The 55960-nt window shown below is 59.0% G+C and carries 57 protein-coding genes, 2 pseudogenes and 1 other annotated feature (1 of these 60 cut by a window edge); of the genes and pseudogenes, 34 read left to right on the plus strand and 25 right to left on the minus strand.

Annotated elements, in window-relative coordinates; translation table 11 throughout:
• Positions 1 to 319 precede the first annotated feature (319 nt).
• Positions 320 to 751: a hypothetical protein gene (locus tag BM413_RS26865; RefSeq protein ID WP_091917941.1), complete on the minus strand. Its 432-nt coding sequence runs from the start codon at positions 749 to 751 to the stop codon at positions 320 to 322.
• Positions 752 to 846: 95 nt separating this feature from the next.
• Positions 847 to 1374: a DUF6428 family protein gene (locus BM413_RS26870; RefSeq protein WP_091917942.1), complete on the minus strand. Its 528-nt coding sequence runs from the start codon at positions 1372 to 1374 to the stop codon at positions 847 to 849.
• 42 nt (positions 1375 to 1416) lie between these two features.
• Here BM413_RS26870 and BM413_RS26875 point away from each other — a divergent pair, with 42 nt between their 5' ends.
• The 14 genes from BM413_RS26875 to BM413_RS26950 all read left to right on the plus strand — a co-directional run bounded on the left by BM413_RS26875 (position 1417) and on the right by BM413_RS26950 (position 12015).
• Positions 1417 to 1764 carry an ArsR/SmtB family transcription factor gene (locus BM413_RS26875; protein ID WP_091917943.1) on the plus strand — a complete coding sequence of 116 codons (348 nt, stop codon included), beginning with the start codon at positions 1417 to 1419 and terminating at the stop codon, positions 1762 to 1764.
• A complete protein-coding gene (gene arsN2 / locus BM413_RS26880; RefSeq protein ID WP_091917944.1) occupies positions 1761 to 2246 on the plus strand; it encodes an arsenic resistance N-acetyltransferase ArsN2 in 486 nt (161 codons plus the stop codon). Before BM413_RS26875 ends, arsN2 begins: the two co-directional genes overlap by 4 nt.
• Positions 2243 to 2770 (plus strand): arsenate reductase ArsC, encoded by a 528-nt coding sequence (locus BM413_RS26885; protein WP_091917945.1) that lies wholly within the window; start codon positions 2243 to 2245, stop codon positions 2768 to 2770. The genes arsN2 and BM413_RS26885 overlap by 4 nt, the downstream gene beginning before the upstream one ends.
• Positions 2771 to 2773: 3 nt before the next feature.
• Positions 2774 to 3835 (plus strand): ACR3 family arsenite efflux transporter, encoded by a 1062-nt coding sequence (gene arsB, locus BM413_RS26890; RefSeq protein WP_091917946.1) that lies wholly within the window; start codon positions 2774 to 2776, stop codon positions 3833 to 3835.
• Entirely contained in the window at positions 3835 to 4257 is a 423-nt protein-coding gene (gene arsC, locus BM413_RS26895; RefSeq protein WP_091918001.1) for an arsenate reductase (glutaredoxin), read from the plus strand. The genes arsB and arsC overlap by 1 nt, the downstream gene beginning before the upstream one ends.
• Positions 4232 to 4957, plus strand: a complete 726-nt coding sequence (arsH, locus tag BM413_RS26900; protein ID WP_091917947.1) for an arsenical resistance protein ArsH — start codon at positions 4232 to 4234, stop codon at positions 4955 to 4957. The genes arsC and arsH overlap by 26 nt, the downstream gene beginning before the upstream one ends.
• Positions 4958 to 5105: 148 nt before the next feature.
• Positions 5106 to 5510: a GNAT family N-acetyltransferase gene (locus BM413_RS26905; RefSeq protein WP_210188985.1), complete on the plus strand. Its 405-nt coding sequence runs from the start codon at positions 5106 to 5108 to the stop codon at positions 5508 to 5510.
• 85 nt (positions 5511 to 5595) lie between these two features.
• Positions 5596 to 5910 (plus strand): ArsR/SmtB family transcription factor, encoded by a 315-nt coding sequence (locus BM413_RS26910; protein ID WP_091917948.1) that lies wholly within the window; start codon positions 5596 to 5598, stop codon positions 5908 to 5910.
• Between the two features lie 47 nt (positions 5911 to 5957).
• On the plus strand, positions 5958 to 7202 hold the full coding sequence (gene arsK / locus BM413_RS26915; RefSeq protein WP_091917949.1) for an arsenite efflux MFS transporter ArsK: 1245 nt from the start codon (positions 5958 to 5960) through the stop codon (positions 7200 to 7202).
• Between the two features lie 204 nt (positions 7203 to 7406).
• Positions 7407 to 7462: a sequence feature (sul1 is cis-regulatory element that is thought to sense ions involved in sulfur or methionine metabolism; They are found in Alphaproteobacteria), on the plus strand.
• A 69-nt stretch (positions 7463 to 7531) separates the two neighbouring features.
• Entirely contained in the window at positions 7532 to 9019 is a 1488-nt protein-coding gene (locus BM413_RS26920; RefSeq protein WP_091917950.1) for a SulP family inorganic anion transporter, read from the plus strand.
• Positions 9020 to 9340: 321 nt separating this feature from the next.
• Positions 9341 to 9592: a hypothetical protein gene (locus BM413_RS33450; RefSeq protein WP_210188981.1), complete on the plus strand. Its 252-nt coding sequence runs from the start codon at positions 9341 to 9343 to the stop codon at positions 9590 to 9592.
• Between the two features lie 1314 nt (positions 9593 to 10906).
• Positions 10907 to 11326 (plus strand): hypothetical protein, encoded by a 420-nt coding sequence (locus BM413_RS26940; RefSeq protein WP_091918002.1) that lies wholly within the window; start codon positions 10907 to 10909, stop codon positions 11324 to 11326.
• Positions 11327 to 11410: 84 nt separating this feature from the next.
• Positions 11411 to 11695 (plus strand): hypothetical protein, encoded by a 285-nt coding sequence (locus BM413_RS26945; protein ID WP_091917953.1) that lies wholly within the window; start codon positions 11411 to 11413, stop codon positions 11693 to 11695.
• Between the two features lie 125 nt (positions 11696 to 11820).
• Positions 11821 to 12015, plus strand: a complete 195-nt coding sequence (locus BM413_RS26950) for a hypothetical protein (protein ID WP_091917954.1) — start codon at positions 11821 to 11823, stop codon at positions 12013 to 12015.
• A gap of 205 nt (positions 12016 to 12220) precedes the next feature.
• Here BM413_RS26950 and BM413_RS26955 read toward each other — a convergent pair whose 3' ends face one another.
• From BM413_RS26955 to BM413_RS26965, 3 genes are read right to left on the minus strand one after another with little or no spacing between them, the layout of a single operon-like run.
• Positions 12221 to 13795 (minus strand): hydantoinase B/oxoprolinase family protein, encoded by a 1575-nt coding sequence (locus BM413_RS26955; protein ID WP_091917955.1) that lies wholly within the window; start codon positions 13793 to 13795, stop codon positions 12221 to 12223.
• Positions 13792 to 15822 (minus strand): hydantoinase/oxoprolinase family protein, encoded by a 2031-nt coding sequence (locus BM413_RS26960; protein WP_091917956.1) that lies wholly within the window; start codon positions 15820 to 15822, stop codon positions 13792 to 13794. Before BM413_RS26960 ends, BM413_RS26955 begins: the two co-directional genes overlap by 4 nt.
• 3 nt (positions 15823 to 15825) lie before the next feature.
• Positions 15826 to 16830: a 1-aminocyclopropane-1-carboxylate deaminase/D-cysteine desulfhydrase gene (locus BM413_RS26965; RefSeq protein WP_091917957.1), complete on the minus strand. Its 1005-nt coding sequence runs from the start codon at positions 16828 to 16830 to the stop codon at positions 15826 to 15828.
• A gap of 186 nt (positions 16831 to 17016) precedes the next feature.
• Here BM413_RS26965 and BM413_RS26970 point away from each other — a divergent pair, with 186 nt between their 5' ends.
• The 3 genes from BM413_RS26970 to BM413_RS26980 are packed head-to-tail and all read left to right on the plus strand — an operon-like array spanning position 17017 to position 20902.
• Positions 17017 to 18858 (plus strand): ABC transporter ATP-binding protein, encoded by a 1842-nt coding sequence (locus tag BM413_RS26970; protein ID WP_091917958.1) that lies wholly within the window; start codon positions 17017 to 17019, stop codon positions 18856 to 18858.
• A 2-nt stretch (positions 18859 to 18860) separates the two neighbouring features.
• Positions 18861 to 19550: an SDR family NAD(P)-dependent oxidoreductase gene (locus BM413_RS26975; protein WP_210188982.1), complete on the plus strand. Its 690-nt coding sequence runs from the start codon at positions 18861 to 18863 to the stop codon at positions 19548 to 19550.
• A gap of 5 nt (positions 19551 to 19555) precedes the next feature.
• The gene (locus BM413_RS26980) at positions 19556 to 20902 is read left to right on the plus strand and encodes an NAD(P)/FAD-dependent oxidoreductase (protein ID WP_091918003.1); all 1347 of its coding nucleotides are present in this window, start codon (positions 19556 to 19558) and stop codon (positions 20900 to 20902) included.
• 54 nt (positions 20903 to 20956) lie between these two features.
• Here the strand turns inward: BM413_RS26980 and BM413_RS26985 are convergent, their stop codons facing one another.
• From BM413_RS26985 to BM413_RS27005, 5 genes are read right to left on the minus strand one after another with little or no spacing between them, the layout of a single operon-like run.
• Positions 20957 to 21943 carry an ornithine cyclodeaminase family protein gene (locus tag BM413_RS26985; protein ID WP_091917960.1) on the minus strand — a complete coding sequence of 329 codons (987 nt, stop codon included), beginning with the start codon at positions 21941 to 21943 and terminating at the stop codon, positions 20957 to 20959.
• Complete coding sequence (locus BM413_RS26990) at positions 21940 to 23301, minus strand: M20/M25/M40 family metallo-hydrolase (protein ID WP_091917961.1); 1362 nt, start codon at positions 23299 to 23301, stop codon at positions 21940 to 21942. The genes BM413_RS26985 and BM413_RS26990 overlap by 4 nt, the downstream gene beginning before the upstream one ends.
• A complete protein-coding gene (locus tag BM413_RS26995; protein WP_210188983.1) occupies positions 23298 to 24218 on the minus strand; it encodes an ABC transporter permease in 921 nt (306 codons plus the stop codon). The genes BM413_RS26990 and BM413_RS26995 overlap by 4 nt, the downstream gene beginning before the upstream one ends.
• 4 nt (positions 24219 to 24222) lie before the next feature.
• Positions 24223 to 25062 carry an ABC transporter permease gene (locus tag BM413_RS27000; RefSeq protein ID WP_091917962.1) on the minus strand — a complete coding sequence of 280 codons (840 nt, stop codon included), beginning with the start codon at positions 25060 to 25062 and terminating at the stop codon, positions 24223 to 24225.
• A gap of 2 nt (positions 25063 to 25064) precedes the next feature.
• Complete coding sequence (locus BM413_RS27005) at positions 25065 to 26552, minus strand: ABC transporter substrate-binding protein (RefSeq protein ID WP_091917963.1); 1488 nt, start codon at positions 26550 to 26552, stop codon at positions 25065 to 25067.
• A 159-nt stretch (positions 26553 to 26711) separates the two neighbouring features.
• On the opposite strand from BM413_RS27005, the gene BM413_RS27010 reads away from it, so the two are divergent.
• Positions 26712 to 27401, plus strand: a complete 690-nt coding sequence (locus BM413_RS27010) for an FCD domain-containing protein (RefSeq protein ID WP_210188984.1) — start codon at positions 26712 to 26714, stop codon at positions 27399 to 27401.
• A 2-nt stretch (positions 27402 to 27403) separates the two neighbouring features.
• On the opposite strand, the gene BM413_RS27015 is transcribed toward BM413_RS27010, so the two are convergent.
• From BM413_RS27015 to BM413_RS32780, 3 genes are all read right to left on the minus strand, one after another.
• Positions 27404 to 28168, minus strand: coding sequence for a VOC family protein (locus tag BM413_RS27015; RefSeq protein ID WP_175544452.1), 765 nt, complete (start codon positions 28166 to 28168; stop codon positions 27404 to 27406).
• Positions 28169 to 28228: 60 nt separating this feature from the next.
• A complete protein-coding gene (locus BM413_RS27020; RefSeq protein WP_091917965.1) occupies positions 28229 to 29068 on the minus strand; it encodes a sulfurtransferase in 840 nt (279 codons plus the stop codon).
• 73 nt (positions 29069 to 29141) lie between these two features.
• A complete protein-coding gene (locus tag BM413_RS32780) occupies positions 29142 to 29471 on the minus strand; it encodes a hypothetical protein (RefSeq protein ID WP_139238666.1) in 330 nt (109 codons plus the stop codon).
• Positions 29472 to 29647: 176 nt separating this feature from the next.
• Between BM413_RS32780 and BM413_RS33270 the strand changes: the two genes are divergently transcribed.
• Genes BM413_RS33270 through BM413_RS27035 form a run of 3 tightly spaced genes read left to right on the plus strand, consistent with a single transcriptional unit; the run spans position 29648 to position 31469 of the window.
• A complete protein-coding gene (locus tag BM413_RS33270) occupies positions 29648 to 30199 on the plus strand; it encodes a DUF6894 family protein (protein ID WP_175544453.1) in 552 nt (183 codons plus the stop codon).
• A 2-nt stretch (positions 30200 to 30201) separates the two neighbouring features.
• A complete protein-coding gene (locus BM413_RS27030; protein WP_091917966.1) occupies positions 30202 to 30834 on the plus strand; it encodes a cysteine hydrolase family protein in 633 nt (210 codons plus the stop codon).
• Positions 30831 to 31469 carry a DUF6766 family protein gene (locus tag BM413_RS27035; RefSeq protein WP_091917967.1) on the plus strand — a complete coding sequence of 213 codons (639 nt, stop codon included), beginning with the start codon at positions 30831 to 30833 and terminating at the stop codon, positions 31467 to 31469. Before BM413_RS27030 ends, BM413_RS27035 begins: the two co-directional genes overlap by 4 nt.
• A gap of 70 nt (positions 31470 to 31539) precedes the next feature.
• Here the strand turns inward: BM413_RS27035 and BM413_RS27040 are convergent, their stop codons facing one another.
• Complete coding sequence (locus tag BM413_RS27040; protein ID WP_091917968.1) at positions 31540 to 31971, minus strand: hypothetical protein; 432 nt, start codon at positions 31969 to 31971, stop codon at positions 31540 to 31542.
• A gap of 585 nt (positions 31972 to 32556) precedes the next feature.
• Positions 32557 to 33054 carry a YciE/YciF ferroxidase family protein gene (locus BM413_RS27045; RefSeq protein ID WP_091917969.1) on the minus strand — a complete coding sequence of 166 codons (498 nt, stop codon included), beginning with the start codon at positions 33052 to 33054 and terminating at the stop codon, positions 32557 to 32559.
• Positions 33055 to 33760: 706 nt separating this feature from the next.
• Between BM413_RS27045 and BM413_RS33275 the strand changes: the two genes are divergently transcribed.
• Positions 33761 to 34024 carry a DUF982 domain-containing protein gene (locus tag BM413_RS33275; RefSeq protein ID WP_175544454.1) on the plus strand — a complete coding sequence of 88 codons (264 nt, stop codon included), beginning with the start codon at positions 33761 to 33763 and terminating at the stop codon, positions 34022 to 34024.
• 794 nt (positions 34025 to 34818) lie between these two features.
• Here BM413_RS33275 and BM413_RS27065 read toward each other — a convergent pair.
• The 4 genes from BM413_RS27065 to BM413_RS27080 are packed head-to-tail and all read right to left on the minus strand — an operon-like array spanning position 34819 to position 39115.
• On the minus strand, positions 34819 to 35493 hold the full coding sequence (locus BM413_RS27065; protein WP_175544455.1) for an FAD-dependent oxidoreductase: 675 nt from the start codon (positions 35491 to 35493) through the stop codon (positions 34819 to 34821).
• 13 nt (positions 35494 to 35506) lie between these two features.
• The gene (locus tag BM413_RS27070; RefSeq protein ID WP_091917973.1) at positions 35507 to 35944 is read right to left on the minus strand and encodes a GNAT family N-acetyltransferase; all 438 of its coding nucleotides are present in this window, start codon (positions 35942 to 35944) and stop codon (positions 35507 to 35509) included.
• A 32-nt stretch (positions 35945 to 35976) separates the two neighbouring features.
• Positions 35977 to 37056: an Ldh family oxidoreductase gene (locus tag BM413_RS27075; RefSeq protein WP_244538041.1), complete on the minus strand. Its 1080-nt coding sequence runs from the start codon at positions 37054 to 37056 to the stop codon at positions 35977 to 35979.
• The gene (locus BM413_RS27080; protein ID WP_244538042.1) at positions 36989 to 39115 is read right to left on the minus strand and encodes a N,N-dimethylformamidase beta subunit family domain-containing protein; all 2127 of its coding nucleotides are present in this window, start codon (positions 39113 to 39115) and stop codon (positions 36989 to 36991) included. Before BM413_RS27080 ends, BM413_RS27075 begins: the two co-directional genes overlap by 68 nt.
• A 378-nt stretch (positions 39116 to 39493) precedes the next feature.
• On the opposite strand from BM413_RS27080, the gene BM413_RS27085 reads away from it, so the two are divergent.
• The 8 genes and pseudogenes from BM413_RS27085 to BM413_RS33780 form a co-directional block, all read left to right on the plus strand.
• On the plus strand, positions 39494 to 40159 hold the full coding sequence (locus tag BM413_RS27085) for a GntR family transcriptional regulator (protein ID WP_091917976.1): 666 nt from the start codon (positions 39494 to 39496) through the stop codon (positions 40157 to 40159).
• 253 nt (positions 40160 to 40412) lie between these two features.
• Positions 40413 to 41420 carry a trans-3-hydroxy-L-proline dehydratase gene (gene lhpH, locus BM413_RS27090; protein ID WP_091917977.1) on the plus strand — a complete coding sequence of 336 codons (1008 nt, stop codon included), beginning with the start codon at positions 40413 to 40415 and terminating at the stop codon, positions 41418 to 41420.
• A gap of 77 nt (positions 41421 to 41497) precedes the next feature.
• Positions 41498 to 42319, plus strand: a complete 822-nt coding sequence (locus tag BM413_RS27095; protein WP_091917978.1) for a transporter substrate-binding domain-containing protein — start codon at positions 41498 to 41500, stop codon at positions 42317 to 42319.
• Between the two features lie 112 nt (positions 42320 to 42431).
• Positions 42432 to 43253, plus strand: coding sequence for a transporter substrate-binding domain-containing protein (locus tag BM413_RS27100; RefSeq protein WP_091917979.1), 822 nt, complete (start codon positions 42432 to 42434; stop codon positions 43251 to 43253).
• Positions 43254 to 43306: 53 nt separating this feature from the next.
• Positions 43307 to 43969 carry an amino acid ABC transporter permease gene (locus BM413_RS27105; RefSeq protein ID WP_091917980.1) on the plus strand — a complete coding sequence of 221 codons (663 nt, stop codon included), beginning with the start codon at positions 43307 to 43309 and terminating at the stop codon, positions 43967 to 43969.
• 10 nt (positions 43970 to 43979) lie between these two features.
• Positions 43980 to 44633, plus strand: coding sequence for an amino acid ABC transporter permease (locus tag BM413_RS27110; RefSeq protein WP_091917981.1), 654 nt, complete (start codon positions 43980 to 43982; stop codon positions 44631 to 44633).
• The gene (locus tag BM413_RS27115; protein ID WP_091917982.1) at positions 44630 to 45352 is read left to right on the plus strand and encodes an amino acid ABC transporter ATP-binding protein; all 723 of its coding nucleotides are present in this window, start codon (positions 44630 to 44632) and stop codon (positions 45350 to 45352) included. The genes BM413_RS27110 and BM413_RS27115 overlap by 4 nt, the downstream gene beginning before the upstream one ends.
• Positions 45353 to 45532: pseudogene (locus BM413_RS33780) on the plus strand (IS6 family transposase); the annotation flags it as partial.
• A gap of 268 nt (positions 45533 to 45800) precedes the next feature.
• Here the strand turns inward: BM413_RS33780 and BM413_RS27120 are convergent.
• The 3 genes from BM413_RS27120 to BM413_RS27130 all read right to left on the minus strand — a co-directional run bounded on the left by BM413_RS27120 (position 45801) and on the right by BM413_RS27130 (position 50475).
• Positions 45801 to 46481 (minus strand): peroxiredoxin-like family protein, encoded by a 681-nt coding sequence (locus BM413_RS27120; protein ID WP_091917983.1) that lies wholly within the window; start codon positions 46479 to 46481, stop codon positions 45801 to 45803.
• Between the two features lie 17 nt (positions 46482 to 46498).
• Positions 46499 to 49801, minus strand: a complete 3303-nt coding sequence (locus BM413_RS27125; RefSeq protein ID WP_091917984.1) for an adenylate/guanylate cyclase domain-containing protein — start codon at positions 49799 to 49801, stop codon at positions 46499 to 46501.
• Between the two features lie 425 nt (positions 49802 to 50226).
• On the minus strand, positions 50227 to 50475 hold the full coding sequence (locus BM413_RS27130; protein ID WP_091917985.1) for a hypothetical protein: 249 nt from the start codon (positions 50473 to 50475) through the stop codon (positions 50227 to 50229).
• Between BM413_RS27130 and BM413_RS33280 the strand changes: the two genes are divergently transcribed.
• Entirely contained in the window at positions 50474 to 50758 is a 285-nt protein-coding gene (locus tag BM413_RS33280) for a hypothetical protein (protein WP_175544456.1), read from the plus strand. The two genes, BM413_RS27130 and BM413_RS33280, sit on opposite strands and share 2 nt — an antisense overlap.
• Positions 50759 to 51014: 256 nt before the next feature.
• On the opposite strand, the gene BM413_RS27140 is transcribed toward BM413_RS33280, so the two are convergent.
• Positions 51015 to 51368 (minus strand): hypothetical protein, encoded by a 354-nt coding sequence (locus tag BM413_RS27140; RefSeq protein WP_175544457.1) that lies wholly within the window; start codon positions 51366 to 51368, stop codon positions 51015 to 51017.
• Between the two features lie 240 nt (positions 51369 to 51608).
• Between BM413_RS27140 and BM413_RS27145 the strand changes: the two genes are divergently transcribed.
• Both BM413_RS27145 and BM413_RS33455 read left to right on the plus strand, forming a co-directional pair.
• Positions 51609 to 52766 (plus strand): Fic family protein, encoded by a 1158-nt coding sequence (locus BM413_RS27145; RefSeq protein WP_091917986.1) that lies wholly within the window; start codon positions 51609 to 51611, stop codon positions 52764 to 52766.
• Positions 52767 to 53035: 269 nt separating this feature from the next.
• The gene (locus BM413_RS33455; RefSeq protein WP_280141862.1) at positions 53036 to 53494 is read left to right on the plus strand and encodes a TetR/AcrR family transcriptional regulator; all 459 of its coding nucleotides are present in this window, start codon (positions 53036 to 53038) and stop codon (positions 53492 to 53494) included.
• Positions 53495 to 53818: 324 nt separating this feature from the next.
• Here the strand turns inward: BM413_RS33455 and BM413_RS27155 are convergent.
• Positions 53819 to 53938 (minus strand): annotated as a pseudogene (locus tag BM413_RS27155) (IS6 family transposase); the annotation flags it as partial.
• 127 nt (positions 53939 to 54065) lie between these two features.
• Between BM413_RS27155 and BM413_RS27160 the strand changes: the two are divergent.
• Positions 54066 to 54671 (plus strand): cupin, encoded by a 606-nt coding sequence (locus BM413_RS27160; RefSeq protein ID WP_091917988.1) that lies wholly within the window; start codon positions 54066 to 54068, stop codon positions 54669 to 54671.
• 335 nt (positions 54672 to 55006) lie between these two features.
• Here BM413_RS27160 and BM413_RS27165 read toward each other — a convergent pair whose 3' ends face one another.
• Positions 55007 to 55960 carry the 3' portion of a zinc-binding alcohol dehydrogenase family protein gene (locus BM413_RS27165; RefSeq protein ID WP_091917989.1) on the minus strand. The gene runs 60 nt beyond the window's last position, so only the last 954 of its 1014 coding nucleotides appear in the window; the start codon falls outside the window, past its right edge; it ends in the stop codon at positions 55007 to 55009.

Consider the following 55960-nt stretch of genomic DNA (forward strand, 5'->3'; position numbering starts at 1 on the left):
ACTCGCATCGCGAATGGCTTGTGGAGGCGCGAAAGGCCTATGGACCAGTCTCCGCCGGTGGCGAGAATTGCTACGCCATGCTCAGGGTTGCCGAGCAACCGTGAACGACCCCGTCAGTCGGGATCGATGCCAAGCCTCGCGGAGATCGTTCAGCCCCCTTCTAATCTGCGAAATCAGAAGGGGCCAGAAAGGCGAGCAAATCCCCTGACCCTCCACCCTTTCAGAAATGAACTCGATACCACCCTTCTCCAGTGCACCACGGGTGGCGATCATTGCGACGAAGAATGCGCGCCGATCGCTTGAGAGCCGAATACGGACGTCAGATGATACCGTGCTTTTTCAGAAGCGCCTGCTCGTCACCCGACACCCAACCGAAAACTTTCGGCTCCCCGTCCAGCTCCTGGACGAAATAGTGGACATCGAAATCTATCGCGACATTCGGCTGATCCTTGCGGGAATAGATTGCCGTCCAGGCAATATGGGCCACGCAGTGGTGTTCATCCATGGGGGAGATGCGGACGCCGCGTATGCGCATTTCCTTCGTCCCTATCTCCCGATAATGCGCATAGCCTTTGGCCATGACCTGCTTGAGCTTGTCGTCGTTCTTTCCGGTCATCACCCCGGCAGGCGAAGCCGCTATGAATTCGGAAGCGTACAGCGATGCAACCTCATCCATGTCCATGTCGCCGCCGAGAGATCGATTGAAGAAGCGCTCGTACCGCTCGAAGAGCTTTCGCACGCTGGTCTCCATGATTTCCTCCCAATGCTATATTCTCGGGCGTGAGCCGATCAGAAATACTTCATCCTGGGCAGGAAGGGTGCGATGGGATGGCGTTCCGATCAAGCCTATGAAGAAAAGTATGATCCGCAATATGATGCCGATTCTCTCGCCTGTTCGGCCAGCCAACGATCCCGCGGCTTGCAGCTTGCTGTACGGGGTGAGAGCTCCACATGCACCTCACCATTGACCACGGCCGGCATGGATGCCTGATGAAGCTGAATGGGAGCAATGCCGTCGCTGACCTCAAAGGTCAGTTTTGCGCCCATGTCGAGTGATAGGTGTTCCGTCACCTTGCGGATGATCGCAGTGAACTTTCCCGACGGCATGTGGGTCCGCTCACCCTCTTCAACATCCCACAGCTGAATGAAAATTTCGGTCCAGGATTCCGGGTTGGCACCGCAGTCCAATGCGGCGAACGCCCCGGCCTTGACCTCAGTGACGTGATAGCCGGGTCTCATCGTCTGCCCGCCATAGCTGAACACCAGGAGCTTGTCCTTGTGATCCCCGAGGAAGTCGAGGAGTTTGCCGATGGTGATGTCGTCGGCCACGATTTTTACGGGTTGTTCAAATTCGCGGTTGTCAGGGGTAAGCATTTGCGTTATTCCTCATTTTGACACTTTTAGGATTGTTGAAATATGGAAGAACGTCAAGCACTAATCGCGTTTGGGGCAATGTCCCAGGAAACCCGTCTGAAGATCGTCCGCCTGCTGGTGAAGGCAGGTCCGGAAGGCATGGCTGCTGGCAATATCGCCGAAGCGGCAGGGGTATCGGCCTCAAACGTCTCGTTTCATCTCAAGGAGCTCGAGCGTGGTGGGCTGGTCGCTGCTCGTCGAGACTCGCGATCAATCTTGTATTCAGCGGAGTTCCAGGCGTTGAGCGGACTGATCCGCTTTCTGATGGAAGATTGCTGTGCCGGAAACCCGGCAATATGCGCACCCGCCCTCGTTCCGTCTTGCTGCGAACCAGCGGATACAGTTCAATGACTTTCCAGGCTGAGCAGGTCACTCCTGACGCTTCGGATTTCATAGCTGCTCTCGAGGTAGAGCAGCTACCCACTGACGATCTGGCGGAAAGTGGCCGCCTGTTCTTCCGCTTCAGTCAGAACGGCAAACTTGTCGGATTTGGCGGCATCGAACTCTGCGGGGAAAATATCCTTCTCCGCTCGATTGTTGTCCTTCCGCAAGCCCGTGGTCAGGGGATTGGCCGTCTCATCACCGAGAGCTTGCTGAAGCATGCCGCCGTTCTCGGCGCGAAAGACTCCTATCTGCTGACAACATCCGCCACCGACTTCTTCGAGGCGATCGGATTCAAGCAAATCCAGCGCGACGCTGTCCCGCCAGAGATACTAGCGACAAAGCAAGCGTCTGCACTTTGCCCCTCAACAGCCACGTTCCTGACCAGCGTGGTTTCGAACCAACCATCCCTCCTCCCCCAGGCCTCCAGCACCAAGGAGATCATTCAATGACCGACCGCATCTACAATGTTCTGTTCCTGTGTACCGGAAACTCCGCCCGCTCGATCCTCGCCGAAAGCATCTTGCGCCAGGAAGGGGCTGGGCGCTTCAATTCCTTCTCCGCAGGCAGCCAGCCCAAGGGCACAGTAAACCCCTTTGCGCTGAAGGTTTTGGAAGCGCTCGACTACCCGAGTGACGGCTTCCGCTCAAAAGCCTGGGACGAGTTCGCCGTCGCTGGTGCGCCCGAAATGGATTTCGTCTTCACCGTCTGCGATGACGCTGCGGGAGAAGCCTGTCCGGTCTGGCCGGGACAGCCGATGACCGCACATTGGGGCATCGAGGATCCTTCCAATGTCGATGGCACCGATATCGAGAAGGAACGTGCCTTCAGCACCGCGGCCAGATTCATGAAAAACCGGATCATGGCCTTCCTCAGCCTGCCTCACGCCTCCATCGACAGCATGGCGCTCGACCACCACCTCAAGGCCATCGGCAAGCTTGAGGGAACGACCTCAAAAAGCACGGACGCAGCCTAAATCATGTCGACATTTGAACGCTATTTGACCCTCTGGGTCGCCCTTTGCATTGTCGCAGGCATTGCACTTGGCCACCTCATACCGGGCCTTTTCCACACGATCGGCGCTGCCGAAATCGCAAAGGTCAACATTCCCGTGGCGGCCTTGATCTGGCTGATGATTATCCCGATGCTGTTGAAGATAGACTTCGCAGCCCTGGGCGAAGTCGGCCGCCACTGGCGCGGCATCGGCGTGACGCTGTTCATCAATTGGGCGGTCAAACCGTTCTCGATGGCGCTGCTTGGCTGGCTCTTCATCGGCTGGTTGTTCCGGCCCTATCTGCCGGAAACACAGATCGATTCCTACATCGCTGGTCTGATCATCCTGGCCGCAGCTCCCTGCACGGCCATGGTCTTCGTCTGGTCGAACCTGATAAAGGGTGAGCCGCATTTCACCCTATCTCAGGTCGCTCTCAACGACGTCATCATGGTGGTCGCCTTCGCTCCGATCGTCGGCCTGCTGCTTGGCCTGTCGGCAATCACGGTGCCGTGGGACACACTCCTCCTGTCGGTGGTTTTGTACATCGTCATTCCGGTTATCATCGCTCAACTCGTGCGCCGCAGCCTGCTTGCGTCGGGTGGCCAAGCCGCACTCGATAATCTGCTGCGGACGCTGCAGCCATTGTCGCTCGTCGCACTTCTGGCGACGCTGATCCTGCTGTTCGGCTTTCAGGGAGAACAGATTATTTCGCAGCCCACGATCATCGCTCTGCTGGCTGTTCCGATCCTGATCCAGGTCTACTTCAACTCCGGGCTGGCTTACCTGCTCAACCGCATTTCTGGCGAACAGCATTGCGTTGCAGGGCCGTCCGCATTGATCGGGGCATCGAACTTCTTCGAACTTGCAGTCGCCGCTGCCATCAGCCTGTTCGGCTTCAGCTCTGGTGCCGCACTCGCAACGGTCGTCGGCGTGCTGGTCGAAGTTCCGGTGATGCTCTCGGTCGTCTGGATCGTGAACCGCAGCAAGGGCTGGTACGAGCGCGGCTCAGCCGTCACCGCCACCAGGGAAGCCGAAAGGACCGCATGATGGACGTCATCATCTATCACAATCCCGATTGCGGCACGTCCCGCAACACGCTGGCGCTGATCCGCAATGCGGGCATTGAGCCTACGATCATCGAATACTTGAAAACGCCGCCGACACGCGCCGTTCTCAAGGACCTGATCAGCAAGGCCGGCCTCACCGTTCGCGAGGCGATCCGGGAAAAGGGAACGCCCTACACGGACCTTGGCCTCGATGACCCAACGCTGACCGACGAAGACCTGCTCGACGCCATGCTGGAACATCCGATCCTGATTAACCGCCCTTTTGTGGTGACGCCATGGGGTGTGCGTCTCAGCCGTCCGTCGGAGATCGTGCTGGACATTCTCCCGGTCCCACAGAAAGGTCCGTTCGCTAAGGAGGACGGCGAGTTGCTGATCGATGCTGAAGGAAATCGAATTGCCTGACCTGCCCAACATTGTGGACGAAGCGCTTCAGCTTCCCGACCCTGCCCGGCTGTCCAAGCCATTCTCAACCCACAAGCCGCGCATCCTGCTGCTCTATGGTTCGTTGCGTAGCCGCTCCTACAGCCGTTTCCTGGCACAGGAGGCAGCGCGGCTACTCGAACATTTCGGAGTGGAAACGCAAATCTTCGACCCGGCCGGGCTTCCCCTGCCCGACGGCGCACCGACCGATCATCCCAAGGTGCAGGAACTGCGCGAACTGTCACTCTGGTCCGAGGGCCAGGTCTGGTGCAGCCCGGAGCGTCATGGGGCCATGAGCGGCGTCATGAAATCCCAGATCGACTGGATCCCTCTTGCCGTCGGCTCGGTTCGTCCGACGCAGGGGCGCACGCTTGCAGTCATGCAGGTGTCCGGAGGGTCGCAGAGCTTCAACGCGGTCAACCAGATGCGGATTTTGGGTCGCTGGATGCGCATGATTACCATTCCCAACCAGTCGAGTGTCGCAAAAGCATATCAAGAGTTCGATGAAGCGGGGCGAATGAAGCCGTCCTCTTATTATGACCGCGTCGTCGACGTCATGGAGGAACTCGTAAAGTTCACGCTGCTGACCAGGGATGTTTCCGGCTATCTCACCGACCGCTACAGCGAGCGCAAGGAAGATGCCGAGAAACTGGAGGCAAGGGTCAAGCTTAAGGCTATTTAGGTGCCGGCAAGCGGAATTCATAAAAACACGACGGTAAGAGTGGCCACGGCGGCGGATGCCAGTTCCATCCGGGAAATCTATGCCCCGATCGTGACAGACACGGCAATCTCCTTCGAGGAAAAGCCGCCGACGGTCGCGGAAGCGACGGATCGAGAGGACCCTGCTCGACTATCCTTACCTCGTCGCAGAAAGAAACGGTCGCGTCCTTGGCTACGCCTACGCCGGGCAACATCGCACCCGAACCGCCTATCGCTGGTCCGTGGATGTCACAGCCTATGTCGCAGAAGAAACACGCCGCACTGGCGTCGGTCGCCTGCTCTATAAAGAGCTGCTGACAATCCTTGAACGGCAATTGTTTCGTGCGGCTTATGCGCGGATTGCCTTGCCCAACCCTGGAAGCGTCGGATTGCATAAAGAGGTTGGCTTCGAACCGATCGGTATCTACCACGAGGTCGGGTTCAAACACGGTGCCTGGCATGATGTCGGCTGGTGGCGATGTGCTTTGAATAGGCAAGATCCGCCAAGCGAGCCGATCAGTTTTCGTAAGCTTTGAGCCTGCCCTGTCATGGAGCCGTCTTATTTCGAACATTGTCGAAATTTCCGTTGACAGACCAAAACGCCATAGCTAGCTTATTTCCATGAATGTCGAAACAGCAGCAAAACAATTGGAAGCCCTCGGCAATCCGACACGATTGCGGGTCTATCGAGCGCTGGTCCGCGCTGGCGAGGAAGGCTTGGCTGTTGGCCATCTGCAAGAGAAGATCAGCATTGCCGCGTCAACTCTTTCCCATCATCTACACCGCCTGATCGCGACAGATCTCGTTACCCAGGAACGGCAGGCCACAACCCTCATCTGCCGCGCAAACTACCCGGTCATGCATGGCTTGTTGGGCTTTCTTGCCAACGAATGCTGCGCGGACGCCGTCCAAATCCAGAGGGACGATGCTGCTTGAGCTCTCTCTTTTTGAAATGAATTTCAATAATCCCGGAAGAATGGAATATGGCCTCGGCAGTTTTTGAACATCGTCGCAGTGCCATCATCTGGGGATTGGGTCTGACCCAGATCGTAGGTTACGGAACGCTCTACTACAGCTTTTCCATCCTCGCCCCGGATATGGCCCGCGATTTCGACTGGTCTCAGGAATGGGTGTTCGGGGTGTTTTCCGCTTCCCTGCTTATCGGCGGACTGGCAGCGCCATCGATCGGCCGCTGGATGGACCGTTACGGGGCTGGACGCATGATGTCGTTCGGATCGGTAATTGCCGCAATTGCCCTGCTGCTGTGCGCCTTTGCACCAGAACGGGTGACCTTCATTGCGGGTATGGTCGCCGTTGAGATGGCTTCGGCCTTCGTCCTCTACAACGCCGCATTCGCCCTTCTGGTCCAGATAACGCCGCAGACGGCGCAACGAAGCATCACCCATCTCACACTGATTGCTGGTTTTGCCTCGACGTTGTTCTGGCCGATTACGTCCCAACTCCATGAGCATCTGACATGGCGCGAGGTCTACCTTGTCTTTGCAGGGATCAATTTGTTCGTCTGCCTTCCTATCCATTGGTGGTTGGCGGCAACGATGAAGGCGGTCAAGGTGCGCGAGGCTTCGGCGCCGACTTCGAGTGTTGCCGCAATCATCGGAAGCATTTCCACCGATGACCGTTCGAGGGCATTCCTGTTGATGGCTATCGGTTTCGCCCTTGAGGGGTTTGTGCTTTCCGCCATGCTGATTCACATGGTGCCACTCCTGACAGCCGTCGGCATGGGCGCGAGTGCGGTTCTGGTCGGGGCGGTGTTCGGCCCTTCCCAGGTCTTCAGCCGCTTCATCAACATGCTGTTCGGAAAAGGCCTTTCGCCGCTGGTTCTGGCGGTCATCTCGGCCGCTTTCCTGGTCGTGGGCCTCTGCGTACTGCTCACCACGGCACCATGGATATCCGGCGGCATTGCGTTTGCAATACTCTTCGGCCTTGGCTCGGGTCTGATGAGCATTGTCCAAGGTTCTTTACCGCTGGCTCTGTTCGGCTCGGACGGCTATGGGGCCATGCTTGGGCGGATTTCTGCAGTCCGCCTTATTGCCTCGGCCTTGGCACCATTCCTATTCTCGTTCCTGATGGGTCACATCGGGACATGGTCGGCACTTTCCGTCGCGATCGTGCTCGGCATTGCCGCCGCCATAGCGTTCGCCAGCATCGGCTGGGGCCGTGAGACACCGGAGTTGGCGACCGATACAGGTGGACTACGAACCGATTGAGTATCCGTGAATTATTCAGATTAAATCCAGACCTCGCATACCTTTCAGTCACTTCCTGAGCCGACCAATGTGAACATGGATCGTTCGCGGAATACTCGTGTCCGAAGACTGGACGATGTTGTTGCCGCAGTCGCCATTGCAGGACGGCTTGGCGTTAGAACGACGTTGCTTTGCGCCAAATTGTAAGCTACGGAGCGCTATCCACAAGGACCCGGTGAAAATCCGGGTGGCTCTTCTGGCCGCCAATCCGCCAGATAACACAGCAACGCAACCCCCTTCCAAGGACCGAGTTTTCCTCGGCCCGTTGCATTCAACTGTGAAAATTCTAAATGCGAACTCTTTCCACCTACCGCCAGGAGTGGTTCTCCAACATCCGTGGCGACATCCTCTCCGGCATCGTCGTCGCTCTCGCCCTTATTCCTGAAGCAATCGGTTTTTCCGTTATCGCCGGCGTCGATCCTAAGGTGGGCCTTTACGCCTCCTTCGCCATCGCCTGCGTAGCCGCGATAACCGGCGGACGCCCCGGTATGATTTCAGCCGCCACGGCCGCGACCGCCGTTGTCATGGTATCGTTGGTCAAGGAGCACGGCCTCCAGTATCTCTTTGCCGCGACGATCCTCATGGGCGTCATCCAGATCGTGTCAGGTTTCCTGAAACTCGGTCGAGTGATGCGCTTCGTGTCCCGTTCGGTCATCACCGGCTTTGTCAACGCCCTGGCGATCCTGATCTTCCTGGCGCAATTGCCAGAACTCATTGGTGTCCCGACCCCGACCTATTTCATGATCGCGGGCGGCCTTGCCATCATTTACCTCTTCCCTTACGTCACCAGAGCGATCCCGTCGCCGCTGGTATCTATTGCGGTCCTGACTTTCATTGCATGGTGGACTGGCATGGATCTACGCACGGTCGGCGATCTCGGTGAGTTGCCCTCGACCATGCCCTTCCTGATGTTACCTCAGGTGCCTCTGACATGGGAAACGCTACAGATCATTCTTCCGTATTCGGTGACGCTTGCTGCCGTCGGTTTGTTGGAATCTCTGCTGACGGCCCAGATCGTCGATGACATGACGGACACGCCAAGCAACAAGAGCCAGGAATGTTTTGGCCAGGGCGCCGGCAACATCGCCTCGGCCTTGATCGGCGGCATGGGCGGCTGCGCCATGATCGGCCAGTCGGTGATCAATGTCACGTCAGGCGGTCGCGGAAGGCTCTCGACCTTCGTGGCGGGCGCGTTTCTTCTGTTTCTGATTGTCGTCCTTAATGATCTCGTTCGGATAATTCCGATGGCCGCACTCGTGGCCGTTATGATCATGGTTTCGATTGGAACCTTTTCCTGGAGGTCGATTCTCGACCTGCGGCGCAACCCGCTTCCTTCATCGATCGTTATGCTGGCGACTGTGGTCACAGTCGTCACCACACACGATCTGGCTAAGGGAGTGGTCGTTGGCGTCCTCCTGTCTGGCATCTTCTTCGCAGGAAAGGTTGCGAAGCTCTTCAGCATTCGTGTGCAAGGCGACGACGATTCCCACACTATGACCTATGTTGTCGAAGGGCAGATTTTCTTCGCCTCCGCTGAGAGCTTTATCAACGCGTTCGACTTCTCGCTTACCGCCCGCAAGGTCGTGATAGATGTCAGACGAGCGCATTTGTGGGATATCACTGCCGTTGGTGCCCTGGACAAGGTCGTGATCAAATTCCGTCGTACAGGCATCGATGTCGAGGTACTCGGTTTCAACAAGGCGAGTGCTGACATGGTTGATAAGTTCGCGCTTCACGACAAAGCTGAACGAGAGGCTGCCAGTGCGTCTTTGCATTGACTCGTGAATAGCTGAGATCGGGGCAACGGGCCAAATTGTGCCGAGGGCAGAGACCGTATCGGAAGGACGTTTGCCGTTACTGCAAGGACCCGCTCTGGCTGTCTCGGCGTCATACGCCGTCGCCTTTATTGACCAGAACAAGACCATGTTCGATTTCGTCCGCAGCAATCTCCATTTCTTCCGTGAAAATGTCCGCTGGATCAGCGGGGGGTCCTGCTGACCCTGTTCTCTTCTTTCGGACAGACTTTCTTCATCGGACTGTCGGGTAACGAATTGCGGAGCACATTCAACTTGTCAGGCGGTGAGTTCGGTGGGCTCTATATGCTCGCGACCCTGGCAAGTGCCGCGACACTGCCATGGCTCGGCCGCACGCTGGACCTCATGCCGGGCTGGAAAGTCGTGCGTTTCACTATGCCCGCTCTCGCGTTCGCTTGTGTGTTGATCGCAATTGCCCCTAATGTTGCCGTACTGGCGCTTTCCATCTACCTGCTGCGCCTATTCGGACAAGGAATGATGATCGAGATTGCCCTAACCGAAACCGGACGTTGGTTTGTCGCCGGGGTCGCGCTATAGGGTTGATAACTTCCGGTCAACAGGTAGGTTCCGCGGTTCTGCCTGCTCTTGCGGTCCTGACTGCTCAGGTGAGTGGGGATTGGCAGACAGGCTGGTACGCCTCCGCAGTTGTGGTGATGTTGATCGGACTGCCCGCAAGTTGGTTTTTAAATTCCACTGCCTAACCATAGCCGAGGGCTGAGTGCAGCCCAATTTGTTCCGATACAGCCCGCCGTCCCTTTCGGAGCGGCGGAACAGGGCGTAGCGAGCGGTGCTCTACGCCTGCTGCCCGAGCTTTCCAATCAATGGCTTTTCCTCACAGAGGCCGGCAGAATAGAGAATGAAGGCTAGGTGCGCGATCTCCTTTGCCTCACGGTCATTTGTTTCAATGCCGCGTTCCCTACAGACTCGTCGGCATACCCGGCTCAGCATTTGCAATTCTTCGGGATAGTAAATGGATGGCTGAGGTGTACGGCGACTCTTCATGGCTTCCTCCCATCATTGGGGTGAAACATTCTCTGGCCGCTGCCAATCATCAGTGCCCCGTAGGGTGGCCGATCACAGGAATGAGTACGAGCCGATTTTGGCCTGTGGCAACGCAATTCGGAAACGACAGCAAGGTCAGAGCGTTGCCGCAATCCAAAATCGTTGGAACGGCCGAAATTCGGAATTATCTGAGCGGGTAGCTGACGCCCACCGGCTTCAATGGCCGGCGCGACAAGAACGCCAACCGCGCTGGGAATAACGGCCCCGTGCATCTTGCATCAAGGCATCCAGTCGGCCGGAATGACGCCGGCGGACGTGGAAGGAGGCGGCGCCGGCGCGACGTTGTCCCAAGGTCGCCGTCGGCGTTTTGCGAAGGTCGTAGTCGCGCGCAAACAATGTGCGCTGGAGATCCAGCAGCGTGGCCGTAGCTATCTCCTGCCTGACCAGATCTACAGGATAGGCTTTTAAACCTCTGTGGGAATAGGATTTTAGGTTGCATTCCAACGAATGCATTGCGTATTTCCCAGGAACAGGAGGCGCTGGAGATGCTGGCCGGCCTTCGGCCTCGCACATCCGAAGCCTGGGTCGAGGTCTGCCTGAAAAACCTCCACAAGGATGGCTTCTGCACCGTAGGACCGAATATCATTTGACCGATGAAGGGCGGACGCTGCTTGAACAGATCACCGGCTTTCGATCGCTTGAAAGCTGACACTGCCGCGCTTGTCCTGGTAGAGCTTGCGGTAGCGTTGGGCCTCCGGCCGGCAGAGATGCGGGCGCTTGTTGGTCTGCGCGATGTATGATTTCTTTCGGGAGATTTTTGAAGCTGGTGAATTTAGGAAGGACGCTTGGATGGCCCGGTTTTTACCTCAGCTTGTCACATTCGGCCTGCTTGGGAGTGCACTGATAGTTCCCCAGCACGCTGCGGTGGCGGCATCTCCATGTGACGGCGTCGATACAAAGCTCACTGCACAACGCAAGTCCGACTATGCCGATCTCGTTGCCAAGAGTCTCGACCAAAACATCAGACCCTCAAAGGTTAGCATCCAGGGTTTCATGCAATCGGAGACATGGTCAGTCGTTTACGCCGAGGTCTCTGTCGCCGATCCCGGCTATTTCTTCTTCGATTCTTCAACCGGCCGCCCGGTGTTTAAAGACGTATGGGGAGGCATGGCCGATGAAGGTGACGGTCCGCAAATCACAAGATGGGCGAAAAAGCTGGGGGCAAACAATGCGATCGCCTCTTGCTTCGCCGATACCGTTACCAAGTGATCCCGGCCACTTGCCAACTTTGGCCGCTCAACAGGAACCTTCGCGCCTGTAGGCTAGTTTCTCTCTGAGATGGAGGAACTGGCTATGCCCAACAAAGTCTCCTACGAACACGGCGCTCGCAAACTCATGGCGCAAGACGGCCCGGACCCGAACGATGAGTTTTCGCAGAAAGCCGCAGAGAACAGAAAGCCCGCGCTCGGCGTAGGGTTGACGGAGGAGGTCGACCGTAAAAAGAAACTTGTCCGCGATCCGGCCAAGGAAGCGCCACCAGCGCCCGATGCCGATGATCGGCCGCCTCGTGACACACGCGAGGCGCCGGCACCGAACCCGGATGGGAAACCAGACCGTACGGTCGACGCGGACGGCTAAGAAAAGCCGACGCCACACTGCTCGTGTTGTTATAGTGACGAAGCGCTGCTGCTTGTCGGTCAGCGCTATGTGTGGTTACCTTTGATCGTTTTCGAACCGCACCGTGGAACGATGGGAAGCAAACCTTGATCGCAAACTATATCGATCAGATCATCATGTTTTGCGCAGGCATTTGGATCACCGCAGTTGGGTTCGGATATCTACCCCTGCCAGGGAATCCCGCAACACAGCCGCCATGGGTTGTGACGATCGCGGGACATTTCAAGTGGATGGGACCGCTGCTGCTGGCGATTGCCGCTGTCTTAGCCGTTGTCAAATAGGTTGAGCGTCAGGCTGGCATCCCCTCGCTTCCTACCCAGGCTTGGATCTTGGAGCCGCGCCCATCATGGTATTTGATATTGTCTGGGTTGCTTTCGAAGGCCGCATCACCGCCATTTCCTCGATCGACACGGCAACCTAGCGGATTCCGGACAATCCGCACCTTCTTTGCCAGATGCGGGTAATGCAACCGAAACGCTCGCGGTTTCAGTCCCGTTTGCCCCAGCCACCGCCGCCGGCGGTTTCAATTGTCAAGACACTGCCGGCCTTGAGCGCCGTGGTGCTCTTGCCCTGAAGCACGCGACACTTGCCATCTTCCACGACCGTGATGCTCGAGTGGCCGCCGGGTGCGCCGCCATCAACACCCCACGGCCGGTGGCGAGTGCGGTCGAGATGGACAGTCACTACAGTGTCGGCGGCAAGACGCAGCGAACGCCGCAGGCCCAGCCCGCCTCGATACGCGCCAGCACCTCCGCTGCCCGGTATCAGGCCATAATGCAGCACCGTCATGGGATATTCCCGTTCGATGAGCTCGACGGGGGAATTCGCCGTGTTCGTCATATGGCAGTGGACGCCATCCGCCCCGTCCTTGCCCGGCAAACCACCCTGCCCTCCGGCATACGTCTCGACATATGAGTACGCCTTGCCAGTGCGCGGATCGATTCCGCCCATAATCAACGCATTCATGCTGCCAGTGGAGGCAGCGATGGCGCGATCCGGCATCAGCACGTTGAAGGCTCCGAGCAGCGCATCGGTAATGCGCTGGCTGGTGATCGAGGTGCAAAGCGCGACTGGCGCCGGTGGCTGAGCGTTTACAAGGGTCTTCTCCGGCGCAATCACATCGATCTGCGAGAACAGCCCGGTGTTGGAGGCAATCTCCGGATCGAGCATAGTTTTCACCACATAGATGACGCAACTGGTCGTCAGGAAGCTCGGCGCGTTGATGGGGCCGGCGACCTGTGCAGCGGTGCCGGTGAAATCGACCGTCAGGCGGCCTCCGGCTACCGCGACACGCGCCTTGACCGGCAGGTCCGCCGCACCACCGTTTTCCGTCCATTCAAGCACATCCTCGAAGGTGCTTTCACGCCCTTCAAGGGTAAACAGCCTCTGCTCGATCCGGCGGGCCGTGGCCGCAATCAGCGTTTCGACAGCGGCCTCGAATGATGCGGCACCGCGACGAGCGATCACATCGGCAAGCCGGCGCGCGCCGGTGGCGTTGGCTGCCGCTTGAGCGAGCAGATCGCCCGCGACCATATCCGGTGTGCGGCTGGCGAGCCTGAACAGCGCAAGCGTCGATGTCTCAACGTCGCTACCGCGCATCAGCACGGTTGGCGGAACACGAAGCCCTTCCTGCATAATCTCGGTGGTGCCTAGCGCGAGCGAACCTGGTGCCATGCCGCCAAGATCCACCTGATGCGCCATGTTGGCGACATAGCCGAGGCGCGCGCCTTCGCTATCCACCGGCGCAAGCACGACGACATCCGGCAGATGTGAGCCCGTCAGCCACGGGTCGTTGGTCACGATCATGGTGTCGGCAGGAATATCGTGGCCGAGAGCTTCGATGACGCGCCCCACAACGCCGGCGATAAGGCCGAGATGAACAGGAATGTGCTCGGCTTGGGCGATAAGGCGGGCTTTCGCGTCGAACACACCGCAGGAAAAGTCGCGACGATCGCGGATATTGACGGAATAGGCAGTCCGGATCAGCGCCGCCCCCATTTCTTCGGCAACTGCCTGAAGGCCATGACGGACGACTTCGGCGAGGATCGGATCGGCGCTCATGGCTTTATTCCAACGGTAATTCCACCAAAACCGTCGACCGTGACCGCCTGGTTCCTGACGATCAAGGTCGTGTCCTGCTGCTCAATGATCAGCGGCCCCATCAGCACCGTCCCCGGCGCGAGCCTTGCGCGATCGTAGACCGGCACATCCATGAACCGGCCATCGACCCACAATGGCGACTTTGCGATAACCGGATCCGCATCGGTAGAGATTTGTGGAAGCGGCAACTTATCGGTGGCGGCAGGCGCCGTCCCGGTAAGGCGCACGAGCATGATCTCGACCTCCTGGTCGCGACGATCGTAGCCGAAGGCGCGTTTGTGCGCGCGGTGGAAGGCTTCCAGCGCAACGTCCAAATTGCGGTGCTCATAGGCAACGGGGATTTGGTGACCCTGGCCACGATAGCGCATGTCCAGCGATGCCGTGGTGGCCATTGTCGCCATATCGATGCTGTCCCTACCCGCCTGAGCCTCGATGCGTTCAATCAGCCCACGAATGCGCTCGTAGATGAACGAGGAGGACACACGGTCGGCAACTGTGCCCAGCATGGCGGTTTCATCGTGCTTCCAGGGCGCAAGCAGCAGGCCGATACCGCATAGCAAGCCCGGCGAAGGCGGCACATGCAGCGTTTCGATGTCCATCTCCGCGCATAGATCGACGGCGTGCAGAGGCCCTGCCCCGCCAAAGGCGGTCACCACGAAATCACGGGGGTCGAGCCCTCGTTCGACGGTGATCCGGCGCATGCCGCGCACCATCGCAGCATTCACCACCCGCAACATGCCCACCGCGGCCTCTTCGACCGGCAGCCCGAGGGGGCCGGCGACATGCTTCTCTATCGCGGCGGCAGCCTTGTCGCGATCGATTACGATGCCACCGCCGAGTTTTCGGCCGGGACGCAGCATGCCCAGGACGACATTGGCGTCGGTCACCGTCGGACGATTGCCGCCCTTGCCGTATGCTGCGGGACCGGGACGCGCACCAGCGCTTTCTGGCCCGACCTTCAGCAGCCCGCCAGCATCCACGCTGGCGATGCTGCCACCGCCGGCACCAAGCGTGATGATGTCGAACATCGGCACGCGCAACGGAAAGCCTTCGATCTCGCTTTCGTAGCGTGTCAGGATCTTGCCGTCCTGGATCAGTCCGACATCAAAGCTCGTACCACCCATATCGATCGTTACGACATTGGCATGACCGGCGGCGGCGGCGAAACGCTGCGCGCCGATCATCCCCGCCGCCGGACCGGATAGGCAAGTATGGACGGCCTTGTCGCGACTGGCCGTCTCGATGGGCATGATACCGCCGCCGGACTGCATGATCGCGGGTTCTGCCCTGACGCCGTATTCAACCAGCGTGCGCTGGATCCGGCCAAGATAATCCTCGAGCGGCGGCATGAGATAGGCGTTCATGACCGTCGTCGAAGCCCTTTCGAACTCGCCGGGCTCCGGAAGCACCGCTGACGAGATCGACAACTTCAACTTCGGCGCCTCGGCTCGGATGATTTCTGCGACACGCTGCTCGTGCGCCGGATTGGCGTAAGAATGGAGGAAGGCAACAGCGACCGTCTCGACGCCGTTCTCGCGCATCGCCGAAATCGCGGCATGCACCGACGTTTCGTCAAGCACGGTGGTTACCGATCCGTCCGGCCCGCAACGCTCGGCAATTTCATATGTGAGTTCCGGCGGCACAAGCGGCTCGGGCTTGCGCGCATATTGATCGTAGAGATGCGCCCGGGTCTGGCGACCGATGCGCAGAAGATCGCGGAAACCGGCCGTGACCAGAAGTGCAGTGCGTGCGCCCTTGCGCTCCAGGATCGCATTGGTCGCGACCGTCGTGCCGTGGGCGAAACCGTCGAGGTCGCCGGGCTGCAACCCGGCCTCCTTGAGCGCAAGCCGGATCGCCTCGATGACGGCGATGTCCTGCTGACCTGTGGTTGTCGGTATCTTCACCAGCGTGCTGCGGCCGGTGACATCGTCAAACAGGCAGAGGTCGGTAAAGGTGCCGCCGACGTCGCAGCCGATCCGATAGGCCATGGCTCAGGCGTTCCGGTCGCGTGTCAGAAGTTCTGCATGGGGAAACAGTGCAGGCGAACCGCCGCAATGAACGAAAAGCACCTTGCTACCCTGAGCGATCGTTCCGCGCTTCACGCAATCCATCAGACCGGCTACCGCCTTGCCGGTATAGACCGGATCCAGGAACATGCCTTCGACTTGGGCAACCTTGGAAATGGCGGCGTTTCCCTCGGGGCTCGGAACCGAATAGGCCTGTCCGACATAGCCATTCTCGATACGAATTTCCGTCGCCTCAAAGTGCCTGTCGAAGCCGAGCAATTCAGCGCCGGCATTGGCCATCACGGCGATGCGCTCTTCGAAGGGAACTGCGCTGCCGCTGACGGCTATGCCTGCTACCTTGGTCTCCGGCCAGAACATCGCACAGCCGATCAGAAGGCCCGCGAGTGTTCCGCCAGATCCCACCGGCGCGACGATCAGGTCTGGCGCCGGCCGGTCGGCTTCGGCGTACTGGACGGCCAGTTCGCGAACCGCCGAAACATAGCCCATTGCGCCCAGCGCGCTCGCTCCGCCGAGCGGGATGATGTACGGCTTTTCGTTGCGTGCCAAAGCCTGGTCGGCATGGTGTTGCATGCGAGGATTTATCTCGGTGAAATACGCGTCCGGGTCGAGGAAATCGATCTCGGCGCCCAAAAGATGATCGAGCAGCAGGTTGCCCTGCAGCACGTCGGGGCGGTTTCCGCGCAACACCAGGATGGGCTTCATGCCGAATTTGCGCGCAGCCGCGGCCGTCATCCGTGCATGGTTCGACTGATGCCCGCCGGTGGTGATGAGCACTTTTACGCCCTGCGAGACCGCATCCGCCATGAGGTATTCCAGCTTGCGCACCTTGTTGCCGCCGCCGCCGAAACCGGTGAAATCATCCCGCTTCACAGACAGATCGATGCCGAGTTCCGCACTCAAGCGCTCGAGTTTCTCGATCGGCGTGGGCAGGAAACCGAGGGAAAGGCGCGGAACTTCATCCAGTTTCATGAGGGTCTCCTGTCGAAGCAACGGTTTCTGGCAAGCGACAACCGATACGGCTTCGCAGGGCTCTTTACGATATATGATATATCCTGTAGCAGTGATGCAAGCTGTTTTTACCCTAGTCACTTCCGCATTTGCGCTGGAGCGCGGCCGGGCGGTACTCTGGATGCTTCAAGAAAGGCGGTGGGCCCAATGACCGATCCGGTGATGCGCGCCGAAAAATTGCGAACATCGTTCTTTCGCGGCGGCCTGTGGCACCCGGTGGTTCGCGATGTCTCATTCGATATACAACCGTGCCAGACGGTGGCACTTGTCGGGGAGTCCGGCTCGGGCAAGAGCGTGACCGCGCTGTCGGCGATGCGGCTCCTGCCCCCGGAAACGTCACGGCTCGAAGGCAGCATCCAGTTCGGCGGACGCGACCTGCTTGCCCTTTCGGAAACCGAGATGCGGTCCGTTCGCGGCAACGAAATCGCCATGATCTTCCAGGAGCCGATGACGAGCCTCAACCCGTCACTCACCGTGGGCGACCAGATTTCCGAGGTTCTGGTCCAGCATCGCGAAATGTCCTTCAGGCAGGCCAAAGACGAGACGCTGCGGATGCTGGATAAAGTGCGCATCCCTGCGGCGGCACGGCGTTTCAACGAATATCCGCACCAGCTTTCCGGCGGCATGCGGCAACGGATCATGATCGCCATCGCCCTTGCTTGCAGGCCAAAGCTCCTCATCGCGGACGAGCCGACAACGGCCTTGGACGTGACGATCCAGGCGCAGATCCTTGAACTCATAAAGCTGCTGCAGGAAGAAGAGGACATCGCGGTTCTCTTCATCACTCACGATATGGGCGTGGTGGCCGAAATCGCCGACCGCACGCTCGTAATGTATCAAGGCGAGGTGGTGGAATCCGGCGCAACGGAAGAGATTTTCTCCAACCCCCGAAAACCCTATACGCGCGCGCTATTGTCCGCTGTGCCCCAGCTTGGTTCCATGTCGGGCACAACCGGCCCCGCCCGCTTTCCGCTGGTCGATGTGGAGACCGGCAGGCCAGTCGTCGCGCCGGAGGTTGCCGACACAGTCGCACATGAAGCCGACTCTGTCCTGGAAGTGCGCAATCTGGTGACCCGCTTCGACACTAAATCGGGCTTTTTCGGTCGCGTCTCCGGCCGTGTTCATGCCGTCGAGAACGTTTCTTTCGAGATAAAGCCCGGCGAGACATTGTCGCTGGTCGGCGAGTCCGGCTGCGGCAAGTCAACGACGGGCCGCACCATCATGGGGCTGACGGAAGCTGAATCGGGTTCCATCAGATTGAATGGGCAAGAGATACTCGGCCTTCGGGGGGCGGATCTGAATGCGATGCGCCGCAACGTCCAGATGATCTTCCAGGACCCCTTCGCCAGCCTCGACCCGCGTATGCGCGTTGGCGCAGCCATCGCCGAACCAATCCTGGTTCACGGCATCGCCAATCGCGAAGAAGCGCGGGGCAAGGTCGCAACTTTGCTGCCGCAGGTCGGGCTGGAGCCGGAAATGGCAACGCGCTTTCCGCATGAGTTTTCCGGCGGCCAGCGCCAGCGCATCTGCATCGCGCGCGCACTTGCGGTTGCCCCCAAACTCCTTATCGCGGACGAAGCCGTTTCAGCACTCGACGTTTCGATCAAGGCTCAGGTCATCAATCTGATGCTCGACCTGCAGCAGTCCCTGGGCCTCGCCTACCTTTTCATCTCGCACGACATGGCGGTCGTGGAGCGCATCAGCCACAGGGTGGCCGTCATGTATCTCGGCGAGATCGTCGAGATTGGCCCGCGCGAAGCAGTCTTCGGAAACCCCCAGCACCCATATACAAAGCGTCTGCTTTCGGCGGTGCCGATCCCTGATCCCTCGCGCAAAGGCATCCGGCGGACGCTGAGCAACGACGAGATCAAGAGCCCGATCCGACCGGTGGACTATACGACGCCAGTCCGCGAATGGCGCACCATCACACCCGGCCACCAGGTGCAGGCGTGGGGTGACGAATGGACTGAAACTGCGCGGGCCGCCTGAACATGCAGAAAGTAGCCATGATCAGCGGCGCCTCACGCGGTATCGGCGCGGCAATCGCAAAGCGTCTCGTCGAGAACGGCTGGGCGGTCAGCCTCGGCATGCGCAAACCTGACGAAGCCCCGCAATTCTCCCCTGAACTCATGTTCGCCTGCCCGTTCGACGCGCTTGATCGTGAGAGCGAACGAAACTGGGTGGCCGCCACGGCCGCTCGGTTCGGGCGGATCGATGGGCTCGTGCACAATGCCGGCATAGCGCCCCGCAAGACGGTGCTGGAGGCCAGCGACGATGAGTTCGACCTGGTCTTCAACGTCAACGTCAAGTCGCCCATGCGGCTCACCCGGGAAGCGTGGCCGCATCTCGTTGCCTCGCGCGGCCGCATCGTCACGATGGCATCCCTGTCGGGCAAGCGGGTCAAATCGCCGGGCGCGGGACTTTATGCGCTGTCCAAATTCGCGGCCGTTGGCCTTGCTCATGCGCTGCGCCAATGCGGCAAGGAGAGTGGCGTACGCTCCACGGCCATCTGCCCGAGCTATGTGGCTACCGATATGTCGGCGACTATGACAGAAGCGCCGGCGGCGGAACTGACCCAGCCGGAAGACATCGCAAAGATCGTTCATATGGTGCTTGAACTGCCGGCAACCGCCAGCATAGCCGAAATCCCCGTGCATTGGACCGTCGAGGACTGCTTTTGAGCGCGATGCCTTTCGTTCAATCCTCAGGTCCGGAATTCCTGAAATTAGAGACTGACCAGACACTGCCGCGGGAAGTCGACGTTGCCATTGTCGGCGGCGGCATCATCGGGGTGTCGGCGGCGCTGACACTGGCGCAACGCAATGTAAAAGTGGCGCTTTTCGAGAAGGGTCTCATCGCCGGAGAACAGTCGAGCCGCAATTGGGGTTGGGTGCGGCTTGCCGGGCGGGATCTGCGCGAGTTGCCGCTCATGCTTCGCGCGCACGAGCTTTGGGGCGAAATGAATGCGCTCGTCGGGGATGATACTGGCTACCGCCGTTGCGGCATCCTCTATGCCTCCATGACGTCCGCAGCGCGCGAACGTCACACTAGATGGGCGGCTGAAGCAGCCCGATACGGGATCGCGTCGCATATTCTGGAGCCGTCTAAGCTTGCTGCATTCGCGCCCGGCCTGACACGGCAGGTTGCCGCGGCGCTGCATACGCCGGCAGACGGGCGCGCGGAGCCGCAAAGGGCAACGCCGCTGATCGCACGCGCCGCGATCACCAGCGGTGCGCAGATATTCCAGGATTGCGCCGTGCGGACGATCGATGTCGAAGCCGGCCGAGTTAGCGGCCTCCTTACCGAACATGGGCGTGTCCGCGCCTCGAGCGTGATCGTTGCCGGTGGAGCCTGGTCGCGCCTTCTGCTCAAGGGCATAGGCGTGACCTTGCCGCAGTTGAAAGTGCTGTCTTCAGTCTATCGCACGCTGCCGATCGAGGCTGGTATCGAGCCCTGCATGAGCTTTTCCAGCTTCGCGATCCGAAAGCGTATGGATGGCGGCTATACGGTCGCATCGTCCTCGGAGAGCGTTGCGGAGATCACGCCCGATACACTGAGGTTTTTCGCAAAATTCCTTCCCGCCTACCTTGCCGAGCGCAAAGGTCTGACGCTCCGGCTTGGCCGCGCCTTCATTGACGAAGCGCTTCGCTGGCAGCCGCGCGACGCTGACCGGCCTTCGATCTACGAAGCGATCCGCATCCTCGACCCAAAACCGCATCAAGCCAACATCCAGAGGGTACACAGGGCCCTGGTGGAAGCCTTGCCAGCCTTCCGCGGGGTTGGTACGGCACAAAGCTGGGCCGGCATGATCGACACGACGCCCGATGCCATACCGGTCATCTCATCGGTGTCGGAGCGGCCGGGGCTGGTTGTGGGAACAGGTTTTGCCGGTCACGGATTCGGTATAGGCCCGGCAGCGGGCGAAATGCTTGCCGACATTGCGATTGGCCGCACACCGCTTTCCGATCCGCATCCGCTGCGGTTCTCGCGTTTCACCGACGGCGAGAAACTCCATCTGCAGCATTGGCTTTAGATTGTTTTCATGCAGGTACTAACGGAAGCCAACAGGCGCTTTCCTGCAATTTCTCTATAAAAACGGCAACAGGGTGCCGATTCCGTCTCGTTCGGCCTGCTTCAGGACGCGCGCCGCCATGGCAATGTCGAACACGTTGAGGCCGAAGCTCGAGAATATCACCGACGCTGCGCTTGACGGCTTCCAGCCATCGACCACCAGCCCGGCAAGATCGGCCGAAACCCCGTCCGCTGCGAAGCGGCCGGCGCGGTACATCTGGAACAGGCTCTTGGCGCTTTTCTCGGCGAACTCACCCCAAAGGTCGACAACGATGTGATTGGCGGCGTCTATCGCCTCGAAGGATATCTCGTTGTAGCCGACCTGCACGATCAACCGCCCGGGCTGAATGTGATCAGGGCTAAGCAAAGGTTGTGGCGATGTCGTACAGCAGAGTATGACTTGCACGCCATCGAGGGCATCGTTGATGGTATCGGCCGACAATATCCTCAAGCCGGCGCGCGTCTCGATCCCGGCAAGCATGGCATCGCGATGGCCAATCGTACGGTTCCAGACGCGCACGGTCTCGACGGCCGGAAACAACGCCTGCACCATATCAATATGCGCGCGAGCCTGCGCACCTGCTCCAAGCACCGCAATCGACCTCACCGGTTGCGCGACAAGAGACTGCATCGCAATGGCCGAGACTGCGGCGGTTCGCATCCTGGTCAGCAGCGCACTTTCGACCAGTCCGATCGGCCGGCCGTCGCTGTATCGGTTGATGAATGTCGTGCTTGTGATGCTTGGAAGATCGCGCGCAGGCGCGGCGCGGTGCATCGCCCATTTCAAGCCGGCGGCGTCATAGTCACCCGCGACGAAAGCCGGCAGACCATAGGCGTTGTCACGTGGATCGGTCCCGACAGGCATCACGCTCTCGGCCACCATTCCCGCATTGCCGTCTCGTAGCAGCCGGGTCGTTGCCCGCACATCGTCCAATGCATGTTGCCAATCCCCGGCCCCGACACGCAACGCATCAGCGCGCGAGAGATAGCGCAGCTCGATCATTCCGGTCCGCCTTCCGCACTGGCCATTGTCTCCAGCCAAACCGCAATCGACTGCAGAAAGCGTTCAAAGCCTTCGAGTGTCATGAACTCGTTGACGCCATGCGCGTTGCCACCGCGCCCGGCGCCACCTATCAGGAACGAGCGAGCATGGCGTGCGAAGGCATATCCGGGAGCCGCGCCAATCGCCCACGGCCAGATTTGCGGCGTCTGCGATGTCGCCTCATAGGCCTTCAGCAAAGCGGCCACGCCAAGCGAGTCTCGGGAAAAACGTTGACCGGGGTAGGAATCGGCAACCGCTATTTCCACACCCTGAAGGTCTACGCGATCGAGCGTCTCACGATAAGACGCAAGATAGGTTGCCGGATCGAGCGGCGGCGGGCATCGCAGATCGAAGCTTGCCCGGGCCACGGACGGGATTATCGCATCGCCGCGAACGGGATCGGACGAGAGGCTGGAAATGGTTGCAGATGCCGTCGACAAGACATGGGTCAGCAGCGCTTCTGCATCGCCTTCAATGGCGTAGCGCCTGGTATTGCGGAAGCGCAGCTCCGCGTCGGAATCGAAGTCTTCGGCAAGGCGGGCAATGACGGCGCGTGCTTCGGCGTCGACGACGATCGTCTCCAACGCTCCGGTCGGAGAGCGTCCAAAATGGCCGAGCGCGGCCACAAGCCGGCTTGCCGGATTGGCGATCCAGGGCGCATTGCTGGAGTGAATGGCCGTTGCCGGGCCACCCCAGGCGCCAGCCTCGACACGGATCTCGCCCTTGGCGATACCGGAGAAGCCGAGATAGATGCGCGGTGGGCCGCCGCCATATTCGCAGAAGGAAGGAAACAGGCCGCCGATGCTCGATCTCACCGGACAGCAGGGATCGAGCAGATAGTCGCGCAAGGCGCCACTGCCGCTTTCCTCCTCGCCTTCGATGAGGATTTCGACGTTGACGCCGAGCCAGCCGCGATCCGCCAGCGCCTTCAGCACCGACAGCATTCCCGCAAGCGGACCCTTGTTGTTTTCAGCTCCTCGGGCGACGAAGCTTGGTCCGATACCGTCAAGTTCAACGATGTCGCCATCGAACGGGTCTACATGCCAGCCTGTCGGTTCTGCGGGCATGACATCGTACATGTTGTAGAAGATGACCGTCTGGTCAGCGCCGACATCGATCCGCGCATGGATCACCGGAGGGCGCCTGCCACTTGGCGCGTCCGCGACGATCTCGGCATGCAAATGATGTTTAAGCCAGTCCGTGAGCGCACTAGCCTGTCTGGCCAAGGCATCATCGTCACCGCGAACCGAAGGAATCCGACACCATTCGCGCGTGAGATCGAGCGCCTGCCGCGAAAGATCGTCCGGCAGCTCTGTCACAGCCTGATCCTCGGATTGAGCCAGACATAGGCGAGATCGACGAGGAAATTGACGACCACGAAGATGAGGGCTGCAAAAAGCACCACGGCCTGGACCACCGGAAAATCACGGTTCTGGATCGATTCGACAGCAAGACGACCAATGCCGGGCCAGGCAAAGATTATCTCGGTGACCAGCGCGCCGCCCAACAGCGAAGCGAAATACATGCCCTGCACAGTTATGACCGGAATCAGCGCGTTTCGCAGCGCATGGTGGATGATGATCCGCCGGCTGGTTATGCCCTTTGCACGTGCCGTGCGGATGTAGTTCTCGCCGAGCACTTCGATGAGGCTGGCGCGCACCAACCGTGTGATTGCGCTGAGATAATAGGCGCCGAGCGCGATCGAAGGCATGATCAGTTGCCACACGGTGCCGATGCCGCTGCTGGGCAGCCAGCGAAGCTTGAGCGAGAACACGATGATCAAAAGCAGCGCCAGCCAGAAGACGGGTATGGCCTGGCCGAGGAGCGAAATCACCCGGATCGAGAAGTCGATGGCGCTGTTCTTGCGGACGGCGGCGATGGTGCCTAGCAAAAAGCCAAACAAAGAGCTCCACAAAAGAGCGACGCATGCAAGCAGCGCGGTCGCGGGCAACCGCTCCAAAAGGAGATCAAGCGCAGGTCGCTGGAAGCGCAGCGAATTGCCCAATTCGCCCGTAAGCACGCCACCCAGGAAACGCCCGTATTGCACCCAGACCGGGTCGTTGAAACCCATGGCCTGCCGGAAAGCCTCTATCTCGGCCCTGCTGGCGTCCGGCGGCATCATCAGTGCGGCCGGGTCCCCGGTCAGAAACAGCGCAAAGAAGACGATTGCCGAGACGCCCAGCATGACGATCACACCCTGAAGCGCGCGGCTGGCGATGAAGGAAAATGCTTTCACGGGCTCAGGCGTTCCTGCTGTCGGCGCGGCGGACGAGCCAGTCACCCAAAAGATTGCAGCCAACGACCAGCGCGCCGATGACGAGGCCGGGGTAAAGGACGAGCCAGTTCGCCAGAAGGATGAAAGAGCGTCCCTCTCCTATGAGGTTGCCCAGCGTCGGCGTCGGCGGCTGGACGCCCAGGCCAAGAAAGCCGACGGAGGCTTCGAGGATTATCAGCCGCGGCAAATCCAGCGTGAGCAAAACTGTCAGAGGTCCGATTATGTTTGGCAGCACATGGCGGAAGATGATCGCCATGTTGGACAGTCCGATGGCGCGCGAAGCATCGATGTATTCGAGCTCCCGCACCTCCAGCGTTCGCGCGCGCGCAACGCGGGCGAAGATCGCCCAGCCGGTAACGCCCAGCACGACGATGAGGTTTGCCATCGAAGGGCCGACCACGGCGACGATCAGCAGTATGAGCAGGATGAAAGGGATGGCGAGCTGGATGTCGACGGCGCGCATTATGACGATATCCAGCCAGCCGCCGACGTAACCCGCGATCATGCCAAGAAGAGTGCCCAGCACGACTGAGATGATGGAGGCGAGGACCACAATTCCCAGAGAGATCGCTGTACCCAAGCCCAGCCGAGCAAGAAGGTCACGCCCGAGCTGGTCTGTGCCAAGGGGGTGCAATTGCTCCCCCACAACGGTCATGGGCGGCCGGAATGTCGCCGTCAGCACGCCGCGAACCGGATCGACCGGCCACAGCACCGGCACCAGGATGCACAGGGCAAACACAGCTGTCAGCAGCGTTACCGCAAGGATGGCATCCGCATTTTGCCTGACATTCCAGAACCGCGTCATTGCTACTGCATCGTTATGTCAAAGACAGGGATGCGGGCATCAGGCCGCCCCTGGAAGTTCACCTTCTTGGCTTTGCCATAAAGTGCGTCTTCCTGGTAGAGCGGCAGCAGCGGCGCCTGCTCGGCGGCAAGCTTCTGGATGTTCTCCAGAACCAGCTTGCGTGCTGCCGGATCGACGATCTCACGGCTCTGGTCGAGCAGCTTGTCAAGCTCCGGGATGGACGCGGTCGAATAAGGCTCGCCCGTCTTCATGATCGCATAGACAGCTGCATCGGCGTCGAGCGTCTGCGTCGAGCCCCAGCCAAGCATGAAGATCGGCCCCTTGCGCGGCACCTGTTGGACGTAGACTGACCAGTCGAGGACTTCCTGGTCAATCTTCACGCCGATGTCGCCGAATTGCTGTGCAATCGCCTGCGCAACCTCGCCATCCTTCATGTAACGATGCGTCGACTGCATCTTGATCGAGAAGCCCTCGGGAAAGCCGGCTTCGGCCAGCAGCTTCTTTGCCTTCTCCGGATCGTACGGCGCGGGCGGGATGTTAAGATAGCCGAAATCCGCGACGCCTACCTGGGTGCCGGTTGGCGTGGCCATGCCCTGAAGGATGTTGGTGACGATCGACTGGCGGTCGATCGCCAAGTCCAGAGCCTGGCGAACCTTGACGTTGTCCAGCGGCTTTTCGTTCATCACAAGGCCGAGATAGATTGTCAGGCCGCCATTCTTGACCTGCACCAGATCCGCATCCGGGCTCTGCGCGATTATCGGAGCGAGATCGACCGGCACGTTCTCTATCAGGTCGACCTCACCGGTCACCAGTGCGGTCAGCCGGGCAGTGCCGTCGGGAATGGCACGCCAGGTGACGCGCTGGATTAGAGGCTTGCCGCGCCAGTAATCCGGATTGGCTTCCAGGACAACGTGCTGGTCGGGGATGAACTCGACGAACTTGTAGGGACCGGTGCCGACTGGCTTTGACGCAAAGACGTCGTTGCCGACCTCCTTCACATAGCCAGGCGGCACTATGTAGGCGGGATAACGGCTCATGCGGGTCGGCAGGAGTGGATCCGGGCCGCTGGTCTTGATACGGACAGTGTAGGGATCGACCACTTCGACGCTCGAAATCGTACGGATATAGGAGAGCGTCGGCGATTTTGCGTTGGGATCGATGATGCGATCGATCGTGAACTTCACGGCATCCGCGTTGAAAGCTTCACCATTGTGGAATTTCACGCCCTGCCGAAGCTTGAATTCCCAGGTGGTGTCGTCAATGGCGGTCCAGGACTCAGCGAGGCCCGGTACGAGGGTCATGTCCTTGTCGCGCATTACGAGCGTGTCGAAGATGTTGTCGACGATGGTTGCAGCTTCGCGAAGGAAGCCGGGGTCCATGGCCGAGGTCGACACCTGGCGCGCAATCGTGATTTCGCTATCTTGTGCCGAAGCAACGCCGATTGGCAGAAGAATGGCTGCCGCCAGCGCAAGAGCTTTCAATAATCTCATGACGGGGATTCTTTCTCCGTTGGGCTATTGCCGCGCCCGCGGCGCAGGAAAAGGCTGTTAACGAAGAGACGATATATGATATATTGTGCCTGCACAAGGTATGAGCGGAGATGTTCGCGTGGTAAAAATTGAGGCAGATTTGCTAAAGAAGAGGGCATCGTGAGCATATCGTCATTCACCGCAGCACCGCGGAAAAGCCTGGTGGCCTATGTCGAAGACGAGTTGCGCGGCGCCCTGATCGAAGGACGCCTCGAGCCGGGCATGCGACTGGTCACCAAGGAACTGGCCGACACGCTTGGCATGAGTATCACACCGGTGAGAGAGGCCCTCGTGAGGTTCGCGGCCTCCGGCGTGCTTACAGCGGAACCGGCGCAGTCTTTCCGCGTGCCGACGCTGGATGGTGCGCAGTATTCCGAAATCTCCGAGGTGCGCAAAGCCGTGGAAGGACTGGCGGCGGCAAAGGCTGCGGCTCGCATCACCGCTTCGCAGATCGACGAAATGGAAGTGTTGCTGGCACAATATCTGGTTGCGAAATCGGCAGGAGATCCCCACGCGGCTTTGAAGATCAACAAGGAATTCCGCTTCGTTCTTTATGCAGCAGCCGGCATGCCGACCCTGCTTGGCGTCATCGAGACACTTTGGCTGAAAGCGGGACCCGGCTTCAACTATATGTATCCCGAGGAGCGGCAGCCCCTTGCCGAGCACCACAACTACGAGGATTTGCTGGCGGCGTTGCGAAGCCGTTCGGCGGACGGCGCCCGAATTGCCATCGAGCATGCAATCAATGACGGCGCCAACCGCGTACTGGAAGCGATTGCCTTGCGCGAGGGCGCAAGCAGCGCGGCCTGACCTCAGGTCGCGGCAAAGCTCATTGCAGCGCCGTGCATCAGTGACGGGTCCAGTCTGATATCTGCGGCGTTGGTGGTCAGAACAACTTCGAACATTCCGCCCATGCCGCGGTTGAGATCGAGGTTCTCGACAATATCAAGCCATCCGCATCCGAAGGCGACGCGCGTCGCAGCTTTCTTCGCGACTGTGACCGAAGTCGTTTTCAGTGCATGACCGGCCATGATTTCCAACGCCTTAACGATCGAAGGCGACGAGGCGACGGCGAGGCGTATGCCGGCAATACCTGTCGCGCCATTTGAATGTGCGCGCGCGGCCGGGATGCGATGGCTGCGCCCCTGCTTGTCCTCGACAATGAAGGGCAGCGCATCGTCGCCATCGGCTCCGACGCCAGCCATCAAGAGATCGAGCGACCATGCCTCACCCGTAGCCAGCGTGTTCGCCACCTTGACCGGCCCTCGCGTCGGCAGACCGGCCGATGCCAGGCGGCCATGCACCGCTTCCACATCGTCGACCACGAAGGAATAGTCCGCCCATCCCTCGCCGCTGGCGAGGTATCGCCCCACCCGGTGCGCCGCAGCCTTGGCCGGTTCAGCAAAGGTGCTCAGCAACAAATAAGAACCGTCGGCGAAACAGATGAAGCGATTGAGCATCGAGCCTTCGACGCTGTCTTCGCGCTGTTGAACGGTGAAGCCCAGCGCCTCATAGTCCCGCACCGCTGCCTCGAGATCGTGAACCAGAATGATGAGATGGTCGAAAGCAAAGCTCACTCGATAGTTCCTGCAAGCTGATTGAACCGTAGGATGGAAATAGATTTTGCAGACTCGGCGTTAAAGGCTTTCGCGCGGAAGATCATCGCGCCGGCCCCATTCGTTCCACGAGCCGTCATAGATCTTCCAGTTGTTGTTGCCCATGCGCAGCAGTTGAAAGGCAAGCACAGCGGCGGTCACGCCGGAGCCGCAAGTGCACAGGATCGGTCGATCCAAATCAATACCTGCATCGCGAAAAGTGCGCTCGGCCTCCTCCGGCGAAGTAAACCGGAAATCACCACCCTGATGCATCATTGTGGTCCAGGGCAGATTGCTCGCGCCCGGCATATGGCCACTGGCCAAGCCTGGATATCCTGATGGAAGCGCGCCGGTAAACCGCTCGCTGGTCCTGACATCCACCACCTGGGCCTCGCCGCTTTTCAGCGCTTGCGCGACGTCTTTCCATCCGGCGATGTCGTCTGCAGGCTGCGAGGGAGTGAAAACCCGTTGTGCCCAAGGCGCCGTGTCGCCCGTCTCCAGCGGCCTACCCTCCGCCTTCCAACGGCGCAGCCCACCGTCCAGTATCGCGACCTTGTCGTGACCGAAGCGACGGAACATCCACCATACGCGTGCCGAAACATAACTCGCATCGTAGATGACAACGGTTGTGTCGTTGTCGATGCCCAGTGCACCGACAACTGCCGCGAACCGCTTTGCTGATGGCATCATATTCGGATAGGGCGAAGCCTGATCCGATGCCTCCTCAAGGTCGAAATGGCGAGCTTCGGGAATATGTTCAGCGCGATAAGCATCAAGCCCAGTCTTGCCCGCCTCCGGCGCAAACCAGGCACAATCCAGGACTACGAGATTTGAAGCGCCGAGATTATCCGCCACCCATGACGGTTCAATCAAAAAATTCATCGGTCTGGACCTCGATTTATGGATATATGATATATCCTACGTTATCGAGCCCTGAGTCACAAGCGAAAGAGCTTCAATTAAGGAAATACGGAGGCGCGTTCTCGGTGCGACCGCCGTCCAATATCTGGGCATTGCCTTCCACGAACTTGCGACAAATTCGGTCAAATATGGCGCGCTTTCGACGCCCACCGAACGTATCGACATAGAATGGAAGGTCGCGGAAGAAAATCCGTCGCATATCTGCCTGACGTGGAAGGAGAGCGGCGGTCCAGTTGCGCATGAACCAGACCGCAAGGGTTTCGGGGAGAGTGGTTCTTGAAGGAGTGGCCCCTGCGGCCGTGAACGGGATCGGCAGTGTCGCTTTTGCGCCCGATGGTCTCACTTGGATGCTGGAAGCACCCATAGAGAGCCTGACCTAACGGATTAATGGGCGCCCTCCCCGGTCCTACCGGTTAGTTAACGGCCGTTGCCCAAGTTGCTGATCCACTGGAACGAAGCTTCGCGCGTCGCGTTGCTCGCTCTCAACTGACGGCAGTTGGCCGGCTCTTCGAGTCCTCCTGCCATTGCGGGAGCTTCATAATGCAAATCATTCGGACAGAAGTCGTCCAAACAAACACCTCCACCGGCGAGCCGATCCTGCGCGTGATATTTTGTGGTGAAGGCGGTGATTGCGTCACCATCGACATGGCGACTGTTGAAGGTCAAGCGGAAGATGACGAAGCCGCTCTAGACCGAGCCAGGGCGATCTTGGTCCAGACCGGTACCTTCGGTGGGGCGGCCAACGATTACGATGCCAGGAGCAACGGCAATTTTGACGAAGTGGCCGTCACTGGGGCGAGTGACGAGAACGGCGGGGTCTATATCTTTATCTTTGAATATCGAGATGGCGACGGCGTCAGGCAGGTTCCTCCCTCCAAAATGCCGAGCCTCAAAGCGGCGCGAAACGAAGCAATTCGTTGCGCAATCGATCTCCTGGTTGACCTGCAGGCGGGCACCGATGATCTCTCCGGATGGTTGGGACGCGTCCGGGGCGAGAGCGGCGAAACGCTCTGCACCATTGACGTGCAGGAGGCTGAAGCCGCCCGCCAGCGAGCCGATGACTTGTCAAGCGTCGCCCTCCTCCGAATTTGATCATGGCAGCGCAGGGTTTGATCCACGGTCCGCTTGGGGAAACCTGTTTGCACCTTTGCGTTGATATGCAACGCTTGTTTGCGCCGGGCGGGCCATGGGCCGTACCGTGGGCGCAGAAGGTGATGCCGGCAATTGAGGAACTGGCTTCGCGGCATCCGATGCAAACGCTGTTCACGCGCTTCATTCCGGCTGCACGACCCGGTGAAGGGCCAGGCATGTGGGCCCAGTACTATCGCCGCTGGGCCGATGTCACCCTTGCCAAAATTGATGCGGAGCTGGTCGAGCTGATGCCATCTCTGGCGCGTTTCGTGCCACCAGCGAGAGTCCTCGACAAGCATGTCTATTCGCCTTGGACCGAAGGGCACCTCGATGGGATCCTCAACGGTTCAGGGATCAACACCTTGGTAATCACTGGGGGAGAAACCGACGTTTGCGTCCTAGCCACCGTACTCGGCGCCGTCGATCGCGGCTTCCGAGTCGTTCTGGTAATGGACGCCATCTGCAGTTCCGCCGATCAGACCCACGATGCGTTAATGGAACTCTACCGCTCCCGCTTCAGCGAGCAGATCGAGGCGGTGACGGTCGAAGAGGTGCTGGATGGCTGGCAGTATGTAAATCTGGAGGGACTATCGTGAAGGCCATCTTCCGGGACAACGGATTGACTATCGCCTTGGTGACGCTGTTTCTGTTCAGTGTGATGGGCATGATCTGGTCCGGTCACGCGCGCTATAATGAAGAGCTCCACCTGCACGGTTCGGCAACCGTCGGACTGCTAGCCTACATGGCAAGCAGCGAATTCCTTTCAGCGCTATTCGAAAACTGGGAGAGTGAGTTTTTGCAAATGTCGGCCTATGTAATGCTGACAGCGATGCTGTTTCAGCGCGGCTCAGCCGAGTCACGAGATCCCGATAACCCTGACCGGCCCGACGACGAGCTCCCGATTTCTGCACGCAGGCGTAATCCAGTCTTTTCGTGGCTCTATTCTTACTCCCTCGGCATAGCACTGGCCTTGCTGTTCATAATCTCGTTTGCCTTGCACTGGTGGGCGAGCTTGGCGGCGGCAAACGAGGAGGCCCTTCGCCATGGCAGTGGGGTTCAATCCTTGGGCAACTATCTGCTCGACTCACATCTATGGTTCGAATCTTTCCAGAACTGGCAGTCAGAGTTTCTGTCTACGGCGCTGTTGGTCGTGCTGTCGATTTTCCTGAGGCACAAGGGATCGCCCGAATCCAAGCCCGCCGACGCCGCAAACTCCGAAACCGGAACGTAAAGCTGCCGGCGCGACGAGTTCCCTAGAACGCCAATCGCGCCGGCCATTTCCTCCAGATACTCTGGCTTCGTCACAAGAGAAATATGTCGCGAAGCCAAGCAAGGAAGCCGTTACTCATCTTGGCAATTGAGCACACGCGAGCCGCGGCCCACCGTGCTCGTATCGTTGTGCCGGTGTGGCAGGAGCAGACTACCCCGTGCAGTTGGTTGTCAGAAAGCTCGAAGAACCGTCGGGCTTCCCCGTAGGTGTCGTCTCTCAAGCCTTCCCCACGCAGTTGCGGGTCCTCAAACGCAACCGTCAGTGGAGAATTGTCGGAACGCGCAATCTCTCGCAATTCGGGGGACAGGCGCTCGGTGCCAACAAGTGCATTGAGACAGCGGTCCGAGTCTCGCGCAAGCAACTCCTCCCAGCGTTGCAGGCGCTGAACGCGCGTCATCATGGGAATTGCCTCGGCCTTCACCTCGGCTACGAAATGTAGTTGATCAAGTGTTTGGTGCTTCATAGGTGCCTCCCGGATCACCAGGTGGAACGTCCAAGCCCCAAATCAGAATTTATGTCGCGCTGGAATGTCGGCAAGATCGAGGAAGGGCCGGGGCAAAATTTATTTCGCGCCTGTCAGGAATCATTGAGGCGACACTAGTCCGCATAAAACAGGCGTGTCATGCTCGGCCCGCGGCGGACCGGCAGGAAAACCGCATTGGCCGGCGCGATGAATTGAACCCTCGTCGTGTCGGCCTCTCATTTCTGAAGAGCATCTAGATGGCATGCCGCACCCGTCACAAATGGTGACATAATTCCATCGCGCAGGACTACACCCCTTCGCGCTGGTCGGCGCGAAAGCCCAAGCCACCCGCCCTGACGCGCCGGCCGTCCGTCACAAAGGAAGATCGGACAATGCCACAACTTCACGCCCGAGGTGTTGAACTGGTCGAGCTTCTGGCGCGTCGGAACGCCGGTTTATGTTAAGAAACTTCTGCGGGAAACGTCGTTTGTGCTTGGACTGTTGTTGCTACGGGATATTCCATCGAACCATCAATGAAAATGCCCGCCCCGGACCACCGCGGCGGGCGTTTTGGAACAGATGCGACTAGGCGGCTTTAGCCATTTCATTTGCAGAGGCATCGGCAAGACCGGTAAGGGCCTTGTCCGTCTGGGATTCTTCGTCAAGGGTCTGGCCGAACAACGTTGCAGCATCCTGCATCCCCAGCACTTCTGCCCAACGCTTGAGCGTGCCGTAGCGGGTCATCTCGTAATGCTCGACTGCCTGGGCCGACGAGATCAGCCCGGCATCAAGCGCCGCTGTGCCTTTGAAGGCATCCATGACTTCTTCGCCTTCAGATATGATGCCGTCGATTGCTTCGCAGGTCTTGCCTTGTGGGCGCTTTCCCATCAATTCGAATACCTGTTGAAGGCGATCGACGTGGCCCTCGGTCTCATCGCGATGTCTTTCGAATGCTCCTTTCAGATCAGGAGATTGGGCAGCACGTGCCATTTTGGGCAGCGCTTTCAAGATCTTTCGTTCAGCGTAATAGATGTCCTTGAGTGTGTCGTGGAATAGGTCTTCCAAGTTCTTTTCTTTGGCCATGGGTATTCCTCCAATCTCAGGCGATCACTGGCTCGTGAATTCGCACGGTGGTAAGTCCAACAGCCATCAATTGTTCCGATGGAAATGAATTATTTCGAGAGGGAGGTTTTGGCCGGACGATGCTATGCGTCGACGGTTTTTTGCTTGGCGCCCTCGCAAAGGATAGCCAAGAGGGGACAATTTCAGAACTCCGGAAGAGAACCGTTCATCTCAAGGTTGGATTCTCTCTCAACCCTGTCGAAACGCTCTCCTTCACAGCGAACTCGATACTGAGGCGAACCGTCTCGCTCCGGCAAATGTGCTACTATTTTGCAAAGCGGTGAAGTTGATTTCAAAATCAGGCCGGAGGTCGTGCGTCTTACGAGGGCACCGACAGCGTAGCGGTGGCACGACATGTGCGTAGAAACCACGGACCAAGGCCCATCCCATTCCTGCAAGGGGGCATGATAGTTGACGGCTGGCGACAATGGTTTTTCAGACATCAGCTTCGATCCAAGAAAGCCCACCGCCCATGGAGTGGCGGCAGGCTTCCGTTCAGCAGACGCCAGGAGTAAGGGCGAACTTGCACCTGGTCGTCTGCAACGATCAATTTCAAATTTGGTTGCGGAGAGCTGCCGCAGTGGATGAAAAAACTAGCAATTCTCTTCGAAAGGGGCGATGCAACCACTTTGACGCCGCGACGTTACGGGCTCGAAGGAGCACCGGCATGAAGACCGACGTTAGTTTTGACAGGCCTGTTTCCGTAGCCCTAGGTCCCTCTAAGAACGTCCTGGTGAACGTCGCTTCAGCCAACCAAGCCGCAGAGGTTCTCTTTACGAAGTGGCCCAACAGGCGAGGACCACGTCACCTCGAGGCTCGGAAGATGGTGATGGCGGCTTTGGAAGACCTGTCCCAATCTGCCGCCGCTCGGAAGGCCTTCGTTGAGGCGGCAGAAGAAGCCGACATTCTCGTCGATGCCGGGGATCAGTAACAGAAGCCCCTTCGGTCCTGCAAACTGGTGGCCTGAAAAAGGGCCCGCCTCTCGGAGCTGAGGCGGGCAGACTTATGACAGCTCGCTGTGGCGAGCCTATTCACCGCTACTGAAGTCAAGCAGTGATAGCCGCCCCATGGGAAGCTCAAGAGCCGGCGACGATGGTACAATCGAAGAACTCGCAATTTGCTCCAAAAACGAGCCCGGTCAAAGCCTCTACTTAAAAGCCGCATTCGGCTTACCGGCGCGTCCGCAAAAGCCAAGAAGAAGCCCGCCGTCGCGAGGGTGGCGAGGGCGGGCTCTATGCCGCCGGGGAGTAAGGGGACGCGGCAGCTCGCCGCTCATAGCACAACCCCACACAACGGGCGGCATAAAGCTAACGCTCGCTTTGCAGCAATGTTCCCTGCAAAATCTCTGGCACCGCAAGAATTCGCGATTAGCTGATGAGGTAGCTGGGATCCGCCGGTTCCAACGGCCTGCGCTGGCTATATCAGAAGAAAAGATGCATTATAGAGAAATGTCGCGCGCGTTTCTCGATCACAAACTTGACTGCAAAACCTGCGGAACAATCCGCTTGGCTATCCCTGAAGACGCTGGCGAGGACACTCCGATCCATTGCAGCACGTGCCACGGCTATCTTGGTACATGGGGAGAGCTTCAGAATGATTTCATTCATCAGTCTGGCGACGGCGTGTTCGACCTCGACCATGGCAAGATTCAGCACAAATAACGCTGTCACAATCGCGGGATTTCTATTCGCCGCAATTCGCGGCGGACCTCCTCTTTCAGAGCCTTCAGACGCCGCATCTCGTCGGGCAGCAGATCCGCATACTTCTTGCGCCAATGCCATCCATCACAATGGTTACCCGGCCATTGTCCTGGGTAATTCGCTTGACCACGCTGTTTGGAATGACGGTTGCGCCCAGTTGCTTGGCGGCTGTGATCTGCAATGATACGATCGGCTCGGGTCGTAAGAAGCCGCCTTTCGGTTCGAAATATCCGTAGTCTGTGTCCGTTAGTCCGATCAACTGCGGATATCGTCGTTTCAGTTCGGCGGACGATAATAACTCATGCTCGATCCCATGCTGCTGCGCGATCTTGACTGTTGCCTCCACGAAATCCTCGCCACTGGTCGGCCGTTCGGCCCCGATTATCAGCGTACCGCTCCGCTCCATCAGGTCCGCATTGAATGTTCGCTCCAGATCGCTCAGAATTTCCTGCGAGCGCCTGACTAATGGCACATAGGCGGATCCTTCCCCCACAGCATTGCGGGTTACACGGGCAGGCTCATGACTCGATCCATTCGGGTGTGGTGGCAGATAGCGATCGACACCGATGACCTTCGCGCCCCGCTTGGCCAGTTGATAAAGCGTAGCCGCGCCTACGGCGCCTAAGCCAATGACGGCGAAGTCGGCCGAGAGAGTGTCCTTTGTGGCGGTCGCTTTCGCGGTAGCCGAAGGTTTGATCAAGATTGTCACAACTTCACGCGGATTTCCGCATGAAATGCAGGCCGGTCAGCTCATCGGTGAAACCCCACTTCTCATAGAAGGGGACCATCTCCGCAAGGCAATAGAGCTCCCGGTGCTTGATACTCACCAATGCGGGATTGTTCATCACTGTCTCCATAAGCAGTCCGCCCAATCCGGTATTGCGCCATGTGCTTTTGACGATGATGTCGAAGATCATTGCCTTGTAGACGCCATCCGTCATTGCCCGGGCGAACGCTACGAGTTCGTCAGCGTCAGGATCGATGAAAGCGAAGACTGGGCCACCGGAGGCGAGTGCTTTCACAACGTCGGCTTTGGTCCGCCCCTTTGTCCACCACTCTTCCTGAAACAGCGCCACCAGTTGGTCGACCTGGTGGTCGTTCAAGGAGTGATGCATCTGCAGCTGGCTTTTGTCGCGCGTGGTGTCGTTCATGTGTGCCTCGGTGGATATTTGGATGGATTGGCTCAACTGCCGGCAAGAGTTTGCAGTTCGAGAAGCTTTTGCTCCGACATGGGGATGCCAAAAAGCTCGGCCTGGCGGCGGTTCTCGTAGCGCCGAGCGCCCGGCAGCCTCTCCTGGCCGGCATCGATGAGACGATCGCAGAGAACCGAAACCCGTCCGGCAAAGTCGTTGTTGCCCCCGCGCTCCGGGTCGATGACGATCAACAGCTGTCCAGCCTTCGGCGTCTGCGCGCCGACACAGTCGGCGAAATCATTCTCGACCGATAATTGCCCGCCGGTGAGCGCGCCGGCCATCAGCTCGACCATAAGCGCGATCGATGATCCTTTGTATCCGCCGAAGGTATTGAGCGCACCGCCCGCGAGCACGGCATGAGGGTCGTTAGACGGTTTTCCTTGGGCATCGACGCCCGTCCCAGCGGGCAATTTTTTATTTGCCAGGGCGTGAAGCCTGACTTCGCCGTTGGCCATGACGCTAGTGGCCTGATCGACCACCAGCGGATCCGCCGCGGCAACCGGCGTGGCAAACGCAAGCGGATTGGTGCCGTATACCGGGGCGCGACCACCATGCGGGACGACATTTGCCAGACCGTTGACGAAGGTAATCGCCATCAGGCCTCTTCGTGCGAACGGCTCGACATCCGGCCACAGGGCACTGAAATGATGAGAATTGCGGGTAGCCACGACCGCGATGCCGGTCTCCTTGACGGCCGCATTAATTGCTTCTGCTGCGACGGCGAGTGCTGGTTGGGCAAATCCGTTGCGGGCATCGATGCGAATGAAAGACGGGCTGATGACAGAGACTTCGGATTCAGCTTTTCCGTCAACCCAGCTCGTGTCAAGCGATGCGAGGTAGCCCGGAATACGAAAGATTCCGTGGCTGATCGCGCCATCGCGCTCGCAGCCGGCGCAATTCTCTGCAAGGATGTCGGCGACGAACGCCGATGTCCCATGCTTCAGGAAGATCTGGAGGAGTAGGGATTTCAGTGCGTCGAATTTGACGCGGACGTCCTGGTGTTCATGTCTCATGGGTATGGCTGCCGATAGGAGGAATGGTGTCGGTGGACGACGGAGCGTGCGCGTCACCAGCGCGGCGCGGGGTCGAGAGAAATTTTCGAAGGCAATTCTCGAGAAGCCGGGAGATGTTGTTGTCGTAGCCGTTGTGGGAAAGACTGCCGCAGAAGGTGATCGAGCCGACCGAGAACAGGCCGCCGCCGTTCTCATCGATGCCGTAGACGATGTTTGAGCGCGTGCCACCGTAGGGGCGCGGGCCGCCATCAAAGACGCCGGGTGTCAGCAGCTCTTCATATGTGGTCTCGAACGACGGCCCATGTCCTTCGGAGGCCGCGACAACCCTAACGAAGTCAGGCGTTCCAAGCTCTGCGCAGGCCTGGTCGATCTCGAAGCCGGCAGCGCCGCCACCTGACAGGCCGAAGTCGCCAAGCCTTTCGTCGGCAGAAATGCCCTCAAAGAGGAAAGCCAAGTCTTCGGCAAACGACTCTTCTGTGCGGAGGTAGTAGGTCCCCTCGAAATTTCCTTCGGCGGTAAAGCCGACGCCGGCAACTTTCTGGGGAGGGATGCCATTTCGTCGCCATAACCCTCCGTACTCGCCATCGAGTTGGTTGTAGTATTCACCGGGTTTGCTGGCCCAGACGCGCATGCCGCCCTCGGCGCGTCGCAGCTCGAGGATGTGGGGCAAGTTTTGGTCGCGGCCGATTTTCCAGTAAAAGCCGTTACCCCCAAGATACATCAGCCGCCCGCCGCCTTTACGGTAAGCGAGGACGGCCTCGATCGTTCGGCGCGTATGATATTCAGGATGGGAGCCAGTCAGGACCACATCGTAGGGCAAGAGAGCATCGACCCCCTCGCGGTCCAGGTCTTCGTCGGTCAGCACGTCGAATGCAAAACCCTTTGTGGTCAGCCAGTCGATCAGATGCGAGTCTGCCGGGAAGCCGCGCATTCCCGAGCCGTGCTCGTCAAAATAGACAAGATACCCCGGACGCATCGTCATGATCGGGCGCAGCCGCGAGGATATCGTCACGCCCGATCCATCTGGGTGGCGGTTGTAGGTGGAATAGCCGAAGCTGCCGACCACATCCGGGTTGTGGGGATAGGCCGCCCAATCCTTCACGCGGGCTTCAAGTGGGCCGGCAAAGTTTCCGCGCGCATGATTGGCATAGGCCATGTAGGTGAAGGTCGGCGCCAGGAAAACGATTTTCTGTCGCTGAGCGTTGGTGCCCGGAAGGACATAAAACGGAATAGTGTCAGTCGCGATCTCATTGTCGACCACAAGGCCATAGACGCCAGAAGGCACGCCATCGGGCACGGTGATCGCGATCGTCGTCTCCCATGCGCAGTCGCTCAGGTCGTCTGAATGGAAGGTGATTGCCGCGTATTCGTCAGGTGCGACCTTCCAGTCCATGTGACGGCCGGTCCAGGAGGAAGAGCGGACGGCGCGCATTGGCAGGTTGATCAGGTTCAGTCTGCGAGATCGGTCAAAATCGTCACTGACCCATTCGGAATTGCCGCTATCGGCAAAGGTCCATTGCGCGATGATCTTGCGATTGAACTCGGCACCCTCTGGCGAAACTACCGAGAGACGCGGCGCCTCGATCGAGCCGTTGAAGCAGTCTTCGGGGTGGCCGGACCACTGCGCCGCAAGGCAGATATGGTCGACATCGTGCAATGCTTCCCGCATACTTACGACCGGTCTGGAAACCACCGATAGCTTCGCCGTCTCCATGGGTGATGTGCGCACGATCACGCCGTTATCCGAGAAAATGACCTCCAGCCTGCTCCAGACATTCAGCTTGAGCGAAAGATCCAGGCTTTCGACATGCGCCGGCGACTGAAGACGCTTGAGGAAGAGCTTCCCGTCATTAACGATCAAGGCGACACCGGTGGTACCAGTTGAGTCCTGCAGCGAGAAGATCGTTTGATCGGTGGCGCTGACGAGGCCCGGTCGGATTGAAAGTTCGACGATGAGATCTCCCACGATGGGGAGAGATGGCAATGTTCCGTACGCGCAGGATCCGAGATGGGTTTTCTGCTCTTTCGCCGGATAGATTGGCGATATGCCGAACTCAACCTCTAAGCTTTTCAAACCGGGACCAAACGGATTGGGGTCGCAGCAATCCAGCCGCACGACCTTGGCGGCGATCTTCCTGTCTCCAAGCGAGGAGATCTTGAAATCGAGCTGTTCGCCCGGCCGGGCGCTGAGCGGTATGACGTAGCCAATGAGCGCCGGCGGATTGTGTTCTCTGGCAGACATGTTTCACCAATGGGAGGGCAATTGGTCGAGGCAGTGGGTTGCGAGGTTGTCTGCCGCTTCGAGTGACGAAAGGCACGGCTGGACATTCAAGGAGCCAAGTGTTAAATAGAATATCGTATACGTTATCCGTTCGTGTCAACCCTTATCTGGATTTGACAATGCGAGGCCCCGCATTGGCGTCAAAGCATTGCGACCTGATATCGAATACGTTATTCGATATCCCTTACATTGATCGCAGACTCGGAGATTTCATTGCCCCTTAACCCCGCAGATCTGCCATCGCTCGGAACGGCCCCAACGGCATCCGACATCATTGCCAAGCACATCCGGGAAGCGATCGTGAGCGGGGAGTTCGACGAGGGCGAACCGATCCGCCAGGACGACGTCGCAAAGCTGTTCGACGTCAGCAAAATCCCCGTGCGTGAAGCGTTGAAAAGACTCGAAGCTGAAGGGCTTGTAGAGTTCCAGAAAAATCGCGGCGCCGTGGTGACGAGCGTTTCCGAGCCGGAAATCGCGCAGATCTTCGAAGTTCGCGCAATGCTGGAATCAAACGCCATCAGATTATCCGTTCCCAGAATGACGGCGCGTACGTTCCAAAGGGCAGAGGAGTATTGCGACGCGTTCGCCCAAGAGACGAATGTCGCGAGATGGGCGGAATTGAACTGGCAGTTCCACTCCTGCCTCTACGAGGATGCGGAGAGGTCATTCCTTCTCAATCTGATCCGGTCGGTCAACGATCGTATTGAGCGGTATCTTCGGATTCAGCTCACTTTGTCAGGTGGAACCGGTGTTGACGACAGAGAGCATCGCGAGATCCTTGCCGCATGCAGGGATCGAGACGCCGACAAGGCCGCTGACCTGCTGACGCAACACATCACCAAGGCATGTGAGTCTCTACTGGCCAACATTCGAAAGTAGGCGTCGCTTCCAGATTTGAAGTTGCCACGTGCTGCCTTCATCGCTCATCGGAGCGGCAGGAGCCTGCGCAGACTTGCGCCATTCAAAAGTCCAGCGCGCCTATTCGAACTGCTCAAGAATTACGCATGCCGGATTATCCGCCGCTTTTCCACTTTTTCACTGTTGACGATAATCGTTTATCGTATACGATATCTAAAAATGGCCACCTGACAGCGGAGCCGCTGACGTGGTGCAATACGCTGGAGACATCCGCATGCAATTTGAAAGATCACTGACAACCGTCGAGCTGCACACGTGCGGTGAAACATTCCGCCTCGTCATCCAGGGCTTGCCGAAGATCCCCGGAGCGACCATCGTCGAGCGTCGAGCGTGGTTGGAGGAGAACGCGGACCAATACCGACGGGCAATCATGTTGGAGCCTCGCGGTCATAAGGACCTTTACGGAGGCCTTCTCACGGAGCCGGTCAGCGCGGATGCCGATTTCGGCGTGATCTTCCTCAACAACATGGGCTACAGCCCCCATTGCGGCCATGGCGTCATTGCGCTGGCAACCGCAGCGCTTGAGCTGGGTTGGGTCGAACGCAAATTCCCCGAAACTCGCGTCGGCATCGATGCGCCATGCGGCTTCATCGAAGCTTTTGTCGAGTGGGATGGAAAGCGGGCAGGCAACGTTCGCTTCGTGAATGTTCCGTCCTTTATCTTCATGCGCGATGTGACCGTCGAAACGCCAACCTTCGGCAAGGTAACCGGCGACATCGCCTATGGCGGTGCCACCTATTTCTACGTTGATGGGCGTCCTCACGATATCGCCATCCGAGAGAAGGATGTGCAGAAGATCCAGCAGTTCGGATACGAGATCAAGACCGCCGTGAATGCCGAGATGTCCGTGGTTCACCCGGAAGTCCCCGAGTTTGATGACGTCTATGGTGTCATGGTCTATGGCGATCCCCGCCACGATGGCTCGACCCAGGCGAACTGCTGTGTCTACGCGGATCGTGCAGTTGACCGATCGCCCACCGGCTCCGGTACCGCCGGCCGCATCGCACAGCTTTATCTTCGAGGTGAGCTCTCGAGCTCGGAAACACTGGTGAACGAGTCGATCATCGGCACCGTGTTCAAGGGGCGTGTCCTAAGCGAGACAAAGGTCGGCGATTTTGATGCCGTCATCCCCGAAGTCAGCGGCAAGGCCTACATATGCGGGTTTGCGAATTGGACGATCGATGAGGAAGATCCGCTGACCTACGGCTTTCTCGTTCAGTAACAGGCGGCTTTCCCGCCACAGAAATCGTATCATCAAACGTATACGATATTCCATCCAAGCAAAAGAAGGGAACTAGAATGCGCTTTACATCCATGGTCCTGGCAACCGCTCTCATGGCGTCCACGTCCACATTCGCCCACGCTGATCAGCTGGACGACATCATCTCGGCAGGTAAACTTCGTTGCGCCGTGGAGCTGGACTTCCCGCCGAATGGAGCACGCGACAAGGACAACAAGCCGATCGGCTTTGACGTCGACTACTGCAATGATCTTGCCAAGGCTCTCGGCGTCGAAGCGGAAATCGTCGATACCCCTGATCCGGATCGTATCCCTGCAGTGCTGTCCGGCCGCGCCGATATCGGCATCGCGGTAGCGTCCGACACGCTTGAACGCGCCAAGACCATCGGATTTTCCATCCCGTATTTCGTCTTTACGACTGTCATTCTGGCTCGGGAAGATTCCGGCATCAAGAGCGCGGCCGACATCAAGGGACATACGGTTGGCGGGCCGGCGGGTGCCTACGAGACACTCGCTCTCAGCGACACTGTCAAATCGTTCAACGACCCGGCGACCAAGCTCTTGACCTTCCAGTCGCAGTCCGACGCTTTCCTCGCGCTCGGCCAGAAGCAGATCGATGCGACCTACACGACATCGACCATCGCAACGCATCTCATTCAGTCCGGCAAATACCCGGGCCTGAAGATCGTCGGCGACGCGCCCGTCGATGCTGACTATTGCGCCATCCTTGTGCAGCGTCAGGAACAGGGACTTCTCAATTACGTAAACCTGTTCCTGAACCGACAGGTCCGTTCCGGACGGTACGCGGAACTCTACGCGAAGTGGGTCGGCACAGAAGGCGGTCCTGCCCCGGACCTGACTGTCGCGAAGACCTACCGCTAAAGACTTTGTCCGCGGCTAGCCTCAACGCCTCTCAATGAGCGCAAAAGGCAACCTGATATCCCAGGTGCGATCTTTGGATCGTGCCTGGGAATCCAAAAAACAGGGGAACACAATGCACCTTCGCACAACCATTTTATTGGCCGCCTTGATGGTCTCGACATCTGCGCCGACTTATGCCGATCAGTTGGATGATATCATCTCAGCCGGCAAGCTACGCTGCGCTGTCGAGCTTGATTTTCCGCCAAATGGCGCGAGAGACAAGGATAACGTGCCGATCGGATTTGACGTCGACTATTGCCATGATCTCGCCAAAGCTATCGGCGTCGAGGCTGAGATCATCGATACGCCTAATGCCGATCGAATTCCTGCTGTCCTTTCCGGCAGGGCCGACGTGGGCATTGCGGTTGCCTCGGACACGCTCGAGCGTGCGAAAACCATCGGGTTTTCGATACCATACTTTGTCTTCAAGATGGTCGTTCTGTCGCGAGTCGATGCAGGTATCAATGGCCCCGACGACATCAAGGGTCATACAGTGGGCGGGCCCGTTGGCGCTTACGAGACCCTGGCCTTGGAGGCTGCCGTGAAGCAGTACGCCGATCCCAAGGGCAGTATCCTGAAACTGCAGTCGCAATCCGATACGTTCCTAGCTCTCTCCCAAAAGCAGATCGACGCCACCTGGACGACGTCGACGGGTGCCGCCGCGATCATTCAATCGGGCAAGTATCCGGGCTTCAAGATCGTTGGCGACGCAGCCGTCGCTCCCGCGTATTGCGGCATTCTCGTCAAGCGCGATGAACAGGGCCTGCTCAATTACGTCAATCTCTTCATCAATCGACAGGTTCGTTCCGGGCGCTACGCGGAACTCTACACGAAGTGGGTGGGCAAAGAAGGTGGCGAGCCTCCGGCCCTGACGGTATCTGGCGCCGATCGCTAGCCCACCCTCGAGTTCTTTCCCGCAAACAACCCACCGGATAAAGAGGGTAGCAAATGTCCTACACTTTCCAGTGGCGCCCGGTTCTTCGGGCGCTTCCAGAAATGCTCTGGGGAGCACTGGTAACCCTTGAGATTGCGATCCTCGCAATGGTGATCGGGACAGCGCTCGCGGTTGTTCTGGCGCTTGCCAAAAGATCCGGAAACAGGACGCTTTCCGGCCTTGCTGATGTTTGGATCGAGACTGCACGAAACACGCCAGCACTCTTTCAGATCTATATGATCTATTTCGGCCTGGGCTCGTTGGGAATTCGGGTCGATTCTTACACTGCCTTGGTCGTTGGGATCACCTTCAACAACGCAGGTTACCTCGCTGAAACCTTCCGCGGCGGCTTTTCGGCTGTGCCCGAAACACAGATCCGTGCCGCTCGGTCGCTTGGCATGGGGGCGGTGCAGACGATGTGGCATATCGTATTGCCGCAAATGTTGCGTGCCGTATTCCATGCCATGACGAACCAGATGGTGTGGTCAATATTGATGACGTCGCTCGGGACGATTGTCGGTCTGACCAGCGACCTGACAGGTGTGACGCAGCAGCAAAACGTGCTGACCTACCGGACCTTCGAGTTCTTTATGGTCGCGGCCGTTCTCTATTACCTGATCTCCAAGACATTCACCGTCGGCGCGCGACTGCTCGCCTGGCGTCTGTTCCGCTACTGAGGAGTGCCCGATGTTTTTTGACGCCTCATTATCGTGGAGCGATATCGTCTACCTCTTGCAAGGTGCTTTGGTGACGATCGCTATCACTGCCGCCTCTGTCGCCATCGGCACGGTACTGGGGGTGCTGTTCGGCCTCATCCGCGCCGGCGCGCCATGGTGGATCAGCGGCCCGATTGGTGGAATTCTCGACATCTTTCGCTCGGTTCCGCTTCTAATCCAGCTGGTGCTGTTCAATTCATTCAACAGCATGTTTCGGCTGCACTGGCCGGGTTACACTGTGGCCTGCCTGTGCCTGGGCATCTATGCGGCAGCCTTCTGTACTGAAATCGTTCGAAGCGGGGTTTCGGCCGTACCGACGACGACGCGCAGAGCGGCCCGGTCACTTGGCCTGACCTGGGGCAAAGAGGTGATCTCGATCACCCTGCCGATGGCGACCAGGATCGTGTTTCCAAGCTGGATCGGTCTGGCGCTCGGCGTGATGAAGGACACGTCGCTGGTTCTGTGGATCGGCATCATCGAGCTCCTTCGCAGTTCCCAGATCGTCACGACCCGCGTTCAGGAGCCGCTTCTGATCCTGACCATCACAGGTCTGATTTATTTCCTGATGAGCTTCCCCATCGCGAGGCTCGGCGCCCGACTTGAAAAAAGGTGGCAGATCCAATGATTGAAATCGAAAACGTCCATAAACATTTCAGCACGCTTCATGTCCTTAAGGGCGTCAGTCTGACTGTCAACAAAGGCGAGGTGCTGTCGATGATCGGTGGATCCGGTTCCGGAAAATCGACAATGCTGATGTGCATCAATGGCCTTGAGCCCATTCAGGGAGGCCGAATCAGCGTCGACAACGTCGACGTTCTTGCGAAAAGTACAAATCTCAACAAGCTCCGCCAACGAATTGGCATCGTTTTCCAGCAGTGGAATGCCTTTCCCCACCTCACGGTGCTGGAAAACGTTATGCTGGCGCCAAGGAAAGTCCTTGGGAAATCGAAGGCGGAGGCCGAGGCTATCGCGGTCGAACAACTCAAGCATGTCGGGCTTGTCGAGAAGCTGAAAGCGTTTCCGTCGCGTCTTTCCGGTGGACAGCAGCAGAGAATGGCGATCGCGCGCGCATTGGCCATGTCACCGGACTATATGCTGTTTGACGAGGTCACATCCGCACTAGATCCTCAACTGGTCGGAGAAGTGTTGGATACACTGCGCATGCTGTCCCAGGAGGGGATGACGATGATCGTAGTGACGCATGAAATGCGGTTTGCCCGCGAGGTCTCTGATCGTGTGGCATTTTTCCGCGAGGGCCTCATCCACGAGCTTGGAACGCCAGATCAGATATTTGATAGCCCGCAACGTTCTGAAACCGCGGACTTCCTACGCTCTGTGCTGTAGAGGGAGCGAGTGATGCAGCGATTTCGCACGCCGAGTTCGCTACAACATTTCGTCAGTATTTTCTCCGCGATCCAAAATCTCTTCGTCCCCAGACGCTCCAAACACTCAGCCATCGCTGTTCATCTGCATCGCTTCGCGTCCATGGCACATTGGAAGGCGGTCACCGCGACAGCCGCCTAATCCAACCAGCGTGCCGAAAGCTTACTTGATCGAGTTAACCTGACATCACCGAAAAACGCATTGCCCCGGGGCCAATCCATTGGGCGATATAGGTCGGGTCAATTTTCCAGCGAAGATCAGTGCAGACTGCTGAGGCATCGTCGCGATTCCATTAGACCGACATGGACTGCGGCATCAGCCGGGTCCACCATGCGATGGCGCGAACCGCGCTCTATGAAGTAGCGCACATCATGCTGACGCGCCACGCGCTTTCAACCCGTTGGTAGGCCTATTGGGTGACCCGCGAGACGGCAGACATCAGTTCCTTCGGATCTGGCGCGCCAAACATGTATCGTCCGCCCTCCGGAACCTCCGTAAAACTCCAGCGAACAATGCCTTGTCGGTCCAGCAGGAATTGGCCGACCAACTGACCATGGCCGGTAGCCATCATTTGATGGTCGGCTTCAGTAACTTCGTAATGGTCTTTCCTGTTGAGGATTTCGGTCGCGGCGAACGGGTCCATGGGTTCTGGCAATTCGTTCGGAATATTGACCCGCATGGCCATAGCCGTCGCCATCGAGACTTTGTTCGGCCATGCCGTTTCGTTTTCGGTGAATTCGATGTTGGGAAGTCCAAACGCGCGGTGCGAAGCGCGTTCGGGATCGGAGGCCGCAAGTAGGTTCGGTATCGGATGGTAGCGGAAATAAAGCCGCGCACGTTCGATTGGCGTGTTGACCACAGTCAGGCTCTCGACGCCCTTTTCGCGCAGTTCGGGATCGAGCCGCGCTTGCGCGGCGATATGGCGCCGGCAGAACGCGCAATGCAAACCGCGGAACAGCCCGACCAGCACCGGCTTTTGGCCGCGAAAGTCGTCGAGCGAGATCTTGCCTTCCTGAGTGATGGCGTCGAGCACCACGTTCGGCGCGCGATCGCCCGGCTGAAGTGGACCCAAGTCGGTATGCGCAGACATTCCAACCTCCCACCCGGCTAGTCGAGAAAAGGCAGCACCACAAGCGCTTCCGGGTCAAGCCCGTGCTGGGCGCAAATATCCTGCGCCAGGGCAAAGTAACGTTCGGCCTCGGCCAGATTATCGAGGTCGAGATTTAGCGTTGCGAGACCATCATAGCACGGAAACAGCAGCTGCGGTTCGCCTGTTTCGCCGGCAACGTCCAGCGCTTCGTCGAATAAGCCAGCGGCCAGTTCCGGACGGCCGTGGCACTGGTGGATCTGCCCAAGCACAATCAACGGTACCGGCAAATGCTCGCGCTGGTCGAGCGCACGGTCGATCTCGATGGCCTTCTCCGCAGCCGGTATGCCCTCCGTTGGGCAGCGGTCGGTGAACGTGCAGCAGGCGACCGCCAGATTGGCGAGAAGTCGCGCCTGGAAGCCGAGATCGCCAATTCGGCGCGCCACGTCAAGGCCGCGCCGGCAGACCTCCATCGCCTGTGCCGGATCGATGGTGGTGTAAAGCACCCCGAGATTGGTGTAACCGCGGCAGGCCGTCCCTAGCAGACCGGCGGCTTCGGCCAATTCGATGCTTCGCTCGACGTCGCGTACGGCTTCGCCGATTCGCCCGAGCCGCGCCAGCGCAACGCCCTTAGTGTTGAGCGCCTCGGCGGTCACATGCGTGGCATCACGTCCCGCTTCGGAGACATCGTCTAGTGTCATCGCGCACGCGCAGTCGAGCGCCGCGTCGGCCCATTTTGCAGCCTGAGCGTGATCTCCGCTGCGGAACGCAAGGCGGCCGCGTTCTTGCCAGAGATACGCCTGCTCGATTGGGGAGTCCGCTCCGTCGAGGAGCGCTGCCGCCTCGGCATAGCGGGATTCCGCGCTGTCGCGGTTGCCGACGTCCCAGAGCAGCCGGCCGATCTTACGTAGAACCCGCGCCGAGGCGACGCAATCGCCAGTTTCATGGTACGCCTTCAAGACTGTCAAATACTGTTCGTGCGCTGTCCCGCGCCGCCCGACCGGACCGCATAGGTCGGCTATACGCTCGGCTATTGCCAGTTTCAGCGGTGTTTGCCCGATCGCGTCCAATGCTTCCAATGCTCGCTCGTAGAAACGAAGGGCGTCGTCGTTGGCGTAAATCATGCGGGCGCGATCACCGGCCGCCTGCAGGTAGCGCGCACCCTTCTCACGCTGCGCGCTCTGTCCGAAATGATGACCGAGCACGGTCAGATCCTCGAGCCGTTCCGGGTTGTCGCCGGATAGAAATTCGAAGGCAGCGCCGATCCGGCCGTGCATGTCGGTGCGGCGTTGCAAGAGTAGATTCTCGTAGATCACGTCCTGCAGCAAAGTTTGCGTGAAGCGGTAGCATTGCGACGAAATCGAGCCCGATCCTGCAACCTCCTCGATGATTTCTGTATCGCAGAGGAGTTCGAGGCTGGCTTCAAGCCTGCCCGGGTCGGCTGTTACAGCCTTGAGCAGGGAGGCGTCGAAGCGCGGGCCGATGACCGCAGCTTCCTGGGCCAACCGGCGCACTTCTTGCGGCAGCCGGTCGACGCGAGCGAGCAACATCGCCTGTATAGTGGCAGGAATGCCGGCATTGGCTTCGCCTGCCGCAGTCCGCCATTGCTGGCCGTTGCGTGTCAGTACACCGCGATCGATCAGGCCGCGCACTATCTCTTCGACGAACAAGGGGTTGCCGTCCGCGCGGTCGAGAATCTGATCGCAGAGCGCTCCGGTTGTGTCCACCCAGCTTTTGCCCAAAAGCGCTACTAGCAGGCCGCGTCCCTCAGCGGTGCGAAGCGGCGACAGCCTGAGTGCAGTGTGGCTGACCCGGCTCGAGTCCAGCTGGTCGTTCTCCCGCGCTGGGCGATGTGTGACCACCAGCATTAAGCGCGTGCGTTCCAACCGGTCCATCACGAAACGCAATGCCTCAAGCGACACGGCGTCGGCCCAGTGCAGGTCTTCGACGACAATCAGCAGCGGCGAAAGGGCTAGGCGCCGTTCGATGATTGTGCGGATGGCGTAGAGGATTTGCCGTCGCAACTGCTCCGGCTCGACATGCTGCAAGGCAGCGTTGGGATCCTCCAGGCCAAGCACGTGATAGAGTAGGGGCATCAGTCGCTCCGCCTCCTCGCCCTGCAGGCCGAGGTCGGTCAGCAAGGCGGCGAGCTTCTCCCGCATTTCGTCCGCGCCGTGGTTCTGCATTATCCCTGCGGCGCTGCGCACGACTGCACCGAGCGCGCCATAGGACTGTTCGCCGAGCGGCGAGCAGGCTGCCTGCCGCACCGCGACGTTCCGAAAGCGCTCCTCGGTGCCGACGCGAGCGACGAACTCCTTCAACAGCCGCGATTTCCCGATGCCGGCCTCGCCGACGAGGCGGATCAGCTGTGCCGCGCCACCGCAAGCCTGGTCGAGGCTCGCCAGCATCCTTTGGAGCTCCGCATCCCGGCCGATCATCGGAGCGCTGAGGCCCAGCGCCTCGAGCCCGCGCGCGGCTCGCGGTGCGGCAAGTGGCTCGTTTAGTCGATGGACCAGTACGCTGCCGGTCTTGCCGCGAAGCACGACATCACCCATCGACTCGTAACCGAATGCGTGCCGGGTCAGCCGGTGGGTAAGCTCGCCGACCAGCACCTCGCCGGGCGCGGCCAGCGATTGCAGACGCTGTGCCGTGTTCACGGTGTCCCCGGTCACCGAATAGGATCTCGCTGTGCCGACGCCCAACCCGCCGGTGACGACCGGACCGGTGTTTATGCCGATGTGGAGCACGAGGGGCAGCATGGTAAAGTTGACCCTTTCGCCGAGCCACACTGTCCGGGCCATCATGTCGAGGGCGGCGCGGAGCGCGCGTTCCGGATCGTCCTCATGCGCGACGGGCGCACCGAACAAGGCGAGCAGCGCGTCGCCGATGAACTTGTCGACGAAACCGCCAAAGTTTTGCACGGCTGCCGTCAGTTCCTTGAACAGTTCATTCTGTAGCGCCTGCATGACCTCTGGGTCGAGCTGCTCGCTGAATGTCGTGAAACCGCAAAGGTCTGCGAAAAGGACGGTCACCGTCCGGCGATCGGCATCGGAGACCCGGCCCGGCCGCCCATCCTCGCTTTCGAGGTCCGCGGGTATCGGCGTAGTGCGGGAATAGGGCTGGGCAGTTCGAGCCGGTGTCAGCGCAGTCCGTTCGACCGTTTGCGCGGCCGCGACAAGGCCCGCCCCGCATTTCGGGCAGAACTCGAAATCAGGTGCGCAGGAGTAGCCGCAACTCGCGCAGGACACGGGCTGGCGACTGCCACACCTCGGACAGAAAGCGAAGCCACTCTCAATATGGAAACCGCAGCCCGAGCAGTCCATCAACCAAGACCTCGCCAGAGGCCGTGAGTGCACGATCTCGTTACTCGCCTCCCATCACGACCAAGTCTTCACAAAGATGAACCGATAAGCCTCGATCAGCAAGCTGCAGCGTGCATCGGATCGATCGGCCTATGGCCTTCGCTTGCATTCCAGCAGCGTTGACAACCTCAACTGCGAAGCAATGCGTCCGCGTGGCTGGCCCCTCCCCCCACGCGCGGCTGAGCGGTGGTGTCGAGCTGGCTGTGTCCGAGCAGCCTTTGGATGACCCGGTTATCGACGTCCTACTTAAGGAGGCGAAGCCGTGACGCGAGATATGCGGGCTGATGCTTGCCACAACGGCTGCAATTACGGCGACGAGATCAGCATAGTGCGGCCGCCTCGAGGTCGCGGATACTTCCATGCCGAAGGCTCTCCTACTGGGCGTGTCAACCGTGCGCATGGAGCGCGCTGCTGAGGGTGGACAGATATGAAGCTACTGATTTGCCCGTCTGCCGAATGCGCTGCTGCAGACTCTGGTATCCGAGCGCCGTGATCAGGCCGGCATCGGAGCTCTGATCAAAGACATCTGCGCAACGCGGGTTCCCTACGGATACCGGCGCGTGCTGCGTGAAGCCGAATTCCTCGGCGATCTTCTCGCCGCATTGCGTTGCCATTTTCAGGCGAAAGCCGGCCATGGGTGCGCGCCTCTATTTCTTGTCCTCGATCATGGTGTCGATGACGTTCTGGATAAAAAGCCGGTCCTTCGAGCTCAGCCTGTCTTCGTCGCGGAAGGCGGTTGTCGCGGTCTTGTACCGAGAAGGTAATCAACCGTTATATGAGCGCGTCAATCTCTTCGAATGCTGGCGCGACCAGACCACGTTGGACGCCTGGCGCAAGGTCGCGAAGGGGCCGCGCGGGAAATCTCGAGAGGTCGCCGTAAGCCTCTATCGCACCGACAAGGCCGAAAAGCTTTTCTGAGGACGAGACGCCGCGGACCCGCCGCCCGGCCTGGCGACCGGACGCCCGAGGATCAGAAGCATCGTATCCAGAAGACTGTGCCGAGGCGGACGCAAGCGCGAGCGATAGAACGATCGACAGCAGGATTCGTTGCCCAGAGATACCAATAGTCGCTCAAGGAGTGTCGCCGACCTGATGCCGCAACGATCGATCCTATCGCCGGAACTCACGGCTAGGCGCTGCCTGATGAACTCACGGTTTCGATTTGTGTGCGGCCTCAACGGGAATTCGATACGATTTCGGTTTCTGTTTCGAGAATTTCAAATCTGTCGAACCGTAAACCCGCAACGAGCTTCTTCCAGGTATCTGCACGCCTGGCATGTTCCGGGGCTTTGATGGCCAACTCGACCAAGGTTCTACTGAGGGGTACAAGTCCTACCTCCGTCATAACCTCGATGTCCTCGTCTGCGGCTATTCGAGCGAGCGCTGCGACGCGGCCTGACTTGCTTGATGCGTTGCATCGACCTGATATGCCCCTCTGGACTTCGAGCACGTCCATATCGTTATGCGAGTTGAATTCCGCAACCACTTCGACTGTGGCAACAATGGTCATGCGATTAAAGTCGTTCATACGCCCCACAGTGCTATTCGAAGCGCAAACCGCGTTTGTGACACGCCATTTACACAAATATAAAAAGTAGTTTGCCGGACCGAGATAATGCGCGCAACTTGATATCTTGCTTGGCGGAAGCCGCCTTTGACGCAATGCTTCTTGGCTGGCAGTTTCGGCCGTTTACGTGAGCGATAGAATAGCTTGCTATCGCTCACATTTTATTGATATCATGAGTTATAGAAAGACGCCCCATAGCTCATGATCTGGAACTGGCAGCAGGCCGATTGGCCAAAATTCACGCTTGACCCGGCAGCGATTGAACCGTTCGAAAAGCAATTCCTGTTGCGCTCGGGCGAATTCATTGGTGCGTATCGGCATGTCCGGCCGGATGAGCGAGATATGCTCCGTATCGAGCTTATCGGCGATGAAGCCTTGAAAACCTCGGAAATCGAGGGTGAGATGCTCAATCGCGACAGCCTGCAATCCTCGCTCCGTAACCAGTTTGGTCTCGGTTTCGATGACCAACATATTCCGCCGCAAGAGCGCGGTATCGCGGAAATGATGGTCGATCTCTATCAGGGTTTTGCCAATCCGCTTTCCGACGAAGCGCTCTTTGCTTGGCACAAGATGGTGATGGCCGGGGAGCGGCGCATTGAAACGATCGGGGCGTACCGCACTTATAGCGACCCGATGCAGGTGATATCGGGTAGCGTCGGTCAACTCAAAATCCATTTTGAGGCACCGCCATCCAAACAGATACCGGCCGAGATGGAGAAGTTCATTGTCTGGTTCAATCGGACTGCACCGAACGGGAGTGCGCCTCTATCACCGCTAATCCGCAGCGGCATAGCGCATATCTACTTCGAGAGCATTCATCCGTTCGAGGACGGCAATGGCCGGATAGGGCGTGCGCTCTCTGACAAGGCTCTGGCGCAAAGCTTAGGGCAACCCAGCCTGATTTCTCTGGCTTATACCTTCGAGCGGAATCGCAAGCGCTATTACGATATGCTTGAGGCGAGCAACAAAGGCACAGAAATCACCGACTGGCTTGTCTATTTTGCGCAAACGGTTCTGGAAGCCCAGCAGACCACGATGCGGCGGGTCAATTTCTACATTGCCAAAGCACAGTTTTACGAGCGACTTGGCGGCCAACTTAACGAGCGGCAAAGCAAAGCGATTTCCCGCATGTTCCGCGAGGGGATCAACGGTTTCAAGGGTGGGCTGAGCGCCGAAAATTACATCAGCATCACCAAGGCGTCACGCGCGACCGCCACGCGTGATCTGCACGAGCTGGTCGAAATCGGCGGCCTGAACAGAACAGGAGAACGGCGCTACACGCGCTACCACCTCAATATTGATACCGATAGCAAGGGGTCGGCGCACGATGAGACGACCATTTATCCAAAAGGGCATTGAGGATGTTCTTCGGATTGTTTTCCGCGCCAGACCACGATTGGAAGCAAATGCGAAACGTCTGGGAGTATTCCCACGTGGCGCGCGCGGGTCTTCACATGCTCGCTTTCTGTCTATGACGCTGGCCTTGATACGCTGAGGAGCCGACGCAGTGGCATCCGCTGGTAAACCAAGAAGACCTAGCGCAGCAGCTTCACGGCGAAAGCCTCGTGATCTCACGCGCGACAAGGTGGTGGATGCTGCCTTGTCGCTTATTGACAAAACGGGCGCCGATGCGATCACCATGCGGCCTGGCTGACGCCGTAGGCGTCACGCCGATGGCGCTCTACAACCATTTCAGCAGCAAGCGCGCCCTTCTTTCGGCCATCGCGGAGAGCGTTATCAGCGCCGTCGAATTCGACGGGCGTCAGGCGGACTGGCGCGATCAGGTTCGGCATTGCTTCGACGTGCTTCGCAAGCTCTGCCGCGATCATCCCGGGTTGCACCGCCTTCTTGAAATCGAGGGTGCCATGCCGACGAACGTTTTCGCACCGATGGAAATCACGTTGCGCGCCCTTCATGAGGCTGGCCTCGATGACCTGGACAGCGTACGGACTTACTTTTTGCTGACTGGGTTTACCCTTGCTCAGGCGGCTTACCAGACCCGGCCGATTCCAGACATCGAGCCTTTCCGAGAAGATCCGAACCGAACGCATCGCGGGCCGCGGCTATACAGCCACCGAGCGCTTTGAGCAGCCTGCGACATGGGATTTCGACGCAAGCTTCGCCTTCGGCATTTCGCTCATCCTAAACGGGGTCGAGGCAACGGTATCCCGGGGAGCGAGTTCAGTGCTTTCGCGCAAGACTCCTGCTCGTGGAAAAGAAGGAACACGAAAATGAGGGGCGATCGTTCATATGAGAACCAACAACGGGCAAAATCTTCACCCACACGCTCCACCGGCAACTGGAAGGCTGGCTGATGACGCCCGATACCGGTTTCAAGTCCTTACCGCTGACTTGCCCGGACTGCGTCGGTTCTTGCGGGCCGGCCAGTGGATGCATCCCGGTGGCGGCCAAACCACGATCCCGCGCTCCAGCAGCATTTCTTCGACCAGACGCAGGCTCAAGGGGAACCTGTAGTAGAGCCAGACCGCATGGGCGATGATCTGGGGGGAAAACGGTTGCGCTTGAAGCAGACGGACATGCTCATGCCATCGCGCTTATGCCACAAATTGCTCACAGCGAGTTAAGTTGATAACGCCAGCGGAACCTGCCTGTTTGACCAGCGTTGCCAGTTATTCAGCGATATCTCGGAAGGCTTCAATGTCCATCCTCGAGAGCGGCAAGAAGATCGTGGAAACGCTCACCGGGTGGCAGCGGCCCTCAGGTTGCGACATGGACAGCTTAATCCGCGCCCGCAAGGCAAACACCTTTCGATTCAAGGACGATGGTGCAATCCCCAATCATCCGCATTGGCCTCTTGTTGTCTACCGCGGCGCGGTGAAGCTCCCGGTGGACGTTGATCCCGCGGCCATCTTAGAGGATCTGTTCGAGCGCAATGGCTGGGGAAGCTCCTGGCGAAACGGCATTTTCGACTACGTCGACTATCATTCCCGCATTCACGAGGTGCTCGGCATTGCGCGTGGATCCGCCAAAGTCCAGTTCGTCGGCAAACGCGGACGCACGATCGCGGTGAAGGCGGGTGACGTCGCCATCCTGCCGGCAGGGACCGGCCATCAATGCCTCCACGCCAGCAATGACTTCCTGGTTGTCGGTGCTTATCCGCCAGACGGCACCTACGACGAGTGCACCGGCGAGGAGGAGCATGCCCGCACAGTAGAGACGATCCCAAAGGCGGTGAAGCCACGAAAAGATCCCGTCTATGGCCCGAACGGCCCATTAGCTGGGATCTGGAAGGCGTCGCGCTAAGGGAGCATATTCAAGATTACAGCATCAGCAAATCAGCTTTCCACTGCCTTCGCGCTCCCGATCGACACCCGCGCGATGGAGGCGAAACTCGCGGATGCGATCCCCAACGAAGAGGGCGTATCGCAGCGCCACGCATCATCGACAAGTAGTAAATCTGTTTAACCCCGGAAATACATTGTGGTTAGCTGTTGCGCAGTCTCAGAGGTCCGCAGTTAAGTCCCACTATGACGGGTGCCCACACAAAACGAGGAATTCGTTGCCGGAGCACGTGCGCGGTTCAAAAGAAGGACTGAAGCACCCTTGCTTTGTGGTGGGAGGATCTTCAGCGACTTTCGTCAAAAGCCTTCCAGTACGATCTTGCCTTTGGAACGCCCGCTTTCGATCAAGGAATGGGCTTGCTTCAGATTCGCTGGATCGATGGGGCGCAGTACTTGGTTCAGAGTTGTTCGCACCTTGCCTTCATCGACCAACCTTGCGACTTCGTTGAGCAGCTTGCCTTGTCGATCCATGTCAGGCGTTTGGAAGATAGAGCGGGTAAACATCAGTTCCCAATGGACGGAGATCGACTTGCGCTTGAACGGCAGGATGTGGAGCGCCTTGGGATCATCGATCAGCCCGAACCGGCCCTGCGGCGCAATAAGCTCCACGATCTGATCGAGATGACGGTCCGTTTCAGTCGTTGAAAACACGAAGGCCGGCGCGCCGAGACCCAGCGCCGCCACCTGTTCCGCGATCGGGTTGCGGTGGTCGACGACATGATGGGCGCCGAGGTCCATCACCCAATCCCTGGTCTCCTGGCGCGAGGCGGTGGCGACGACGGTGACATCCGTCAAGGCCCGGATGAGTTGGATGGCAATCGAACCGACACCGCCCGCGCCGCCAACAATGACGACCGCATTGGCAGCGCCAGGCACGGACCGCCGAATGTCAAGCCGGTCGAAAAGCATTTCCCAGGCGGTGATCGCGGTCAGCGGCAGCGCCGCTGCCTCGACGCTCGACAGCGTTGTCGGCTTGTGGCCCACGATGCGTTCGTCCACAAGATGGAACTGACTATTGGCGCCTGGTCGGACGATCGAACCGGCGTAATAGACGGCGTCGCCGGGTCTCAGGCGAGTCACCATCTCCCCCGCCTCAACGACGCGTCCTGCGGCATCCCAACCGAGCACTTTCCATTCTCCCGGAGCGGGCGAAACGCCCTGCCGCACCTTGGAATCAACCGGATTCACCGAAATTGCTTCGACCTCAACCAGGACGTCATGGCCGGAGGCAACGGGGCGGGGCAGGTCGAT

The organism is Mesorhizobium sp. YR577 (genome assembly GCF_900116595.1).
Lineage (GTDB): Bacteria > Pseudomonadota > Alphaproteobacteria > Rhizobiales > Rhizobiaceae > Mesorhizobium_M.

What these genes read in the sequence shown, in the direction of transcription:
- BM413_RS33450 (WP_210188981.1), top strand. Translation starts at nt 9,341, where the DNA reads ATGCTCGCGACCCTGGCAAGTGCCGCGACACTGCCATGGCTCGGCCGC.
- BM413_RS27160 (WP_091917988.1), top strand. Translation starts at nt 54,066, where the DNA reads ATGTCCATCCTCGAGAGCGGCAAGAAGATCGTGGAAACGCTCACCGGG.
- BM413_RS26940 (WP_091918002.1), top strand. Translation starts at nt 10,907, where the DNA reads ATGGCCCGGTTTTTACCTCAGCTTGTCACATTCGGCCTGCTTGGGAGT.
- BM413_RS26960 (WP_091917956.1), bottom strand. Translation starts at nt 15,822, where the DNA reads ATGGCCTATCGGATCGGCTGCGACGTCGGCGGCACCTTTACCGACCTC.
- arsN2 (WP_091917944.1), top strand. Translation starts at nt 1,761, where the DNA reads ATGACTTTCCAGGCTGAGCAGGTCACTCCTGACGCTTCGGATTTCATA.
- BM413_RS27095 (WP_091917978.1), top strand. Translation starts at nt 41,498, where the DNA reads ATGCGCTTTACATCCATGGTCCTGGCAACCGCTCTCATGGCGTCCACG.
- BM413_RS32780 (WP_139238666.1), bottom strand. Translation starts at nt 29,471, where the DNA reads ATGGGTGCTTCCAGCATCCAAGTGAGACCATCGGGCGCAAAAGCGACA.
- BM413_RS26920 (WP_091917950.1), top strand. Translation starts at nt 7,532, where the DNA reads ATGCGAACTCTTTCCACCTACCGCCAGGAGTGGTTCTCCAACATCCGT.
- BM413_RS26885 (WP_091917945.1), top strand. Translation starts at nt 2,243, where the DNA reads ATGACCGACCGCATCTACAATGTTCTGTTCCTGTGTACCGGAAACTCC.
- BM413_RS27120 (WP_091917983.1), bottom strand. Translation starts at nt 46,481, where the DNA reads ATGTCTGCGCATACCGACTTGGGTCCACTTCAGCCGGGCGATCGCGCG.
- BM413_RS27100 (WP_091917979.1), top strand. Translation starts at nt 42,432, where the DNA reads ATGCACCTTCGCACAACCATTTTATTGGCCGCCTTGATGGTCTCGACA.
- BM413_RS26980 (WP_091918003.1), top strand. Translation starts at nt 19,556, where the DNA reads ATGCCTTTCGTTCAATCCTCAGGTCCGGAATTCCTGAAATTAGAGACT.
- lhpH (WP_091917977.1), top strand. Translation starts at nt 40,413, where the DNA reads ATGCAATTTGAAAGATCACTGACAACCGTCGAGCTGCACACGTGCGGT.
- BM413_RS26970 (WP_091917958.1), top strand. Translation starts at nt 17,017, where the DNA reads ATGACCGATCCGGTGATGCGCGCCGAAAAATTGCGAACATCGTTCTTT.
- BM413_RS33270 (WP_175544453.1), top strand. Translation starts at nt 29,648, where the DNA reads ATGCAAATCATTCGGACAGAAGTCGTCCAAACAAACACCTCCACCGGC.
- BM413_RS27110 (WP_091917981.1), top strand. Translation starts at nt 43,980, where the DNA reads ATGTTTTTTGACGCCTCATTATCGTGGAGCGATATCGTCTACCTCTTG.
- BM413_RS26985 (WP_091917960.1), bottom strand. Translation starts at nt 21,943, where the DNA reads ATGATCGAGCTGCGCTATCTCTCGCGCGCTGATGCGTTGCGTGTCGGG.
- arsB (WP_091917946.1), top strand. Translation starts at nt 2,774, where the DNA reads ATGTCGACATTTGAACGCTATTTGACCCTCTGGGTCGCCCTTTGCATT.
- BM413_RS26870 (WP_091917942.1), bottom strand. Translation starts at nt 1,374, where the DNA reads ATGCTTACCCCTGACAACCGCGAATTTGAACAACCCGTAAAAATCGTG.
- BM413_RS27145 (WP_091917986.1), top strand. Translation starts at nt 51,609, where the DNA reads ATGATCTGGAACTGGCAGCAGGCCGATTGGCCAAAATTCACGCTTGAC.
- BM413_RS26975 (WP_210188982.1), top strand. Translation starts at nt 18,861, where the DNA reads ATGCAGAAAGTAGCCATGATCAGCGGCGCCTCACGCGGTATCGGCGCG.
- arsH (WP_091917947.1), top strand. Translation starts at nt 4,232, where the DNA reads ATGCTGAAGGAAATCGAATTGCCTGACCTGCCCAACATTGTGGACGAA.
- BM413_RS26965 (WP_091917957.1), bottom strand. Translation starts at nt 16,830, where the DNA reads ATGAAACTGGATGAAGTTCCGCGCCTTTCCCTCGGTTTCCTGCCCACG.
- BM413_RS26910 (WP_091917948.1), top strand. Translation starts at nt 5,596, where the DNA reads ATGAATGTCGAAACAGCAGCAAAACAATTGGAAGCCCTCGGCAATCCG.
- BM413_RS27105 (WP_091917980.1), top strand. Translation starts at nt 43,307, where the DNA reads ATGTCCTACACTTTCCAGTGGCGCCCGGTTCTTCGGGCGCTTCCAGAA.
- BM413_RS26865 (WP_091917941.1), bottom strand. Translation starts at nt 751, where the DNA reads ATGGAGACCAGCGTGCGAAAGCTCTTCGAGCGGTACGAGCGCTTCTTC.
- BM413_RS27040 (WP_091917968.1), bottom strand. Translation starts at nt 31,971, where the DNA reads ATGAAGCACCAAACACTTGATCAACTACATTTCGTAGCCGAGGTGAAG.
- BM413_RS27125 (WP_091917984.1), bottom strand. Translation starts at nt 49,801, where the DNA reads ATGGACTGCTCGGGCTGCGGTTTCCATATTGAGAGTGGCTTCGCTTTC.
- BM413_RS27045 (WP_091917969.1), bottom strand. Translation starts at nt 33,054, where the DNA reads ATGGCCAAAGAAAAGAACTTGGAAGACCTATTCCACGACACACTCAAG.
- BM413_RS26875 (WP_091917943.1), top strand. Translation starts at nt 1,417, where the DNA reads ATGGAAGAACGTCAAGCACTAATCGCGTTTGGGGCAATGTCCCAGGAA.
- arsK (WP_091917949.1), top strand. Translation starts at nt 5,958, where the DNA reads ATGGCCTCGGCAGTTTTTGAACATCGTCGCAGTGCCATCATCTGGGGA.
- BM413_RS27000 (WP_091917962.1), bottom strand. Translation starts at nt 25,062, where the DNA reads ATGACGCGGTTCTGGAATGTCAGGCAAAATGCGGATGCCATCCTTGCG.
- BM413_RS27070 (WP_091917973.1), bottom strand. Translation starts at nt 35,944, where the DNA reads ATGAACGACACCACGCGCGACAAAAGCCAGCTGCAGATGCATCACTCC.
- BM413_RS27130 (WP_091917985.1), bottom strand. Translation starts at nt 50,475, where the DNA reads ATGGCCGGCTTTCGCCTGAAAATGGCAACGCAATGCGGCGAGAAGATC.
- BM413_RS27005 (WP_091917963.1), bottom strand. Translation starts at nt 26,552, where the DNA reads ATGAGATTATTGAAAGCTCTTGCGCTGGCGGCAGCCATTCTTCTGCCA.
- BM413_RS33280 (WP_175544456.1), top strand. Translation starts at nt 50,474, where the DNA reads ATGGGTGCGCGCCTCTATTTCTTGTCCTCGATCATGGTGTCGATGACG.
- BM413_RS27030 (WP_091917966.1), top strand. Translation starts at nt 30,202, where the DNA reads ATGGCAGCGCAGGGTTTGATCCACGGTCCGCTTGGGGAAACCTGTTTG.
- arsC (WP_091918001.1), top strand. Translation starts at nt 3,835, where the DNA reads ATGGACGTCATCATCTATCACAATCCCGATTGCGGCACGTCCCGCAAC.
- BM413_RS27140 (WP_175544457.1), bottom strand. Translation starts at nt 51,368, where the DNA reads ATGAACGACTTTAATCGCATGACCATTGTTGCCACAGTCGAAGTGGTT.
- BM413_RS26955 (WP_091917955.1), bottom strand. Translation starts at nt 13,795, where the DNA reads ATGAGCGCCGATCCGATCCTCGCCGAAGTCGTCCGTCATGGCCTTCAG.
- BM413_RS27115 (WP_091917982.1), top strand. Translation starts at nt 44,630, where the DNA reads ATGATTGAAATCGAAAACGTCCATAAACATTTCAGCACGCTTCATGTC.
- BM413_RS27020 (WP_091917965.1), bottom strand. Translation starts at nt 29,068, where the DNA reads ATGAATTTTTTGATTGAACCGTCATGGGTGGCGGATAATCTCGGCGCT.
- BM413_RS26945 (WP_091917953.1), top strand. Translation starts at nt 11,411, where the DNA reads ATGCCCAACAAAGTCTCCTACGAACACGGCGCTCGCAAACTCATGGCG.
- BM413_RS33275 (WP_175544454.1), top strand. Translation starts at nt 33,761, where the DNA reads ATGAAGACCGACGTTAGTTTTGACAGGCCTGTTTCCGTAGCCCTAGGT.
- BM413_RS33455 (WP_280141862.1), top strand. Translation starts at nt 53,036, where the DNA reads ATGCGATCACCATGCGGCCTGGCTGACGCCGTAGGCGTCACGCCGATG.